Genomic DNA, 55188 nt, shown 5'->3' on the forward strand with positions numbered 1-55188 from the left:
CTGCTGGCGCTCGAACTGCGCCTGCTGCTGCTTCTCGTTCTGCGCCCGCTGCTGCTCGTAGAATTCGTAATTGCCGGTGTAGGTGGTGAGCGAGCCGGAATCGATCTCGACTACCTTGGAGATCACGCGGTTGATGAACTCGCGGTCATGCGAGGTCATCAGCAGCGTGCCCTCGTAATCGTGCAGGAATTTCTCCAGCCAGATCAGGCTTTCCAGATCGAGATGGTTGCTCGGCTCGTCGAGCAGCATGACGTCGGGTCGCATCAAGAGAATCCGCGCCAGCGCCACGCGCATCTTCCAGCCGCCGGAGAGCTTGCCGACGTCGCCGTCCATCATCTCCTGGCTGAAGCCAAGCCCCGCCAGCGCCTCGCGCGCGCGGCCATCGAGCGCATAGCCGTCCAGCTCCTCGAAGCGGTGCTGCACCTCACCGTAGCGCGCGATGATCTCGTCCATCTGGTCGGCCTTGTCAGGATCGGCCATGTCAGCCTCGAGCTCGCGCAGCTCGGCCGCGACCTCGCTGACGGGACCGGCGCCATTCATCACCTCGGCCACCGCGCTGTGGCCGCTCATCTCGCCGACGTCCTGGTTGAAATAGCCGATGGTGATGCCGCGATCGGTCGAGACCTGCCCCTCGTCGGGCAGTTCCTCGCCGGCGATCATCCGGAACAATGTGGTCTTGCCGGCGCCGTTCGGACCGACAAGCCCGATCTTCTCGCCCTTGTTGAGGGCGGCGGAAGCTTCGATGAACAGGATCTGGTGGCCGGCTTGCTTGCTGACGTTGTCGAGGCGGATCATGAGGTCTTTTGGGAGGATTTTTGCGTTGCAGCGTCATAGGGCATGCAGGCCGCGAGGGGAAGCCCGGCGTGACCGGTCATGGCTCACAGCTTCGCCAGCCGCGCGCCGCCGCGGCGATGACAGCAAGCGTCGCCTTGGCGCCGTCAGCCTCACCCTTGTCAAAATCGCCCTCCGTCTGCGCCATTGAATTGGTGACGTGCGCGAAACAGGCGATGGAATGACCGCTTGCAGCGCTGAAGGCGTAAAGAGCGGCGGCTTCCATCTCGACCGCGAGCGTTCCCAGGTCGCGCGCACGCGCGATCGCTGCTTCAGTCTCGCGATAGGGAGCATCAGTCGTCCAGGTTGAACCGCGATGCAACTTCTCCGGCAGCGATCTGCCCTCCCGCTCAATGCGGTCCAGAAGCGACACGTCAGGCGCTTCTGCGAAGGTCGAGCCTGGCAGGTAATGAAAACTCGTTCCCTCATCACGCAGCGCGCGGTCAATCAGGACGAAATATGGCGTGGGTCCGATTGAGGTAATTTGTCCGGCGGACGTGACGCTGACGAGCAGCCGGCAGCCAGACACGAAGAGCTGCTCGGCGACCAGGACGGCGAACGGTGCGCCGACCGCGCAGCCGACGATGCCGACCTCGCCGATGCCGTCGAGATCGAAGGCGAGAAGCTCAGTATGATAGCAGGCCCATCCCTCATGGACGCGGCCGGCGCCGGTCTGCTTGAGGTGACGGACGACGTCGCCGTCCGGATCGAGCACGCAGATTTCGGGGACAGCGACGAGCGGCAACTGCCTCTGCCGCCGGGCCTCCCTCAGCAGCGCTTCGGGCCGGAACACGGAGGCAGCTTTGTGGTCCTTGACGCCGAGAATCGGCCACGCGGATTCTGCGCGGCGAGGCTTATCATCCATGACGCACCTGATCGGCTTGTTTCACGCGAGGGATTCGACCGGCAGGCCGGCGGCTTTCCATTCGGGGTAGCCGTCCTCGAGCCGGCGGACGCGGTAACCTCGCGTCCGGAGCGCGGCGACCGCTTCGAAAGAAAGAACGCAGTAAGGGCCACGGCAGTAGGCGATCACCTCACGGCCTTTCGGAAGTTCGCTGAGGCGTCGTTCCAGCTCGGCAAGCGGGATGTTGAGCGCGCCCGGCAAATGGCCAAGAACGAACTCGTCTACGGGGCGGACATCGAGCACCGTGACCAGATTGTCGTGCAATCTCGCGACCAGATCATCTCGCGAGACCGGTTCAAGCGCATCGCGGGCGCGGAAGTAGTCGGTCACGACGCGGCCGATCTCGGCGATGTTCCGCTCGCCGACGCGCCCCAGCGCCTTGGTCAGCGCGACCACTTCAGCATCGCCGGCCAAGCGATAGAGAACGTGTTTGCCCCGTCGCTCCGTCTCGACGAGACGCGCGCGCCTGAGGACCTGCAGATGGCGGGATGTATTAGCGAACGTCAGATGCGCGCGGGCCGATAGCTCCTCGACGCTGCGCACCCCCTGGGCGAGGTGCTCCAACAGCTCGAGCCGATGCTCATGGCCCAACGCCTGCGCCACCTCGGCAAGATTCTTATAAATCGCGTGCTTCGGTCCGGTACTTGACACGGCAGTTCCTGAATATATCATTCAACAGATCGATTGAATGTTATCTAGCCGCTCTTTGTGAGGAGTGCAAGTCCATGATCCTCCGCCAGTTCTTGCATCGCGATCCCGTCGGCATCTCCTACCTCTTCGGCTGCGGCGGCAAGGCCACCGGTGCGGTCGTCGATCCCGTCGGCGATATCCAGCCCTATCTGCAAGCCGCCGACAATGCCGGCATGCGCATTCACTTCGTCGTCGACACCCATGTTCATGCCGACCACCTCTCGGCGGGACGGGCTCTCGCAGACGCAGCGGGGGCGTCCTACGTGCTCTCGTCGAACGCGGGCGTATCGTTTCCGTTCAAAGGACTTAGCGATGGCGACGTCCTTCCGCTCGGCAACGTCACGGCGACGGCTCTTCACACGCCAGGTCACACGCCCGAGCACATCTGTCTTCTTGTGACGGACCGGACGCGCGCCGACGAACCCTGGTTCGTCCTGACCGGCCACACTCTGATGGTCGGCGATCTCGGTCGCACCGAACTCGCCGCCAGTGCCGAAGAAGGCGCAAGACAACTGTTCCGCAGCGTGCGCAAGCTGAAGGACTTGCCTGATTACGTCGAGGTCCTGCCGGGCGCCTATGCAGGCTCGGTCTGCGGCCGCCGGCTGAGCGGCAAGCCCTGGTCCACGATCGGCTTCGAGAAGCGGCACAACCAGGCTTTCATGATCGAGGATGAAGCCGAATTTGTCCGGTTCATGGTCGCCGAGATTCCGCCGGCACCGCCGGAAGCCACGAAGATCAGAGCCGCCAATTCAGGCGTCGCTGCCGCTGCGGCCTGATGCCATGAGCGAAGCGGCAACTGCCCCGCAAAGGTCGCCTTCGGTCAGATTGGGCCTCAGGGAAAACTGGCCGCAGTTCGCTCTCCTCGTCCTGATCAATGCCTTCGTGGGCGGGATGGTTGGGATCGAGCGAACCGTCGTGCCACTGATCGGCGCCGAGGAGTTCAAGATCGACTCGACGACGCTCGTCGTCTCCTTCATCGTCAGCTTCGGCGTCGTGAAGGCGTGCGCCAACCTGATCTCCGGCCAGCTCGCCGACAAGTGGGGGCGCAAGCAGATTCTGATCCTCGGGTGGCTCGTCGGCCTTCCGGTGCCGTTTATGATCATCTGGGCACCAAGCTGGGAATGGGTGATCGCCGCCAATGCCTTTCTCGGCATCAACCAGGGCCTTGCCTGGTCGATGACCGTGATCATGAAGATCGATCTCGTCGGGCCAAAGTCGCGCGGCTTGGCCGTGGGCCTGAACGAGTTCGCCGGCTATCTCGCGGTCGGCGTGACCGCCTACCTCACCGGGTATCTTGCGTCGGAGTATGGGCTGCGGCCCGCGCCGATCTACCTCGGCGTAGCCTATGCGATCCTCGGGGCCGCGCTCTCGATCCTCTTGGTGCGCGACACGCGCGAGCACGTCCGGCTGGAGACTGCGGCGCATGCGCGTCAAGCATCTCCAATCAGCTTCCGGGAGATCTTCGTCCTCACGTCGTTCAGGGATCGCAACCTGTTCGCCGCGTCGCAGGCGGGGCTGGTGAACAACCTCAACGACGGCATGAGCTGGGGCATCTTTCCCCTGTTTTTCGCCTCGTTCGGTCTGGCCGTCGATCGGATTGGCATACTGAAGGCCGTCTATCCCGCGACGTGGGGCGTCCTCCAGGTCGCCACCGGTCCGCTGTCCGACCGCTGGGGCCGCAAGGGCCTGATCGCCGCCGGCATGTGGGTACAGGCCGCGGGCTTGTTCTTGACTGGGGCGACCAGTCATTTCGAGTGGTGGCTCGTCGGCAGCCTGTTGCTCGGACTCGGCACTGCCATGGTGTACCCGAGCTTGATCGCCGCCGTATCTGATGCCTCGCATCCGAGCTGGCGGGCGCGCTCGCTCAGCGTCTACCGCTTCTGGCGCGATCTCGGCTACGCGATCGGGGCGCTGTCGGCCGGCATCATAGCCGACAGATTCGGCCTATCAGCGGCGATCACTTCGATCGCTGCCCTGACGTTCATTTCCGGCGCCGTCGTAGCGGTGTCCATGCGGGAACGGGGTTCGATTGATCTCGCGCAAAAAGCGAGCCGACCGACGGAGTAGAGTTGATTTTTTTAATGCTGGAGCAGGCCGATGCAGAAAGTCTTGGTCCAAGCTGGCGCCGCTCTCTCCCTCCTGCCCGGGACAGCATGGGCGCAGGCGCCGTCAGACGCTGAACGCTACTACGGCTGAGGTCCGCACATGATGGGCTGGGGCGGAGGATGGTACGCCATGATCTTCGGTCCGTTGTTCATGATCCTGTTGCTCGCGGTCCTTGTTGCCGTTGTGGTCCTTCTTGTCCGCTGGCTGGGCGGGCTAACGCAAGGAAGCTATCAGCCGCACCAATCGCCGCCCGCACGCACGCCGCTCGATATCCTCAAGGAGCGTTTCGCGCGCGGCGAGATAGACAAGGTGGAGTTCGAGGACCGGCGGCGCGTTCTCGGCGAGTAATTCGGTGCGTTCGACCCCAAGCTCGTTCAGTTGAAAAGGAAGCGCCCCCGTGCAGATTCTGCTGATACTGAACGATCCGCCCTACGGCACCGAGCGGACCTACAATGGCTTGCGCCTGGCTCTCGCTCTCGCCAAGAGCGATCCAGGGATCACCGTCACGGTGTTCTTGATGGCCGACGCGGTAGTGGCTGCGAAGTCCGGCCAGAAGACGCCGGATGGCTACTACAATGTGGGGCGCATGCTGAAGGGCGTTGTGGCGGGCAAGGGACAAGTCCTGCTTTGCGGCACTTGCATGGACGCCCGCGGACTCACTGATGCAGAGATACTCAGTAGCGCGAGACGCAGCACCATGGTCGAACCCGCGACGGCAACCGCTTCTGCCGACAAGGTATTGGTCTTTTGAAGCAGGGATTCCTCACTCAAACCGGCCAATCGAATATAGATCGCCGTTGGCGTCATTTTGAAAGCGACTTCTGCCGCTCCCATTCGAACCTGGTGATCTCTTGCTGCCACTCGCGATACTTTTCCGTGCTTATAGGAAGCCCGATAAGATGAAATCCGAAGGCGTCTTCGTACATCGCTACAAAATATTCCTGCGCGAGCTGACGCGGTGTGGTGGGCGCCCGAGCATAGCTGCGCAATAGATCATCCGCTCCACCGAAACTAACATCTAGGCGCTCGCGCTCTGGTCGTTTGCCACGAATGACATCGAGCACCCGTAGCCAAGCTGACCAGGGCTCGCGCAGCAGCTTTTCCCCCGAGGGACGCCCGGATTGGTCGGGACGAAGCAGATATGCAGGTCGATCCAGAACCCGCACCTTGGCCACAATGATCTGATCCGTTGACGACAGGAGTTTCGACTTTGGCAACTCGAGGGGCACTTCATCCGAGAAGTAAGTGATGGGACCGTCGGCCGCTCTTGCAGGACGTGGCTGATCGATTGCTAATGCTGCGAGACACAGGAAAATGAAAACGCTGCGAATTTTGTGCATCAAAAGTTTGAGCTGACCCGCCTTACAAAATTGGACTGCAATAGTTACCACAAGATCGATCTCTAGTCCGCTATGGGTCACTTCCCGACATGGGCGAGGACCACGCGTAAAGCCTGCTTCAGCTCACGAAGCCGACATCCGACGTTGATGAGCACACGCCCTATGCTCGCCGCATCAGCTTGAGCGAGGCCGCCAGCCGCAGGCTGCGCTTGCCGGCGAGCCCGTAGGATGGGTAGAGCGCAGCGAAACCCATCGACAGCGTCGGACCACCAAGCGTGATGGGTTTCGCAAGTGCTCTACCCATCCTACGGGCTGATCGCAGCGGCTGGACCGTTTTCAGCCATTTCGACAACCTCCGGCGAGCGCCTCGGGCAACAGCCTGCTAAATCGCCGCACAGACCGCCGGAAGGTGCTAACTTCAGCAGCCAATGGCGTGGCCCGTACAGGAGGGACACATGCGACGGCGGGAGCTCATCGGATATCTCGGCCTTTTTGGCGCCGCAGCAGGATCGACCTTTTTTGGTCGAGGCTCAAGGGCGCAGCCTGTGCGAAAACGTCCGCTCATCGCATGGGCGGGAGCCGCGCCTCCAGGGGTAAAGTTCCCCCAATTTATGGTAGACTTGGTGCTCGGCAATTTCGTTAAGGGCCTCTCGGAGTTCGGCTACGAGCAAGGACGTAACATCGATATCAGTCGGCGAACGGACATCCTCCGGGACCGGGTACCATCGATTGAGGAGATGGTGGCTCTGCTCAAACCCGATGTCATCGCTGTGCCAGCAACACTAGAAGCCGTCGCTGCCCGAAAAGCAACATCTACAATACCGATTGTCTGCCCCGCGCTAGCCGATGCGGTCCATCTCGGCTTGATTGCCAGCGAAGCTCGCCCAGGAGGAAATGTAACGGGCATTGCGCCCTACATCGCGGGTTTGCCGACCAAGCAAATTGAACTCGCGCGAGAAATCGTGCCGAAGGCAAGTCGCGTCGGACTGCTTGTCAACATGGACGATCCCAAGGGTCCGCCTCAAGTCGGGGATTTGAGGGCAGCTTGTGGGGCTTTGAGCCTCAGCGTCGTCGAAGCCGGTGCCAGTACGGCGCAGGACGTTCCGATTGCGCTCACTGCGCTCGCGAACGAAGGAGCCGATGTGGCCGTTGTCCTTCAGACCAACCTGCTGCTCAACATGAGCGAACAGATCGGCGCCATCGCCCTTGAAAAGCGGCTGCCGACCGTCTTCGGATATCGCGAGCACGTTACCCACGGCGGCCTCGTGAGCTATGGCGTTGACTTGCGCTGGTGCTACCGTCGCGCGGGCTATTTCATAGACAAGATCCTTAGGGGGGCACACCCCGGCGATCTTCCCATCGAATTTCCGAGTAAGCTGTGGTTGGCAGTCAACCTCAAGACGGCAAAGGCTCTCGGCGTGGCTGTGCCGGCAGGGCTCCTTGCCCGCGCTGACGAAGTGATCGAGTAGGGAAGGCATTCTTCTGTTGATGGCCCTTCGGCGAAGTGGCGGCATCGCTCCACGAAGTCCGCTTATTGAGGCATGGCGGACAAGATTTGCTCAGGTTGAGTTCTTCGCCTTTTGACCCGAAGCAGACTTCGGCAAATGTCGATCAGAGACTCCTTTCACGTCAGCATCCTTATGCATTAGGATGCGACTAGTGATGAGGGAGGATGTTCCGTGAAGCGGCGGAAGATGATCGCTCTTGTAGTTTGCACCGCGGTTATGTCGATGCTGCTCCCTCTCCCAGCGGAAGCTCAACGGGCGCCGTATCGCATTGGCTATTTAGCTCTGCTTCCAAATGAGGATGCGACTGTAGGGGCGCCTTTCTTTCAAAGGCTGCAAGAGCTTGGGTACAACGCGGGCAAGACAATCATCGTCGATTATCGCTCCGCCGAAGGATATGCCCAGCGCCTGCCGCAGCTGGCCTCGGAGATGGTTAGCGCAACACCCGACGTTATAATAGCCGGATTTGGAACACTTGCGCCAAAGGCGGCAATCGCCGCAACAACGAGCATTCCGATCGTATTCACATCGGTGGGCGACCCGGTTGGTGCTGGTTTGGTCGCAAGCCTGAATCAACCGGGCGCAAACGTTACCGGCTTGAGCGCCCAGGCAAAGGACATTACCGCGAAGCGATTGGAGTTACTCGAAGAACTCGTCCCCGGCAAAAAGCTGGTCGCGGTGTTGGCAAACCCTGATACGCCCTACACCGTGCTCGCGCTACGTGAATTGAAGTCCGCAGCGTCGGCCTTGAATCAACCGATGACAGTATTTGAAGCACGGGTTGTCGATCAGGTAGCGGCTGCAATAGACGGAGCGAGTAGGTCGGGCGCAGCCAGCATAATAATCCTAGAGGACCCAGTTTTTCTGGGTGCCAAGCGTGCAATCGTTGAACTTCTGGCCAAGGCTCGGTTGCCAGCGATTTATGGACCACGAGCTTATTCTGAGGTGGGCGGGTTGATCTCCTACGGGCCAGACCAGAGGCAGATTTACCGTCGGGCGGCGGAGTATGTTGACAAAATTCTAAAGGGGGCAGCGCCAGCCGGGCTTCCGGTCGAGCAGCCCACCAAATTCGAGTTGGTACTGAACCTCAGGGCCGCAAAAGAACTCGGCATCGATGTCCCGCCAACTCTGATCGCCCGCGCTGACGAGGTGATCGAATAGTGCGGGCCATTGCAGTGCATCGGTCCGCTTCTGGCCCAAAGCCGACGTCCAGTTGCATGACTTCAATGTCGCCATCTGAGAGCAGAGCAGACGCGACGAAATTGACCGTAACCTACGCCCTTCGCATCAGCTTGAGCGAGGCCGCCAGCCGCAGGCTGCGCTTGCCGGCGAGCGCGATGCCTTCGAGCTCGCCGCTGTCTTCCGTGCAGGTTCCTGAAAAGCCGATCCCGACCTCGAGGCCGCCAAACACGGGGTTCTCGCCTTTCGCCGGCGTGTGCTCCTGGTTCAGCATCTCGCCCTTCCAGCGGCCGTCCGCCGAGGAATAGGCGCCGAGATAGTAGAAGAACGCATCGCCCCCGAGGATACGGCCATCGATCAGCAGCATCACGCCGGACAGCCCGGCATCGATGCCATCAAGCGCGCTCAGCTTGAACCCATAGAGCCCGTTGGCGATGCCGCCCGGCCCGACCGCGCCGCTCGGAGGCACCCCCTCGTCGTCGAGCCGCGTGAGATTGGCCCAGAATTTGGCGCCCGGCATCGTATCCGCGCCGCCCTGAAGACGGATCTGGTTGCCGTACAGCCGGCCGCGCGCCCCGATCGAGGCGACGTCGGCGCCCATCAACGGCTTGTAGCTGGGGTCCAGGTTATGCCGCTCGGTGATGACCTCGGCGATGATCTCGCCATCGCGCTCGACATAGCTGCCGAGATGCGCAAAACCCGAATTCCCACCCAGCATCTTGCCGTCATGCAGGCACATGATGCTGCGGCCGAACGCATCGTTGACCCCGTATTCAACCTTGTAGAGTCCGTCGAGCAACGTCCTGAACCCGCAAAATCGGAAAAGAATTGCGGGCTACCTAGCATCGTCGCCGCGCTGAAGCCACCGACTTTTCCGTGCAGGACCGCTCACGGAACGCTCGCCACCATGATGTCACCATACCCCTGTCTTGCCCGACGGGTCAAATCTATTTCGTAAAATCCGCAGGAGAAGTGATTTCAATGACTTGGCTACTGTGCATGGGGTTGTTTTTCGAGTTTATTGTTTGCCGTGCCGGGAGAGCCTTCACCAAGCGTCAGTGACGCTTGAAATACTGCACCTCGCGCTCATGCTTCTCGGCGGCCGCACGGCTCCTGAAGGTCCCGAGGTTACGGCGCTTGCCGGTCTTCGGATTCACCTTGCGTGAATAGAGGCGGTATTCGCCCGATGCCAGTTTGCGGATCATGATCGCGCTCCATTTCGTCTGGATGTCAACGGCGGACGCGCGAGCCGGGTTCCGTCAAATCGTGGCTCTGTTCGTGAAGCGCCGCGCGATCGCGATGGCCTTCAGAAGCACAGCGTGGTGACCAGCTTGCCCTGCTTGTCCTTGATCGCATAGGGACAGCGAATGCGCTCCAGCGCCTTCTTGGCGTCCTCATCGCCGAGCGCGGCGGCACGCTCGTAATAGGCTTTCGCGGCGTCCTTGTCCTTTGCACCGCCGCGGCCTTCCTGCGCGAAGGCGCCCATCCGCTCCAGCGCGCCGGGATGGTTTTGTGCTGCCGCCTTCTCGAACATCGCGCGCGCCGCGACGTCGTCCTTGGCACCGCCCGCACCTTCGGACAGCATCAGGCCGAGCTGGTACTGCGCTTCCGCGTTGGTCTCGGCGGCCTTGCCGAGCAGCGCGCGCGCCTGCGCGGGATCGGCCGGCGCGGCGCCGCCTGCGCCGCCGAGCGCGGCGAGATTGCTGACGCCACGGGGGTTGCCGGCCTGCGCCGCCTTCTCGAACAGCTTTCGCGCCTGCGCTTCGTCTTTGGCAACACCGGAGCCGGTGGCAAAGGCGACGCCGAGCTCGACCATGGCCGCGCTCGATCCCTTGTCGGCGGCCTTGCGCCAGGCGGCGATCGCCTCGCCTGATTGCCTGTTTGCCGCATAGGCGCGGCCGAGCGCGAACATCGCGCGCCGCGACGATGGCGCGGCCTGCTTGCAGAACTTGATAGCGGTTGCGATGTCGGAGGACGCGATCTCCGTCACGCCCTTCACGTCGGCCGGCTTGTCGGGATCGCTGGGATCGGCGGCGACCCGGTCGCACAGGACGAGATCGGCCGATTGCGCCTGCGCCGTCAGGGGCACGGCGAGCGCGAAGAGCATGGCAAGGAGGTAAGTCCGCATGGTCGTCACGTTGCGTCTCCGCCTCGGCAAATTCGAGGCTCAAGTCCCGACTGGCGCAGGACGGGGGCGACCTCGGGTGACGCCAGATAGCGCAGCAACCGATCCGCGGCGCCGGCATGTTTCGCGTTCGCCATGCGGCCGGCGGAGAACACGGCCGGCGTCTGCAGCGCGTGCGGGATCGGACCGACCACCTCGATGCCGCCGACCTGCTTCAGCTCGCTGACCTGCTGCACGGCGAGGTCCGCCTCGCCGGTCACGAGCCGCTCCGCGGTAAATCCCTGCTCGACGATGGTGGCCTTGGCGTTGATCTCGGTCGCGATGCCCATCCGCACGATCAGCTGGGCGAAGTACACGCCGCTCGCACCAAGCCGCGAATAGGCGACGGACCGCGCCGCGAGCAACGCCTGGCGCAGCGCGGCTTCACTGCCGATGTCGGGATGCACCTGCCCTGCCCGCACGGCGATGCCGACGAAGGAGCGCGCGAGATCAGCTGCGCTGCCGGCAGCCACGCGCCCCTCGCCGATCATCTCGTCGAGCCCCTCGCGGGTGAGGATGACGAGATCGGCGGCTTCACCGTCGCGCAACCGCTTGAGCAGCGCCAGGGTCGGGGCGAAATCGGCGTCGACATGGATGCCGCTGATGGCCTCGAAGGCGGAGGACAGGCTGCGCATCGCGCCCATCAGGCCGAGCGTCGAGAGAATGCGAACGTTTTCCATGAGCAGGTCCTGGCGCGATCAGGCGCGGTGCATCAGCTTGAGTGCGGCGGTCAGGCGCAGGCTGCGCCTGCCGGCAAGCGCCGTTGCCTCCAGCACCGCCTGCTCCGCGTCATAGCTGCCGGAGAAGCCGATGCCGACCTCGTGGCCGCCGAAGATCGGATCGTCCTTGGCCGGCGTGTGCTCCTGGTTGAGAATCTGGCCCTTCCAGCGGCCCTTCGCGGCGGTGTAGCTGCCGAGATAGTAGAACGCCGCATCGCCGCCGAGGATGCGGCCCTGGTTCAGCAGCATCACGCCGGTGAGCCCGCCATCGAGACCGTCGAGCATGCGCAGATGGATCGAGTAGAGTCCGTCGGCGATACCGGCCTCGCCGACGCCGCCGGCGATCGGCACCTCGTCTTCGGTGATGGGCGTCATCAGCGACCGGAAGGGCACGCCCGGCAGTTCTTTCAGTTCGCCCTTGAAGCGATAGAGATCGCCATCCGCCCAGCCCTTCGCGATCAAGGTCGCATCGTCGGTGCCGGCCATGGCGCGGTAGTTCGGATCGGGGTTGTGGCGGACGGTCTTGATCACGACGTCGACGCCGCTGTCGGTCTTGTCGTAGGTGCCGATATGGGCGAAGGCAGAATTGCCGCCGAGCATCTTGCCATTGCCGGCATGCATCACGCTGCGGCCGACGGCATCGCCGAGCTGAAATCTCACCTTGTAGAAGCCTTCAAACACCAGCCGTGTCCCCGGCCCTGCGCGTATCCTGGAGCACTCTATCCCGCTTTCGGCGGCAATGGACAGGTTTCGCGGCGCCGCGGTCGGCAGGCACGGGAGCGAAATGCAAAAATCCGCCGGAGCCTTCGCTCCGGCGGATTGAGCACCAACCCGGGCCAGCCCCCCAGCCCGGGCCGGGAGGATCTTAGGCCGCGGCCTTCTTGTCGGTCGGCACGGACGCGATCGTCTTCAGGATCTGCGAAGCGATCTGGTAGGGATCGCCTTGCGAGTTCGGGCGGCGGTCTTCCAGATAGCCCTTGTAGCCGTTGTTGACGAAGGAGTGCGGAACGCGGATCGAGGCGCCACGATCGGCAACGCCATAGCTGAACTTATTCCACGGCGCGGTCTCGTGCTTACCGGTCAGACGCTTGTCGTTGTCCGGGCCGTAGACGGCGATGTGGTCCATCAGGTTCTTCTCGAAGGCGGCCATCAGCGCCTCGAAATACTCCTTGCCGCCGACTTCGCGCATATAGGCGGTCGAGAAGTTGGCGTGCATGCCCGAGCCGTTCCAGTCGGTGTCGCCGAGCGGCTTGCAGTGGAATTCGATGTCGATGCCGTACTTCTCGGTGAGGCGCAGCATCAGGTAACGGGCCATCCACATCTGGTCGGCAGCGGTCTTGGAGCCCTTGCCGAAGATCTGGAATTCCCACTGGCCCTTGGCGACTTCCGCGTTGATGCCCTCATGGTTGATGCCGGCCGCGAGGCAGAGGTCGAGATGCTCCTCGACGATCTTGCGGGCGACATCGCCGACGTTCGAGAAGCCGACGCCGGTATAGTACGGGCCCTGCGGCGCCGGATAGCCGGCGGTCGGGAAGCCGAGCGGACGGCCGTCCTTGTAGAAGAAGTATTCCTGCTCGAAGCCGAACCAGGCACCGGCGTCGTCGAGGATGGTGGCGCGCTTGTTGGACGGATGCGGGGTCTTGCCGTCGGGCATCATGACTTCGCACATCACCAGCACGCCGTTGGTGCGCGCACCGTCCGGGAACACCGCGACCGGCTTCAGCACGCAATCGGAGCTGTGGCCTTCGGCCTGCTGGGTGGAGGAGCCATCGAAGCCCCAGAGCGGAAGCTGCTCGAGCGTCGGGAACGACGCGAATTCCTTGATCTGAGTTTTGCCGCGCAAATTCGGAGTCGGCGTATATCCGTCGAGCCAGATGTACTCGAGCTTGTACTTGGTCATTGAGCCTCTCTGTAGATGATGCGAAAGGTTGGGGGCCCGGGAGGCCCCCGCACGTTTTGTACCCGGCCATCATCGGCCGGCCGTTCCCAAGCATTTTACGTGCCAAAAGGCCGCAGTACGGGCGGTTTTCCACCGCGGCCGGCTCCTCCTCGCCACGGACGAGCTACCCACGTCACCGTGCGTCATAGAAGCGCACCTTCACGTGAAGCTGCACCGCAAAAATCCTGCGGAAAATGCCCGATTCTGAAGCAGCGGACGGCGCCCCGGTCGTTGCCGATGAAACGCGCATCAACGTCCGGCAACTTTCGCAAACTCTCCCACCCCTCCCCGGCAACCTTCGGAATGTCCCATGCGTTGGTCAGCGGCAGCGTGCCTTGGAGGATGCAGAAGGCCACCTGCCTACAAATTGGGCGGAAACTGATTTCCTTTTCAGCACTTTCCAATCCGGGATGAGCGGCCGATATGGAAATTCCAGTAACCACAATCGAACGAGTCGGGCGCACCATGGAGGCCAAGGCGCTTCGACCAAGGAGAATCGCAATGATGAACAATGGTCTGAGTCACGGATCTGCGAAGATCTACCAATTCCCCGTCGGCGGCCGCGCGGCCCTCGCCGGACGCCGCTACGGCGAGACCCGCCTTCCCGCCGATCACGCTTCGCTGCCTGCGAACGTGTCGATCTGCAGCGACAGCTGGTATCACCAGGATGCGGTCGACGAAGCCAAGCCGAAATGGGATCGCTGATGCCTGTAGCTGGTTTGAAACCGCAGCGCTCTCGCAGTCGCCCGGCGGCAGTTCGAAAAGGGCCGAAACAACGTTGTTTCGGCCCTTTTTGATTCCTTCGCGAGCCACGCCGTTCAGATCACCGCGCAGGCCGTGACCGGCCGCTTCAGATGCTTGACCGTGGTCGCTCCGGTCTTGCCGATAACGAGCGTGATACCCGCCCCTGAATAGCGCGCACCAGAGACCGCCGGTCGCTGGGCGAGTGTGACGGGGTCGCCGTCGATCTGGAGGAAGGCGCGCTTGTCGTAGTCATAAAATCCCACGATGAACTGGGTACCATCGGCACAGCGATAGGTCTGGAACGTTTGCGCATCCGCCTGCCGCGTGTAGCCAATTCCGCCCGCCAGCATGGCGATCGCCAAAACAATGGCCTTGTGTCGGCCCATGATCGCCCCCTGTAATGGCCTGAAGGACGCCGCAGCGCATCCAGTGCAACCATAACCCAAGCCGATCCCATGTCAGACTCCCATGTTCGCCATCTCGCCTTGCAAGGCGCCAGCAATTTTCGCGATCTCGGCGGCTATCCGACCACCGATGGCCGCACCACGCGCTGGCGGCACATCTTCCGCTCCAATCATCTCGGCCAGCTCACCGCTGCCGATGTCGAGATCGTCCGCGCGCTGGGCGTCAGAAGCGCGTTCGATTTCCGTGGGCTGGAGGAGCGCGCGGCCGGCGTCTGCGTCGTGAATGAGATTACGGTGCACTCGCTGCCGATCGAGCCAACCGTCGTCGCCGCGCTGCGCGCCGAACTCGCCCGGGGCACGCTGACCGCGCCGGTGGCGCTGGAGCTCATGCGCGAGTCCTATCGCAACTATGTCCGCCACAACACGCATAGCTTTCGCGCGCTGTTCAGCCATCTGCTCGAAGACCGCGCGCCGCTCGTGATCCACTGCACCGCCGGCAAGGATCGCACCGGCTTTGCCAGCGCGCTGATCCTGCATGCGCTGGGCGTCGGCGACGACGTCATTGCCGAGGATTATCTTTTGACCAACCAGCACTACAAGCGCGACCCGTCGAACGCCGCCGATCTTCCCGCCGACGTTCTCGACGCGATCGGCAGCGTCGAGGCCTCGTACCTGGCGGCCGCCTTCGAAGCCGTGGGCCGCGACTATGGCGATCTCGAAACCTATCTGCGCGATGGGCTCAAGCTCGGCACGGCCGAGCGGACCGCATTGAAGGCGCGTTATCTGCAATCATAGGCCAACGCGCCGGGAGAACGATGATGCAAGACAAGGTCCTGATCGTGACCGGCGCATTCGGTGCGCTTGGCAAAGTGGTTACGGAGACCGCACAGGCGCGCGGCGCGCGCGTTGCCGGCATCGATCACGCGCCTTCGCGGAGTCCCGCAAGGCCTGAAAGCATCGAGATCGGCGACGTCGACCTGTCCGACGCGGCGCAGGCGAAGACGGCCGTCGAGACGGCGGCAAAACATTTCGGCCGGCTCGACGCGCTGATCAACATCGCGGGCGGCTTCGCCTTCGAGGCCGTCGGCGACGGCGACATCAAGACCTGGCAGCGCATGCATGCGCTGAATGTCCTCACCGCGCTCAACGCCTCGCGCGCGGCGCTGCCGCACCTCATCGCATCCAAGGCTGGCCGCATCATCAATATCGGCGCAATGGGCGCGCTCCAGGCCGGCAGCGGCATGGGCCCCTATGCCGCCTCGAAAGCCGGCGTTCATCGCCTCACCGAAGCGCTCGCCAACGAGTGGAAGGGCAAGGTCACCGTGAACGCGGTGCTGCCCTCGATCATCGACACGAAGGCCAACCGCGCCGACATGCCGAAGGCGGATTTTTCCAAATGGGTGACGCCGCAGGAGCTCGCGGAGGTGATCCTGTTCCTCGCCAGCGATGCCGCCAGCGGCGTCACCGGCGCGCTGATCCCGGTCGGCGGGCGGGTGTAGCCGCGTTCAGATCGAAACGTCCGGGCGCGGCTCGGATTCAATTGGAGCCGAGAAGGCTCTAGACTGCTCGCAACTGATTCTTCGATCGGACCACCTGTGGAAACCGCGCTCTACCTGCCCGTCAAACGCTTCCTCGAAGAGCTCGGCTTCACGGTCAAGGGCGAGATCAGCGGCTGCGATCTCGTCGGCCTCAGCGCCGGCGATCCACCGGTCGTGGTGATCGGCGAGCTCAAGCTCGCCTTCAATCTCGAGCTGATCCTGCAGGCGGTCGATCGCGCGCCGGCCGGCGACGAGGTCTGGATCGCGGCGAAGATGTCAGCGCGCGGCAAGGGACGCGAGAGCGATGCGCGCTATCGCAATCTCTGCCGCCGCCTCGGCTTCGGCATGCTTGGGGTGACCGATCGCGGCGAGGTCGAGGTGCTGGTGAAGCCGCCGACGGCGGCGCCGCGCCGCGAGCCGAAGGTGCGCTCGCGCCTCGTCGCCGAGCATCAGCGGCGCCAAGGCGATCCGGTGCTCGGCGGCAGCACCCGCGCACCGATCATGACAGCCTACCGGCAGCAGGCGCTGGCCTGCGCATCAGAGCTCGCGACAGGTCCGCGGCCCGTACGCGAGCTGCGTGTGCGCTGTCCCGATGCCGGCAAGATCTTGCTTAACAATGTGTATGGCTGGTTCGAGCGCGCTGAACGGGGAATCTACCGGCTCACCGAAGCCGGACACGCTGCCCTGAAACGCTGGCCTCAGCAGCGGGTGGAGGTCGGCGCAGGTGCTGCGTCACCGCCATGACACCCGACCGGTGCATAGCTGAGCTGCCACACCAATTACATATTGCAATGCAACATTCACGGCACTAGGTATCCCGGCATCAAAACGAGGCCGTTATGAGCGCAGACTGGAATACCAAATATGGCACGCGGCGCGTGCGCCACGATCCGCCCACGTTGGACGAGGCGATCTTCGCTGCCGTCGGCATCACCGACGACCAAGCGCAGCAGGCCGAAATCGCCGCAGCCCTGATGGGGATGCCGCTCGAGATCGTGCAAGCCGAGGTGAAGAAGCAGGCCCGCGCCAACAGCCGCATCACGGCCACGCGGGTGATCGCCGGCGAACAAGGCTCGCAGCGCTCCGTCGTGGTCGAACGCCGCGTCGTCCGCCGTTTCGGCAACGACAAGCGCACCGGCACCTGAGCGTTCATTTCGCCACCCGGAATACGAAAGCGGACCGGTTTTGCCGGTCCGCTTTTTGATTCCCGTGCGCGATTTGGGCTACGCGGCGCGATTGCCGTACATGCTTGAGATCAGCTTCCAGCAAGTGCTGTTGAAGCTGAGAAGAGCGCGCCCGGCCGTGAAGGGCGAGGCCGCGAGATCGGCGAGCTCGGCCTCAGGCGTCTTGGCGAGGTCGATCGTCCCGGTCGATTCGCCGTGGCGGAAAGCCAGATGTGCCCCGAACTTCCGGGCGAGCGCCCGCATCGCGTGATTCTCGGCACCCGTCGTGATGCGCAGCTGCTTGTAGCCTTTCCAGCGCGCCTCCGCGATCAGGCGGCGAAACAGCACGGTGCCGACACCCTGGCGGCGCGCGGAAGCTTCCACGCTGAAGGCGACCTCGGGCAAGGAATCATCTTCCGGCGGATGCAGCTCGGCCGCGCCGCGAACCACACCATCGACGATATAGGCAACGATCACGGTGCCATCCTCGGCGCAGCGGGCGGCGTAGCGCTCGATGAAGCTGTCGTCGAGAAAGCCGTTGAAGCGGTCGTGCCGGCTTGCGGCATCGAGCCTCAGCAGGTGATCGCCCAGAAGCGGCAATTCTTCCTGCTGGATCAGGGTCCGCACATAGCCCGAGGCGGTGCGGACGGTCTCTTCAAGTACCACGTCAGAACTCCTCTTGGTGTCCCTCGAGGAGGCGTTCGAATCCCTAGGCCCCCTATATTGTGCATCGCATCATGATTTTCAAGCCGGAGACCTGCCCAAGTTAGAGGCAGCGGAAGCGACCAATTCGTTAATGAAATCAATATCCCGTAGGCTTACAGGACCAGCTGCGTCTGGGTCACCACGGCGACCAGCCTGCCGTCCTCGGTTTCCAGCCGGGTGGTCCAGATCTGGGTCCGCCGGCCGCGATGGACCGGAGTGGCCGTGGCGATGACAGTGGTTCCCTCCTTGGCCCCGCCGATGAAGTTGGTTTTGCTCTCCAGCGTGGTCGTGCCCTTGGCGTCCTCGGGCAGGTTGATCACGGTCGCCGCTGCGCCGACGGAATCGGCTAGCGCCATCACCGCCCCGCCATGGATGGTGTGGTGAAGCGTGCAGAGATCGGGCCGGACCGTCATCCGCGCCACCACGCGGTCCTTCTCGGCTTCGACGAATTCGACGCCCTTGAGCTCGGCGAACGGCATTTTCATCGCTTTAAGTTTCTCGAGCGGCGTCATCGGATATCCTCCCAATATCTTGTGTTTGCAGGGTGAATTGCTTCGCGCCGCAAAGCAATGACGTCCGAGGTAATGGATGGGCTGACATCGACGCAGACATTGTGCATAGGCTCCTCGCATGCGCCACTTCCCGCCCCGCCGCATCGTCTGCCTGACCGAAGAGACGGTCGAAACGCTCTATCTGCTCGGCGAGCAGGACCGCATCGTCGGTGTCTCCGGCTACGCCGTCCGCCCGCCGCAGGTGCGACGCGAGAAGCCGCGGGTGTCAGCCTTCGTCTCCGCGGACATCCCGAAGATTCTGGCATTGGAACCTGACCTTGTACTGGCCTTCTCCGATCTCCAGGCCGGCATCGTCGCCGATCTCATCCGCGCCGGCATCGACGTCCATGTCTTCAACCAACGCGACATCGCCGGGATTCTTGCGATGATCCGGACCCTCGGTGCGCTGGTCGACGCGGCCGCGGGCGCGGAGGATCTCGCGCAAAATTTTGAGCGGCGCCTCGATGCGATCGCAGCAACGTCCCGCCCCTCGCCGCGACCAAAGGTCTACTTCGAGGAATGGGACGATCCGCTGATCTCGGGCATCGGATGGGTGTCCGAGCTGATCGAGATTGCCGGCGGCACGGACGTGTTTCCGGAACTGCAGGCGCGGCAGGCGGCGAAGGACCGGATCGTCTCGGCGGAGATGGTACGGGACGCGGCGCCCGATGTGATCCTCGCCTCCTGGTGCGGCAAGAAAGTCGTGCCTGCCCGCATCCGCCAGCGCGATGGCTGGAGCAATATCCCCGCCGTGCGCGACGACCGCATCGTCGAGATCAAGTCGTCGATCATTCTCCAGCCCGGGCCGGCGGCGCTGACGGATGGGCTCGATGCGATCGTGACGGCCTTGTGGGGCGAGCGCCTATGAGCCGACCGCAACTCTCGTGTCCCGGACGCGCTGCAACGCCTCAGCGTTGTTGCGCAGAGCCGGGCCCCATATCGCGACGGACTTCGATGCAGCATGGGCCCCGGCTCTGCAGCGCAACGCTAAGAAGCGCTGTGCTGCGTCCGGGGCACGAGACCTTGCTCACGTCACCGCATTCACCACCTGGTATTCCGGCCTCCGCCAGACCTCACCCCTGATCACCTCCTCGATGATCTCCGCCGCCCGCACGATCTCGGTTTCGCCGATGTACAGCGGCGTAATCCCAAAGCGCATGATATCTGGTGCACGGAAATCGCCGATGACGCCGCGGGCGATCAGGGCCTGCATGGCGGCATAGCCGCCATCGAAGGCAAAGGAGACCTGCGAGCCGCGGTTATCATGCGCGCGTGGAGTAACGAGTTTGAGCTGCGGGCAGCGGCGTTCGACCTCCGCAATCAGAAGATCGCCGAGCGCCAGCGATCGCGCGCGAACCTCGTTGAGGTCGACCCTGTCCCAGATGTCGAGCGAGGCCTCCAGCGCCGCCATCGCCAGCACCGGCGGCGTGCCGACGCGCATGCGTTCGACGCCGCCAGCCGCCGCATAGGCGATCTCGAACGCGAACGGCTTCGCATGGCCCATCCACCCCGACAGCGCGGCGCGAGCGCTATCGGCATGGCGCGGCGCGACGTAGAGGAAAGCTGGCGCCCCGGGACCGGCGTTGAGATATTTGTAGGTGCAGCCGGCGGCGAAATCGGCGCCGCAGCCGGAGAGATCAACCGGCAGCGCACCGGCGGAATGGGCGAGATCCCAGACCGTGACGATGCCAAGCGCATGCGCTTTCGCGGTCAGCTCCGCCATGTCATGGCGGCGGCCGGTGCGGTAGTCGACCTCGGTGATGTAGAGGACGGCGATCTCCCCCGACAACGCGGCCTCGATCTCCTCCGGCGCCACCAGACGCAGTTGATGGCCGCGCCCGAGCGTCGCGATCAGACCCTCGGCCATGTAGAGATCGGTCGGGAAATTGCCGGTGTCCGACAGGATCACCTTGCGCGACGCGTTCATGTCGAGCGCGGCCGCGAGCGCCTGGTAGACTTTCAGCGACAGCGTATCGCCCACCATCACAGAGCCCACTTCGGCACCGATCAGTCGCGCGATGCGATCGCCGACATGGCGCGGCTGGACATACCAGCCGGCGGTATTCCAGGCGCGGATCAGCTGGTTGCCCCACTCGTCGGTGATCACGCGATTGACGCGCTCGGCAACGCCCAGCGGCAGCGCACCAAGCGAGTTGCCGTCGAGATAGATCACGCCGTCAGGCAAATGGAACAACGCTCTGGTGTCGTCGTAGACGCGAAGCCTAGTCATGGACATCCCTACAGAATCGTACGCACGCGCCAGAGTTCGGGAAACAACTCGATCTCGAGCATGCGCTTGAGATAGCTGACGCCGCCGGTGCCGCCGGTGCCGCGCTTGAAGCCGATGACGCGCTCGACCGTCGTCACGTGGTTGAAGCGCCAGCGGCGGAAATAGTCCTCGAAATCGACCAGCTTCTCGGCCAGTTCGTAGAGCATCCAGTGCGTCTCCGGCGCCTCGTAGACGATACGCCAGGCCTGCAGCACGCCTTCGTTGAAGCTGTGGGTTTCGCGAACATCGCGCGCCAGCACCGCCGCAGGCATCTTGAGCCCGTTGCGGTCGGCGAGCCGCAGCACCTCGTCATAGAGGCTTGGCGTCCCGAGTTCGGCTTCGAGCAGCTTGGTCGTCTCGGCATCGTGCGCGTGCGGCTTCAGCATGGCGTGGTTGCGGTTACCGAGAAGGAATTCAATCAGCCGGTACTGGCGCGACTGGAAGCCCGAGGACTGGCCGAGCTGGGAGCGGAAGCGCGTGTACTCGCTGGGCGTCATGGTGCGCAGCACGTCCCAGGCGTTGTTGAGCTGCTCAAAGATGCGCGACATCCGCGCCAGCATCTTCATCGCGGGTTGCACCTCATCGCGCGAGATCGCACGGCGCGCGGCGCTGAGCTCGTGGATGGCGAGCCGCATCCACAGCTCCGTGGTTTGATGCTGGATGATGAACAGCATCTCGTCATGCGCTTCCGACAGCGGATGCTGCGCGCCGAGGATCGAATCGAGCGCCAGATAGTCGCCGTAAGACATGCGCCGGGCGAAATCGGTCTCGGCACCTTCGCTTGTGGGATCGTAATCGCTGGACGTCATGGCTGGTCCTCCCGATCGATCATTCCCGACCTCGTCAATCGAGGCCGATCAGGCGCGCGGTGATCTGCGACGACGGATCCTTGAGCCCGTCGATCACAGTGAAATGGTTCAGCGCAGGCTCGACCACGAGGCGCGTCAGCACGTCAAAACCGGTCCAGACATTGGCCAGCAGGTCGGCCTGCCGAATGAACTCGGGGCGCTCGCCACCGCCGACCCAGGCGGTCACAGGCGAATGGCCCCGCGGCAGGTGCAGCGCCGCGCTTTCGAGGCTCGCCTCCTCCATGATCATGCGCAGCGTCTCGTTCATCTTCGTCTTGAGCAACGGACGCAGATCGTGCAGGCCGCTGATCGAGAGCGTGCCGGCGATGCGGTTGTAGACAGCGGACTCGAGCCGGCTGTCGTCGCACAGCATGCGCGTAACGAGATGGCCGCCGGCGGAATGGCCAGCGAGCCGGATCGGCCCCGAGACGAGCGCAGCCGCTTTGGTGACAGCGGCGGCGATTTCTGCGGTGATATCGGAGATGCGCGCGGCCGGCGCCAGCGTGTAGCTCGGCAGCGCCACCGTCCAGCCATGATGCCGCGCGCCTTCGGCCAGATCCGTCCAGGTCGATTTGTCGAAGCGCATCCAGTAGCCGCCATGGACGAACACGACGAGGCCTTTGCTGTCGCCGTCGGGCAGGATCAGGTCGAGCTTCTGGCGCTCGCCGGCGCCATAGGCGATGTCGGGGCGAAGCTCCGTCAGCCCGGCGCGGTAGGCCGCCGCCCGCTCCGCCCACAGCGCCGGCATCTTGTCCGAGCCCGGGATATGGGCCGAATTGGCATAAGCGTCATCCCAATCGTGCATCGTTGCTCCCGAGGACCCGTTCAGCGAACCGGACGCCAGTCTGCCACCGGTCAGGACGGCATCCTAGTCTTTCTTTTAAGCTTAAAGGATTCGGGAGGAGCCCATCGATTGCGCAGGCGACGACTGGCCCGGTGCGTTCCCCGGGCGCGGCGCAGCGTGCAACGATGCGCTGCTGAACCGGGGTCCAGTGCATGCGGCGACATGGGTCCCGGCTCTGCGGAGCGCCACGCGGAACGACGCTTCGCATCCTCCGCGCGCTGCACCGCGTCCGGGACACCAAACTACGCCTGCTCTACCCCGCACCATTCCGCGATGAACAGCGCCATCGCCTTGGTCGTCTTCTTCAGCGAGTCCAGGTCGACGAACTCGTTGAAGCCATGCATCTCGCCGCCGCTGGCGCCGAAGCAGAGGCTCGGAATGCCGTGGTTGAGGCCGTAAAAGCGCGTGTCGGTCAGCGCGGTGAAGACGAGATCCTCTGGCATGCCGCCATAGACCTTGTTGAAGGCCTTGCCGAACGCAGCCTCAGGCTCCGCCGCGTCGGTCAGTTCATAGCCTTCCGACAGGAAGCCCGACCATTCGATTTCCGGCGGATTGTTGGCGAGGAAGCGGTGGTTGCGCGCGGCAGCGGCAACGCAAGCCATGATCTCCTTCTGGTGATCGGCGATCGACCAGCCCGGCAATACGGCAATCCGACAGTCGACGTCGCACCAGGCCGGCACGCTCGAGGCCCAGTCGCCGCCCTTGATGATGCCGGGGTTGAAGTTGATGGGCTGCTTGAGCGTCTTGAAGTGACGGTCGGCCTTGGCGCGCTCGTTCCATTCGATCTCGAGCTTTTGCAGCGCCTGGATCAGGTGATACGCCGCCATGATCGCGTTCGCGCCGGAGCCTGCGAAGGCGACGTGGGTCGGGTGCCCCTTCACGCGCAGGCGGAACCAGATCACGCCGACCTGGGAGCGCACCATCTTGCCGCCGGTCGGCTCCGGAATGAAGCAGGCGTCCGCGCGATAGCCGCGTTGCAGCGTGGAGAGTGCGCCGACGCCGGTGCTCTCCTCCTCGATCACCGATTGGAAATGGATCCGCGCCGTCGGCCTGAGGCCGGCGGCCTTGATCGCATCGAGTGCGTAGAGCGCGCCGATCGTGCCCGACTTCATGTCGCAGGCACCGCGGCCAAACATCTTGCCGTCCTTGATGACGGGTGAGAACGGCGGGGTATCCCACAATTCCAGCGGACCTGCCGGCACCACATCGCAGTGCCCCTGCAGGATCAGCGACTTGCCGCCATTGGTTTGCGGACGGTAAGTGCCCACCACGGACCGCGCTTTCGAAAAGTCGTGCTCGATCGGACCGAAGCCGCGCAGATCCTTCAAATCGTCGACATCGATGTACCAGTCGTCGACCTCGTAGCCGCGTTCACGCAGGAGGTCGCCGATCATGTCCTGGCACGGCCCCTCTGCCCCGCGGGTCGAAGGGATAGCAACGAAATCGCTTGTGGTTGCAAGCTGAGCTTCGAAGCCGTTGTCGACGGCGTCAAGAATCCTCTGCTGCGTTTCGGCATTCATTCGGGCGACTCCAGACATTCCAATGGTCCCAAGGAGTGCGCAAACTAGCCGATTTCAGCCGTTCGGGTACTCCACAAAATAAGCATCCCGCAATGCATCTTCGAGCAGCCGGCCTTCCGAATACCCATTCAGCGTCGCAGGCCGGGTCACGCCGTCGAGCAGGCGCGGGCATGGCTCCGGGGCGCCGAGCACGGTGCGGACCGGAATGCGCTCCGCATAGATCGGCAACGCGTAGTCCTCGTCGTCGTCAGCGACACCCTTGGCGCGGATCTTGGCCGAGGCTTCCTCGATCTCCATCGCAATGAACGACGTTGCCTTGATCTCCTGCGCAGTGCTCTGTCGCAGGCCAGCGGTGCGATCCGGAAAGAAGCGATCGACCATCGCGATCGCCGCCCGCTCCTTCTCATCAGGATCGGTGACGAGATAGGCCGTGCCGAATGCCATGACCGCGCGATAGTCGGCGGAATGGTTGAAGCCGCAGCGCGCCAGCACGAGGCTATCGAGATGGGCGACCGTCAGACAGACGCGCTCACCTTTGGTCTGGTTGCGCAACATGCGGCTGGCGCTCGATCCGTGCCAGTAGAGCTTGGTGCCCTCGCGCCAGAAGAAGGTCGGCGTGCAATAGGGCTGGCCATCGATCACATAGGAGACGTGGCACAGCATCGAGGAATCCAGGATGCGATGAACCGTAGCGTGATCATAGAAGCCGCGGTCGTGCCGGCGCTTCACCTGGTTGCGCGCCGATGTGGGATAGGAATTTGAGATCTCGGTCTGGCTCACGGCCGCTCCTGCTCGGATTGGAACAATCCCAGGCCAGTTGTAGTCATGGATTTGGTCTGCGATAGTGCCAATTCCATGCAAAAAATTCCGACCAATTCTCCGGCGCCCGCCAAGCCTCCTTTTCCGTCAAAGCCCGAGCTGCCGCTCGATCTTACCGGGGCGCACATCACTCCAGGCGCCTCCGCGGCGCACCGGCTGTACCAGGCGCTGTGCGAGATGATCGTGTCCGGGCTCGTCAAGCCGGGCGAGCCGCTGCCGCCATCGCGGACGCTGGCCAGGCAGACCCGCTTCCGGCGCAACGCCGTTGTCACCGCCTATGAGCGCCTGATCGCCGACGGCTTTGCCGACGCAACCGTCGGCTCCGGAACGTTCGTCGCCGCACGTATCCCTGCGAGGGGGGCCGAGCCGAACAAGCCGAAGGTGGTTGTCGAAACGCCGAGGCAAGGCGCATTCGCGCTCGGCTGCACCCATATCGACGAGCGTGCGGTGCAACGTTTTCGCGCTTTCGTCGGCCGGCGCATGCGCGCGTTCGGGTCCGAGCACCTGCATTATGGCGATCCTCGCGGCAGCCGCGAGCTGCGTGCGGCGATCGCCGATCATCTGCTGTCGGCGCGCGGACTGCGCTGCGACCCCGATCAGATCATGCTGACATCGGGCACGCTGCACGCGCTGCGCATCGTCCTGAGTGCGATCCTGAAGCCCAACGACCAGGTGTGGTGTGAAGACCCAGGTTACCCCGCCGCGCGAAAAACCATCGCGCATTGCGGCTATCGCGCCGTGCCTGTCCCCGTCGACGAGCACGGGATGCGTGTCGCCAAAGGCCGCATTGCGGCGCCGTCCGCGCGCGCGGCCTACGTCACACCATCGCATCAATTTCCGCTTGGCGTGCAGATGTCGATGCCGCGACGGCTCGAGCTTCTGGACTGGGCGAGGCAAGCCGGCGCATTCGTGCTAGAGGACGATTACGACAGCGAGTTCCGCTATGACGGCGCGCCGCTGATGTCGCTCGCCGGCATCGATCGCCTCCAGCGCGTGATCTACCTGGGCACGTTTGCCAAGACGCTGTTTCCGGGCCTGCGCATCGGCTATTGCGCCCTGCCCGAACGGCTGATCACGGACGTGACGACCGCGCGCGCGGCGCTCGACCGCTTTCCGGGCACGCTGATGGAGGGCGCGGTGGCCGACATGCTCAATTCCGGCGCGTTCGCCGCGAACCTGAAACGGGTGCGTAAACTCTATCGCGAGGCGCGCGATGTGCTCGCCGAAACGCTGGAAGTCGCATCCGATGGTGCGCTTTCGGTGCCGGTGCCCTCACAAGGCCTGCATCTTGTCGCCCGGTTCGATCCCTGGGTTGATCTATCGGTGGCGGCGCATGCCAAGCAGGCGGCCGGCGCGGAAGGCTGGCTATTGGCCGACACCTATTCGCGCGGGCGCCCTCTGCCCGGCTTCGTGCTGGGATTTTCCAGGCACCCGGTTCCACAGCTCGTGGCTTCCGCCGAACGTCTCGCGCGGGAATCGCGTGCAGCGTTGGCCGCAAAGGGAAGATCGCCCCGCCGGACGTGACGAAGCTTCACTATGAGAATCGCCCGCCGCTCCCTAGATTGCGGTATCAATGCCGGGACCTCACATCATGCTGCTGCGCCACGCGACCTGCCTCTCGCTGCTGATCTCCATCGCGCTTGCCTCGACGGCACGGGCAGCCACCATCGGACGCGAGCAGGACATCAGCGATCTGAAGCTCGGCCAGCGTGTGCTCGTGGATGACGGAACCTGCCCCGCCGGTCAGGTCAAGGAAGTGCGCGGCGCGAAGATGACCGACAAGGGAGTCTCGCGCACGAGCTCCTGCGTGCCGCGACACGGGCCGAAATCGAAATGATGATTTGAGAAGCTACTTCGCCGGATCGAACATGCACTGCAGCGTCGGTTTGGCGATCTTGGTGAAGGTCGGGCCGATCTCGCCCTGCTTGGAGGCCGGCACCCAGTCGGTCTCGATGGTGGGCACGCCGGTCTCGCTGATGCCGCGCAGCAGCGCTTCGCGCAGATCGCGGTCCTCGACGGCCGCGGCGGCATGATCGTGCAGGCAGCCGCAGACCTCCTCCGGATGCTCCCAACGCCCGAGCATGCGTGGAGCGCACTGGCGCACGAATTCACTGCGGGGATCGGGTAGCCTGGAGGGTGCGCGCACTTGCGCCTGAACGGAACTGATCGTCAGAAGGGACACGAACGCTGCGGCGCAGAGACGAAGCAACATGATGGCCTTTGCCGGCTTGTTTCTTGTGTGAAGTCAGAAGCGCGCGGCGACCATGATCGACTGCGCGGCCGGAACCGTGACGGGCGAGCCGCTGTACTGGAAGGTGCCGACACCAGGGAGATTGCCGTCGGGCGAACCCGCCAATGAGGCGCCGGCGAGCACGAAACCAAAAGCAAGGATGAAGCTGAGCGCGCGCATGATCTTGTGTCCCAATTCGGTAGCCGGCGGTGCGCCGTCGTCGTTGTGACGCTGATAACCATGGGCGGTTTCGCGCGTGATGCGCGAAAAGCTGAAAATGGTTTCGTCTTCGTGAGAATTGTTTCGTCCCGTTCGAGAGGACGAAACAATTCTCGGAAAATGCCAATCATTTCAGATAGGTCTCGCTGCAGGTCAAAGTGGCCTGCCAAGTTCCGGAGCCAGCGTGGACACGCGCCTGGCACAGCTGCCGTCATGCTCCCGCCTCGCGCGCTTCACATGCATTTTACGTTTTTCTGCTGAAGAGGACGGCAAACGAGGGCTGGATCCTAATCGAACCGGGGGTGGTTCGGCAGCGACCCAAGCCATCGAAACCGAGACGCCCGGATCATCGGGCGCATTCACGTGAGGGATGGCCACCATGATGGCGGGAAATCGCACAACGCGGCGCGATGCGGATCCACGGACGGACCGCGGAGATCAACCACCCATTCGCGGCAGCGCCGGCGCAATGGCGCTGCAATCGAGCCGCGGCTTCGAGGCCGCGCCGCAGATGTTCGTGCGGCTAACCGGCTCGCATCTGGCGAAGCCGCGCGATCGTCACTGAGTGAACGCGAGCGCGTCACTGCGTGAAGAACTCGCCGCACTTCTGGACGTTTGCGTCCGCCGGTCCCCACGGCATGATCGGCACGGTCGAGGTCGAGTTCTTGGGCGAGCCTTCGATCAGCTTGTCCGAATAGACCATGTAGACCAGCACGTTGCGCTTGGCGTCGCAGCCGCGCACGATCTGCATCTTCTTGAAGAACAGCGACCGGCGCTGGCGGAACATGTCGTCGCCCTGCTCCATCTTGTGCTTGAACTTGATCGGGCCGACCTGGCGACAGGCCAGCGAGATGTCCGAGACCTCCTCGGCAAGGCCGAGCCAGCCCTTGAAGCCCCCCTTCTCCGGCACCGTGAAATGACAGGCGACGCCCTCGACTTCGGGATCGTCGAGACCATAGGTCGCGAGCTTGTCGTTCGGGCTCATCCATTTGAACACGGTGGAGCGGCGGAAGATCAGATCGGGCTCATCGGCGGCCGATGCTGACGCCATTGGCGCGGCCAGAGCCAAGAGGAATAAAGCGAGGCCTTTCAAGCGGATGCTGGAAAGACCAGGGAAACGAGATGACATGAAGTTCTCCGGTAACAAGTCCCCGCAATGTAGGAACGCGAGCGGCGATCAGGAAGGCGACGGAGCGTCAAGCGCGGCCGCCGTTTACCGCTCCGTGAGGCTTTTTTGCTACGTCATGAACAAAAGTAGCTGACGGCAGAACCGCCCTGCTGGTGAACGCGTATCCCCTTTGCGAGACTAACGTCTGATTTGGATTATGGATTCGAGGATGGACAGCGTGAACGGGTCTTCCGCCAAGCCGGCGCGGCTGTGGCAGGTCGCCATTTTGACGGCGGCGGGTGCGATCGGCGCGACCGGCCAGGCAGACGCAGCGTTTTATTATTGGACGGACTATTCCGACGGGTCCTATTACGCCCGTCAGGATCGACTTCCCGAAATACCGCGCCAGAAACCGCAAAAGCGTGGCGCCGCAAGCAAGAAGGAAGTCGTCGTCGAGAAGGAAGCCGGCATCAAGCCGCAAGGACCGCTCGTCATCGTCGTCTCGATCGACCGGCAGAAGGTGACGGTCTACGACAGCACCGGCGTGTTCGCGGAATCCCCGGTGTCGACGGGCATGAAGGGCCACTCGACACCGATGGGTGTGTTCAGCGTCATTCAGAAGCACAAATTCCACCACTCCAACATCTATAGCGGCGCGCCGATGCCGTACATGCAGCGGATCACCTGGTCCGGCGTCGCGATGCATGCCGGCGTGCTGCCGGGCTACCCGGCTTCGCACGGCTGCATCCGCATGCCGATGGCGTTCGCGATGAAGATGTGGAACTGGACCAAGATGGGTGCGCGCGTGATCGTGGCGCCCGGCCAGATGTCGCCGCAAAGCTTCTCCCATCCCCTGCTCGCCTCCACGCGCGTGCCGCCGCAACCCGCAGCGAGCGTCGAGCCGCAGACCAATGCCGGCGACAAGGCCGACAAGGGCGCCGTCGAAACCAAGCCGGTCGAGACGAAGACGGCCAGCGCCGACAGCGTGCTCGAGCTGCGCACCTCCGTCGGCCACGCCGTGATGTCGGATGTGACCACCGGCAATGCGCCCGCGCGCGAGGAAGCCGCAGCACCGGCCGACAAGGCCAAGACGGCCGAGGCATCTGATACGGCCAAGCCCCAGTCGGAAGGCGCGACCAAACCGGCGAACGACGACAAGCCCGCCGACAAGGTCGAGGCTATCAAGGCCGAGCCGGCCAAGACGGAGGCGGTGGACTCCGCGAAGACGCCCAATGCACAGGCTACTGCACCGGCGCTCGCCACCTCGCCCGATGCGAAGAAGGACGAGAACCGCGTTGCCGATCCTGCGCCGGCGGCTAGGCCTGATACGCCCAAGCGCGCCGGCCAGATTGCCATCTTCATCAGCCGCAAGGATTCCAAGCTCTATGTGCGGCAGAATTTTGCGCCGCTGTTCGAGGTGCCCGTCACGATCGCCGCGGGCGACAGGCCGCTCGGCACGCATATCTTCACCGCCGAAGTCGACAAGGCCGATGCCAATGCGCTGCGTTGGTCGGTGGTGTCGCTGCCCGTCTCCGCCCGCTCCGCGGCGCGCGAGGACGACAGCCGTGCATCGCGCCGCCAGCGCGGCGCCGCCGTGATCCCCATCGCCGCAAAACCGGTGATCACGCCGGACAGCCCGGCTGAAGCCCTCGACCGCATCTCGGTCCCCGCCGACACCATGGCGAAGATCAACGAGATGCTGACGTCAGGCGGCTCGATCATCGTCTCCGACCAGGGCATCAACCAGGGCGAGACCGGCGAAGGCACCGACTTCATCGTCCGCCTGTACTAAAGCGTTTTCGAGCGAAGTGGATACCGGTTCGCGTCAAGAAAACGCGTGAAGTCTAGCCCCTCGCAGCGTTCGATAACGCGGTGTTGACGCGTGAGGTCGCAGTGGCGGAGTAACATGTCCTCGGATCATTTCGGGGACGCCGTCATGATGAATCGCAGGACCGTGCTGAGCGTCACTCTTGCAAGTGCACTCGCGCCCGTAACGCACGCCCTCGCTGATGGCGGGATGAGCCGGATCTCGGCCTACGCCTTCTCCTTCCCCGCATTGTCAGGCGACGACATCCGCCTCGCCGCGTTCACCGGCAAACCGCTGCTGGTGGTGAACACCGCCTCGCTCTGTGGCTACACGCCGCAATATGCCGGCTTGCAGGAGATATGGAACGAGTTTCGCGAGCGCGGGCTTATCGTGATCGGCGTGCCCTCCAACGATTTCGGTGGCCAGGAGCCCGGCAGCGCGAGCGAGATCACGCAGACCGCGCATCACCAATATGGTGTTACCTTCCCGGTTGCGGCCAAGGCCGTCGTGGTCGGAGCAAGAGCGCACCCCTTCTACAAATGGGCAGCCGAGGCCCGACCGAAGGAAGTTCCGCGCTGGAACTTCCACAAATACCTGATCGGCCGCGATGGCTATATCGCCGAGGTCTTTCCCTCCGCAGTCGAACCGGCCGACACGCGAATCAAAACGGCCATTGCCAGGGCGCTGGCCGATAGTTGACGCAGGCGCCCCTCATCCGGCTGGGCACAATTGTGGCGGGGCGTCAAACAGCCGTTGCAATGGCGAGGGCCCACCATCTAGGCTAGGATCGTTTGGGGCAGGACGGTTTTTGCCACAGGCGAAAAGCCGCGGCGGAACAACGGGATCAATCTCGAGGACAACACCATGCGTGTGGCGGCAGGACTGATTTTAGCAGGTGCGATCTCAGTGGCGATGACCGGCGCAGCATGGTCGCAGACACCGGCCGCGAAGCCCGCAGCCGCGGCGCAAGCCGCACCGGCGGCAACACCAACGGCTGCAACGCCCGCTGCGGCTCCGGCGCCCGCAGCAGCGGCTGCGGCGCCGGCGGGTTTCGTCAACCCGCCCCCGCCGAAACAGGCGCCGCAGCCGGCGCGCGCGGCCTGCAACACGCCAGGCGCCCTCGGTGTCGCCCGCACTGTCGAGATCGACACCACGGGCGGTCCCGGCTTCGGGTTCGAGCATTTCAAGGAGCTCGACTTCCTGCGCGACCACGAGGTGGTGCTGACCTTCGACGACGGCCCCTGGCCGAAGAACACGCCCGCCGTGCTGAAGGCGCTCGCCGACGAATGCACCACCGGGATCTTCTTCATCATCGGCAAGCACGCGACCTACGAGCCGGAGATCCTGAAGCAGGTCTACGCCGCCGGCCACACGGTGGGCAGCCACACCTGGTCGCACGCCAATCTGAACAACAAGAAGCTTAACGAAGCGCAGCGCAAGGACGAGATCGAGAAGGGTCTTTCCGCAGTGAAGTGGGCGCTCGGCGGCATCTCGCCCGCGCCGTTCTTCCGCTTCCCGGCGCTCCAGCATCCGCCGGAGATGGTCACCTATCTCGGCAACCGCAATGTCGGGATCTTCTCCTGCGATATCGACTCGTTCGACTTCAAGGCCTCCAAGCCCGAGAAGGTGATCGAGACCGTGATGAAGAAGCTCGACACCAAGGGCAAGGGCATCATCCTGATGCACGACTTCCAGAAGCACACTGCGGAGGCCCTGCCCGAGCTGCTCAAGCGGCTGAAGGCCGGCGGCTACAAGGTGGTGGCGATGCGCGCCAAGTTCCCGGCCTCGACACTGCCGGAATACGACCAGGAGCTGCTCAAGGACATCAAGCTGCCGACGGTGAGCCAGCGCCCGGTCAATTCCGTGGTGACGACCGTTTCCGAATAGAAGGCCGTTGTCTTTCCGCATCGAAGGCTACGTCATCGTGTCAGCGGACGGCATGCTTGCCGACGCCGATCACGCCATGCCCGACAGCCTGAAGTTCGAAGGCGACAAGCTGTTCTTCGAGCAGGCGCTCGATCGCGCCGCGCTGATCGTGCATGGCCGGCACTCGCATGAGCAGCAGCCGAACTCGCCGAAGCGCAAGCGGCTGATCCTGACCCGCAAGATCAAGGACCTCACCGTCGATCCGGAGATGCCGAACGCGACGCTGTGGAATCCGGCGCATGCGAGCTTCGAAGAGGCCTGCGCCTTCGCGGACGTCGCCTCCGGCATGATCGCCGTCATCGGCGGCCCGGTCGTGTTCGACCTGTTCATGGACCGCTACGACACGTTCTGGCTGTCGGAAGCCCCGCATGTGCGGCTGCCCGGCGGTGAAGGCTGTTTTGTCGGCGTGCCCCAGCGGACGCCTCACGAGGTGCTGGCTTCGCGTGGGATGAAGCCGGGAGCGCCGTACCTGCTCGACGCTGCGCATGAGGTGACCGTGACCCCGTGGCGGCCGGGCTAGCCTCTCGGCGCTGCCAACTCGCTCACACCGGAGGCTCCGATTCAAAACAGGTAAAACAACCCCATGCAAAGTAACGGCAATATAATACCCTTGTTTATCTTGCTGGTTCAGCAAGCTGAAATTGGTCCCGCCGCCGGCCAGCGCAAAGCCGGCTAGCATATTTGCCGAGACCCAATAATCGGCCCCGACGGCGGTCGTGGCGCTATAGCCAACGTCTGTGGCGCTGCGTCAATATGAGCCGGCCACTCCGAAACACCGCATCAACAGACTGAGACAAAAGCGCAAGAGCGGACGGCTTTGGATCGAGGCTGCCGCCCCGCGGGCGGGAGGAATCGTACACGAACGAACCATTTCCCTTCGCCGGATATCAACCTACAGCCAGGCATGATTGGCCCGGCACCGCCCTTCCCCGCTCCTTACCGACGATCAAGACGCGACCACGATCACCATGACCGACGACGGTACGACGACAGGTCCGACAGACGCCTCCGGACTGACCGGCGATGCAGCCCCGATATCGTCCCTGCTACCGGCATTCGGCTTCACCGCCGATCAGATGGAGACGGATGCGAACGTCGCCGCCTGGCGGGAGGCTGTCGCCACGCTGTTCGAGGTCGACGAGCTCGCCGCCGGCGAACCGGGCCCGTTTCGCGCCGACATCAGCTCCTACGCCATGGGGCCGGCGCTGATCGGGCTGAGCCGCGCCAGCGGCCAGCGTTTCCGCCGGACGGCCGAAACGATCGCGCGCAGCGGCGTCGACCACATCATCCTCCAGCTCTATCTCAGGGGTGGCTATGACGGCATCGCGGGCACCCGGCCAATGCGGGTGCGCGCCGGCGACATCTGCCTGTTCGACCTCGCCCAGACGCTGGAGACCAAGGCGACGGCTTTCGAGAATGTCACGCTGGTCGTACCGCGCCCGATGTTCGGCACCCATCTCTTGCGGGTCGACGACCTACACGGCCTCGTCCTGCCGGGCAGCAGCGTGATCGCACGATTGCTGGCGGGACATCTCACCGCGCTCTTCGAATTTGCGCCGCGCATGACGCTCGACGAATGCCAATCGGTGGTCGAGGGCACGGTCTCGCTGCTGGCCGCCTGCCTGCGCAACGAGCTCGAACGTGGCGACGCCGATGCCGACCACACCGTCGCGGCGAGTCCGTCCCTGATGCGGATCCGCCGATATATCGAGGCCGGCCTTGCCCGTGAGGATTTATCCGCCAATTCGATCGCGGCCCATTTCGGCCTCTCGCGGGCGTCACTGTACCGGCTGTTCGCGCCGGTCGGCGGCATCGCCGACTACATCCGCAGCCGCCGGCTGCACCGCGCCTTCTTCGACCTCGCCAATTCGGGCGCGCGTGGTCCGCGGATCAGCGAGGTCGCGCGGCGCTGGCAGCTCGGTACCGACGCGCATTTCACGCGCTCGTTCAAGGCAGCCTATGGCATCACGCCCCGCGCCGCGCGCGAGGCCGCATTGCTCGGCCTGCAGCGCGGTACCGATGGAGCGGGCAGCGCGACGATTTCCCGCTGGATGCGCGAGATCGCGCCCCCGAGAGCGGAGTGACCGTTATACATCGCCGTAGGCCGCCTCGGCCGGACGCGTGGTGCGGCCATAGCCGATGATCATGCAGAGCGCGCCGATGATCGACAGGTTCTTGAGCGCGTCGACCAGCATCTTGGCGTTGTCGGGAGCCGCCACGTTCCAGAAATCGTAGAACAGCACGGTCGCGACGGCGACGTAGATGATCAGCAGCATCGCGAAGAAGCGCGCGCCGAAATTCAGCGCAATCATCAGCCCAGCGACGATCTCGAGCCCGCCGATCGCGATCGCCAGGAGCTGCGGCGTGGTCATGGCCGTCGCCGTCTCGACCTGCTTGGCGTAGGGCGCGATGACGTCAGGCACCACGAGCTTGGTGGCGATGAAGTCGGCGGTCGCCTGGATGGCAAAGAGCTTGGTCGCGCCCGTGTAGATGAACAGCACGGCGAACAGGATTCGCCCGAAAGTCACGAACGCTGGCATGATCGGCCTCTTGGCAAAAACCGCGCGGAACGCTTGAGGGGATTATGAAGAGTCCGTTTGCGCTTTTCAAACAGGGAAATGGAGACCTGAAAGTATTTCAAGGTTGGCGGTCTCTTCCCTTCTCCCCCTTGTGGGAGAACGTGGCTCGCCGCAAAGCGGCGAGACGGATGAGGGGTATCTCTCGGCACGGAAACTCGCGAGATCCCGAGGCGCGGAAACAACCCCTCATCCGGCGCTTCGCGCCACCTTCTCCCACAAGGGGAGAAGGAGTTGGACCATCGACGACGCTAGACCTCGCCCCTTACGTGAACAACGTCGGCTGCTGCCGCGAGGCGCGCTCCTGGGCTTCCACGACTGCAACCGCGGTCATGTTGAGGATGCCGCGCGCAGTGACGCCCGGCGTCAGGATGTGGGCCGGGCGCGCCGGGCCGATCAGAATCGGGCCGACGGGAAGTGCGTCCGCCAGCGCCTTGATCATCTGATAGGCGACGTTGGCGGTGTCGAGGTTCGGCATGATCAGGATGTTGGCCTCCCCCTCAAGCTTGGAGTGCGGCAGCACGAGCTTGCGGGCCGCAGCCGAGAGCGCGGTGTCGCCCTGCATCTCGCCGTCGGCCTCGATCTCCGGATGCTTGTCTTTCAGGAGTTGGGTCGCCCGGCGCATCTTGCGCGAGGAGTCCGTATCGTAGCTGCCGAAATCGGAATGCGAGATGAAAGCGACCTTCGGCTTCAGGGTGAAGCGCTGCACATGCAGCGCCGCCAGTGCCGCGATCTCGGCCAGCTCCTCCGCACTCGGATTGGGCCGCACTTGCGTGTCGGCGATGAAGAAGGCGCCCTTGGTTGTGATCAGCAGCGCCAGTGCGGCGTAATCGCTGATCCCCGGCGAGAAGCCGACGATCTCGCGGACATGGCGCAGATGGCTCATGTAGCGGCCCTCGACGCCACAGAGCATGGCATCGGCCTCCCCGCGCACCACCGCGAGTGCCGCGATCACCGTGTTGTTGGTGCGCACCACCGTGCGCGCCGCATCCGGCGTCACGCCGCGGCGGCCGGCGACCTCGACATAGGACTGCACATAGGAGCGATAGCGAGGATCGTCCTCGGGATTGACGAGGTCGAAATCCTTGCCGGCCTTGATCGACAGGCCGAAGCGCTTGATGCGCGCCTCGACCACCGAGGGGCGGCCGACCAGGATCGGCCGCGCCAGCTTCTCCTCCAGCACCACCTGCGTCGCGCGCAGCACGCGCTCGTCCTCGCCCTCGGCGTAGATCACGCGGACCGGCTGGGTCTTTGCCTTGGCGAACATCGGCTTCATGACGAGGCCGGAACGGAAGGCGAAGCGCTCGAGCAGCGCTCTGTATTCGTCGAAATTGGTGATGGGCCGCGTCGCAACGCCCGATTCCATCGCCGCCTTCGCCACGGCCGGCGCAAGGCGCAGGATCAGGCGCGGGTCGAACGGGCTTGGGATCAGCGAGCCGGGACCGAAGCCCTGCGTCTCACCGGTGTCGAGACCTTGCGCGACGGCATCCGACGGCGCCTCGCGCGCGAGCTGCGCGATGGCCTCGACGGCGGCGTGCTTCATCTCCTCGTTGATCGCGGTGGCGCCGACGTCGAGCGCGCCGCGGAAGATGAAGGGAAAGCAGAGGACGTTGTTGACCTGGTTCGGATAGTCGGAGCGGCCGGTGCAGATCATGGCGTCGGGGCGCGCTTTCCGCGCCTCTTCCGGCATGATCTCCGGGGTCGGGTTGGCGAGCGCCATGATCAGGGGCTTGTCGCCCATCGCCTTGGCCATCTCGGGCTTCAGCACGCCGGGTGCCGAGAGCCCGATGAAGATATCGGCGCCGCCGATGACGTCGGCGAGCGTGCGCTTGTCGGTCTTCTGCGCATAGACCGCCTTCCAGCGGTCCATCGAGGTGTTGCGCCCCTCATGCACGAGACCGTCGATGTCGCAGACCCAGATGTTCTTGCGCTGCGCGCCCATCGAGACGAGCAAGTTCAGTGTTGCGAGCGCGGCGGCCCCTGCCCCCGAGGCCACGATCTTGACGTCGGACAGCTTCTTGCCGTTCAGCCTGAGGCCGTTGGTGATGGCGGCGGCGACGATGATGGCGGTGCCGTGCTGGTCGTCATGGAAGACCGGGATCTTCATGCGCTCCTTCAAGCGCGTCTCGATCTCGAAGCACTCCGGTCCGCGGATGTCTTCCAGATTGATGCCGCCGAAGGTTGGCTCGAGCGCCGCCACCGTCTCGACCACGCGATCGATGGTGTCGGCGGCGATCTCGATGTCGAACACGTCGATGCCGGCGAATTTCTTGAACAGGACCGCCTTGCCCTCCATCACCGGCTTGGAGGCCAGCGGGCCGATATTGCCGAGGCCGAGCACCGCGGTACCGTTGGAGACCACCGCGACCAGATTGGCGCGGGTGGTGAGCGTGGCCGCCTCGGACGGGTTCTTGGCGATCTCGGTGCAAGCCGCGGCGACGCCCGGAGAATAGGCCAGCGCGAGATCGCGCTGGTTGGCAAGCGGCTTGCTTGCCTGGATCTCGAGCTTTCCGGGGCGCGGCAGACGATGGTAGGCCAGCGCCGCCTGGTGGAGATCATCAGAATAGGACGACATGCGGTGTCTCGCCTCGCGTTACCGGCCTCAAAATGCATCGTCCGGAGCTGCCGCCCAAGCGGAACGGTATTTCCGGGTCATGGAAACGGGATGAAGCACGCCGGGTGCCTCGGTGGCAACATCCGATTGCGTCCCCATCAACAGGGCGCGCGGTCAAACATTTGAAAACCATAGCTTTCCCTGGACCGCGCGGCGTTTCGCGAATATGGCAGGTTGCGCAGTCGAGAACGAGCAACTGGAGCTGGGAATGAAGCGAATCCTGATCGGCCTGATCGTGGCAGCCGTGCTCGGCGCGGGCGGATGGTTTGGCTTCAATCTCTATGTTCAGCATCGCGTTACCGCCGAGGTCGAGGCGGCTTTCGAACAGATCCGCTCAGGCGGTGGCAAGGCGAGCCATGGCAAGGTCACGTTCGAGCTAGCGACCCGGACGCTGACGATCGAGGACATCGCCGTCGAGCCCGCCCAGCCGCAGCTCGCCAACGTCAAGGTCGCAAAGGTCACGGCCGTTGGTGTACGCCAGCCAGATGAGGCCCATTTCTCGGCCGACAGCATCGAAGTGTCAGGGGTCGAGGTCGCCTTCACATCCTCCGAGCGGGCGAAGCTGAAAGCGAACTACAAGATCCCGCAGATCAGCGCTCGCGATTTTTCCGGTCCCACTCGTGCGGCCGCCGCGCCGTTGTCCGGCTCGATCATCGACATGTACCGCTTCATGCTCGCGCAATACGCGACCGTCTCTGCATCCTCGATCGCGGCGCCGACCGTCGCGGTCAATGTCAATGCAGGCACCGGCAATGTCGGCAGCGGCGAATATGTCTATTCGGGTCTGTCGATCCAGAACGTCAACCGCGGCAAAATCGAAACGGCGAAGACAGATCGCATCACCTATACGCTCGACCTGGCCCAGCCGGGCAAGCCCGAGAAAATGACCGGCGAGCTGTCCGGCCTGGCCGCCTACGATTTCGACGCAACCGCCGTGAGGGCCGCGCTCGATCAGCAAGGATCGAGCGACGACAGTTTCCACAGGATCTATCGACGCATCTCGGCCAACTCATATGTGGTGACGACGGCACCAGGCGTGCGCGTGCAGATCGACGGCATCAGCTTCGACGACATTGCGATCCGGCCCTCGAAATTCCGCCCGGCCGAAATCATCGCGCTGGTGCCGGCTGACGGCTCGATCCCGACGCCGGCGCAGTCGCGCGACATGATCGAGAAGGTGGCCGACTTCTTCGAGGGCTTTCAGATCGGCAAGGCCGAAATCGGCAAGCAAACGGTCGAGACGCCGCAAGGGACGGGACGGCTCAACGCTGTCAAATACGATCAGGACAAAATAGCGCTGGAAGGCCTCGACATGCCGATGCCGCAGGGGCAGCTCAAGATGGAGCGCTTCGCGCTGAAGTCCTTCAGCGCGGCAAGTCTGATGCGCTGGGCGGCAGGCCTCAGAACGCCCGGACAGCCGCCCTCGCCGGATCAAATGCTGGGCCTGTTCCGGGTCCTCGAAGGCGCCGAGATCAAGGGCGTGGTCTCGCCCTACAAGAATACGCGGCAGGTCGTCACCATCGACACGATCAGCCTGAACTGGGGCCAGTTGATAGGGCCGATCCCGAGCAAAGCCAGTCTGGTCGTGAAGATGGTCGCTCCCACCGACCCCTCCAATCCGGCGCAGCAGCCGCTGACCATGGCCGGCATCGACAAGCTCGCGATCGACCTCGATCTCGGTGCCGCCTGGACGGAATCGTCGGGGGCGTTTGCGCTCGCGCCTGCGACCATCGATCTCGGCAATCTCGCCAAAGCGCAGGCCCGCTTCGCGCTCGCCAACGTGCCGCGCGGCCTGTTCACGACTGATCCGGCGCAGGCGATGGGTCAGGCGGCGCAAGTCGAGACCGGTGCGTTCGAACTCTCGCTGCGCGACAGCGGCATTGTCGATCTCGTCGTCGCGCAGTTCTCGCGCATGCAGAATGTCAGCCGCGATGCGGCACGCAGCGCCATCGTCGAGATGATCAGGGTACAGGGTGAGAAGATCGTTGCGTCCAATGTCGATGCTAGGGTGGCGGTCGATGCGCTCGCCAGCTTCGTCGAGACCTCGGGGCAGACGCTGACGATCAAGCTCACGCCTCGCGCCAAGGTGCCGCTGATGCAATTGATGCAGCTCTCAAAAAGCGACCCCGAGAGCGCGCTGGCCCAGTTCAGGATCGAGGCGTCGACGGGGTTGTAGTTGATCTTGTGTCCCGGACGCGGCGCGGCATGAAATGACGCGACGCAGAGCCGGGCCCCAGAAGCCCCGGACTCCTTGGCGACATGGGCCCCGGCTCTGCAGCGCATCGTCGAACCGGACGATGCTTCGCATCGCCGGGGAGACGCTGCGCTGCGCCCGGGGCACGCAACGGCGATGGAGGCGCATGCTCTCTCCACACCGTCATTGCAAGCGCAACGACGCAATCCAGAATCTTTCCGCGTGTCCCGGACAAGCCGCAGCGCGTAAGCGTTGCGGCGCAGAGCCGGGATCCAGAAGCCGCGAGCTCCTGCGTGACATGGGCCCCGGCTCTGCAGCGCATCGTCGAAGAGACGCTGCGCTGCGTCCGGGGCACGAGCTCACTTCTGCGGCAGGTTCACCCGGATGTGCAGCTCGCGGAGCTGTTTTGTCGTGGCTTCCGACGGGGCGCCCATCAGGAGATCCATCGCCTGCTGGTTCATCGGAAACAGCGAGATCTCGCGCAAATTCGTGGTGCCGCAGAGCAGCATCACGATGCGGTCGACGCCCGCGGCCATGCCGCCATGCGGTGGCGCGCCGTACTGGAAGGCGCGGTACATGCCGCCGAAGCGGTCGACCACTTCCTGCTCGCCGTAACCTGCGATCTCGAACGCCTTCACCATGGCTTCCGGCACGTGGTTGCGGATGCCGCCCGAGGCGATCTCGTAGCCGTTGCAGGTGATGTCGTACTGGAACGCCTTGATGGTCAGCGGATCCTGGCCCTTCAGCGCCTCGAGGCCGCCCTGCGGCATCGAGAACGGGTTGTGCGAGAAGTCGACCTTCTTGTCGTCCTCGTTGTACTCGTACATCGGGAAGTCGACGATCCAGGCGAGCTCGAACCGCTCCTTGTCGGTGAGGTTCAGCTCCTCGCCGACCTTGTTGCGGGCAAGGCCAGAGAACTTCCAGAACTTGTCGGGATCGCCGGCGACGAAGAAGGCGGCATCGCCCTCCTTCACGCCGAGCTGCGCGCGGATCGCGGCCGTGCGCTCAGGTCCGATGTTGTTCGCAAGGGGACCTGCGCCCTCGCCGCCCTCGCGCCACATGATGTAGCCGAGGCCGGGCTGGCCCTCGCCCTGCGCCCACGAATTCATGCGATCGCAAAACGCGCGGCTGCCGCCGCCGGGTGCCGGGATCGCCCAGACCTGGTTCTTGGGATCTTCGAGCATGCGCGCGAACACCTTGAAGCCGCTTCCGCGGAAGTGCTCGGAGACATCCTGCATCTCGATGGGGTTGCGCAGGTCCGGCTTGTCGCTGCCGTATTTGCGCAAGGCTTCGGCGAACGGAATCCGGCGCCAGCCCTTGGTCACCGGCTTGCCCTTGGCAAATTCCTCGAACACGCCGGTGATCACAGGCTCCATCGCCGCGAAGACGTCTTCCTGCGTGACAAAGCTCATTTCGACGTCGAGCTGGTAGAACTCGCCGGGCAGACGGTCGGCGCGCGGGTCCTCGTCGCGGAAGCAGGGCGCGATCTGGAAGTAGCGGTCGAAGCCCGACATCATCAAGAGCTGCTTGTATTGCTGCGGCGCCTGCGGCAGCGCGTAGAACTTGCCGGGATGGATGCGCGAGGGCACCAAGAAGTCGCGCGCGCCTTCCGGCGAGGATGCGGTCAGGATCGGCGTGTTGAACTCGAAGAAGCCCTGCCCCTCCATGCGCCGGCGCATCGACTTGATGATCTCGATGCGCGTCATGATGTTCTGGTGCAGCTTTTCGCGACGCAGATCCAGGAAGCGGTACTTCAGGCGGATGTCTTCGGGGTATTCCTGGTCGCCGAACACCGGCAGCGGCAGGTCGCCGGCCGGGCCCAGCACCTCGATCTCGCTGACATAGACCTCGACCTTGCCGGTCGGCAGGTCGTCATTGTCGGTGCCGTCGGGACGGCGGCGGACCTTGCCGTCCATCTTGACCACGAATTCCGAGCGCAGCTTTTCGGCCAGCGAGAACGCCGGCGAGTCCGGGTCGACCACGCACTGGGTCAGGCCGTAATGGTCGCGCAGGTCGATGAACAGCACGCCGCCATGGTCGCGAACGCGATGGACCCAGCCCGAGAGGCGGATGGTCTCGCCGATGTTGCTCTCGCGGAGCGCGCCGCATGTATGTGACCGGTAGCGATGCATGGTCGTCCCAAAATCAATGTCGGAGGGGTCGAATCGGACCGCCTGAAACGGCCGGTCCGACGTTGCGGCAGGGTTTACCCGACGAGGGCGGGTGCGGCAACCAAGGGAACGGCCCGATTTGGGCTGGAAGGACCCATTTTTGACCTATCAGGGCCCGAGCCTTTGCCATCAGGCGTTCCAGCCCTATCTTGAGGCCATGACGGTCCATTTCCCCTTCCAGAACTCGTATTCGGCGCTGCCGGACAGCTTCTTTGCCCGCGTTGCGCCGACCCCTGTCGCCGCCCCCCGGCTGATCAAGCTGAACCGGCCGCTGGCGGTCCAGCTCGGGCTGGATCCTGATGTGCTGGAGACCCCGGAAGGGGCCGAGATCCTGGCCGGCAAGACGGTTCCCGCCGGCGCCGATCCCATTGCCATGGCCTATGCCGGCCACCAGTTCGGGCAATTCGTGCCCCAGCTCGGCGACGGCCGCGCCATCCTGCTCGGCGAGGTCATCGACAAGGACGGCGTCCGCCGCGATATCCAGCTCAAGGGAAGCGGCCCCACCCCGTTCTCCCGCCGCGGCGACGGCCGCGCCGCGCTCGGGCCGGTCTTGCGCGAATACATCGTCAGCGAAGCGATGTTCGCGCTGGGCATTCCGACCACGCGCTCGCTTGCCGCCGTCGTCACCGGCGAGCACGTCATCCGCGAAACCGCGCTGCCCGGCGCGGTGCTGACCCGCATTGCCTCCAGCCACATCCGCGTCGGCACCTTCCAGTTCTTCGCCGTCCGCCGCGACACCGAGGCGATCCGCCGGCTCGCCGACCACGTCATCGTCAGGCACTATCCGGACCTGCTTCACGCCGAGCGGCCGTATCACGCACTGCTCGCCGCGGTCGTCGCGCGACAGGCCGAGCTCATCGCGCGCTGGCTGCTGGTCGGCTTCATCCACGGCGTGATGAACACCGACAACACGTCGATCTCGGGCGAGACCATCGATTACGGCCCGTGCGCCTTCATGGACGCCTACAATCCTGCGCAGGTGTTCTCCTCGATCGACGAGATGGGCCGCTACGCCTATGCCAACCAGCCGCGCATCGGCTTGTGGAATCTGACCCGCCTCGCCGAATGCCTGCTGCCGCTGTTCTCGGACGAGCAGGAGAAAGCTGTCGCCGAAGCCCAGGACATTCTCGGCGCCTTCGCCGAAGCGTTCAGCGCGGCCTATCAGGCCGGCCTGCGCAAGAAGGTCGGCCTGTTCACGGAGCGTGACGGCGACGACGCGCTGATCCAGGACCTGCTCGATGCCATGGCCAAGAACCAGGCCGACTTCACCCTCACCTTCCGCAAGCTCGGCGACGCCGCGGCCGACGAAGGCACCGACGTGCGTGCCCAGTTCATGGAGCCCGCAGCCTTCGACGAATGGGCCGGTCGCTGGCGCGCGCGCATTGCGCTGGAGCCGCAGAACGCAGCCGAGCGGCAGGCCGCGATGCATGCCGTCAACCCGATGTTCATCCCGCGCAACCATCGCGTCGAGGCCGTGATCCAGGCCGCGATGAATGACGACGACTACGCGCCGTTCGAGGAGCTGGTGACGGTGCTGGCAAAGCCATACGAGGACCAGCCGGACTACGCCGCCTACGCCGATCCGCCGCTGCCGGACCAGCGCGTGCTGCAGACGTTTTGTGGAACCTAGCGACAAGCTTCAAAGGGGCCGTCGTGATCACGCAACTCCCAGACGACTTTCGGTTCGCCGGCCCCGAAATGCAGCTCTGCACCCTCACAATTCGGATCACAGACCTCGCCGAACGCTTCGGCTTTACGTTGATCCATTACGACGACGACGGCCTCGGTCAGGCCGCCTCGATGTTCGTGAGGCTGAAATCCGGGCGGGCCCTTTTTCTGACCGAACACGCGCATGCAGTCGAGCGCCTCGGTTCAAAGGGCCCTGTGGTCGAGGTTGATGCGCGGGATATCGCGGAGATCGATGTCGAACCGTTTGTCGACGAAGTGTTGGAGGCTTTCCAGCTGTCCCGCGAGGATGTTGACTGGATCGCCCCGATCGACAAAGCCCGTGCGCTCGATTGGATCCAACGTTGGGCCGACTATTTCGCGAAGCGAGATCGAGCGGGCAACGGAGAGCCGCTGAAATGAATGGTCCGCTCACCAACGACGAGATCGAAGCGATCAAGGCACGCTGCGAACAGGCTACCGCCGGTCCGTGGAAATCGTTCATCGAGAAACGGGACAAGATCAGCGGATCTGACTTCATTCAGACCGGAGGTGAGGACTTCTATCTCTCCGGTGCGACGATTGCAGATTACGACTTTATTGCTCACGCACGACAAGATATTCCAAGGCTGATCGCAGAGATCGAGCGCCTTCGCTCGATAAATCGCTAGCTCGATCCTGGACAGGAATCCGGCCGGCACGCTCGGGTACCTAAGCGCCGCTGACAGCGCAACTCAAGGTACGCCGGGACGGCGAATTGCGCCTTCGGCTAATCCACCCTACGTAGCGGCCATTTGTGGACACGGGAACCACTGTCATCAAACTGAAACACACGCGCTCTAACGGGCTGGCAGGGCCGTCTTGCCGGAGGCGCCCATCCTCCAACCGTCCCGACAAAGCGCGCCATGCCCTTCAAATTCATCCACCTCACCGACACGCATCTCGCGAACCCCGGGCTGAAGCTCTATGGGCTCGACCCGCGCGCCCGGCTGGACGCGGCGATTGCCGATATCAACAAGCATCAATCCGATGCTGCGTTTGCCGTGGTGACCGGCGACCTCACCCATTGGGGCGAGGCTGAATCCTACGCCAATTTCGCCGAGGCGATGGCCGCGCTGAAAATTCCGTACATCGCCATGGTCGGCAATCACGACCGCCGCGTTACCTGCCTCGACGCGCTGAAGGCCGCGCCGCGCGATGCCAACGGCTTCGTGCAGGGCACGCGCACCACCGAGCACGGCCTGTTCGTGTTCCTGGACACGCTGGATGAGACCAGCCACGCCGGCGAGATGTGCGAGAGGCGCCTCGGCTGGCTGGCGAGTACGCTGGCCGCAGCGCCCGCCGACCAGCAGTTCGTCGTGTTCATGCACCATCCGCCCTTCCCGGTCGGCGTCCACGCGATGGACGAGATCGCGCTGAAGCAGAGCACCGAGTTCGCGGAAGTCATCGCGCCGTATCGCGCACGCATCCGCCACCTCTTCTTCGGCCATGTGCACCGGCCGATCTTCGGCAGCTACGGCAAGATCCCGTTCTCGACGCTGCGCGGCACCAACCACCAGGTCTGGTTCGAGCTCGACGCAGCCGCCACCGATCACCTCGCCAGCCACGAGCCGCCGGCCTATGGCGTCGTGCTGATCGACGACGAGAACCTCGTCGTGCACAGCCATGACTTCCTCGACCAAAGTCTGCGCTTCCCCTTCGAACCACCCGCGGGAATGAACGGCCGCGACTATGCGCTCAATTTTCCCGGCGCGATGAGATGAGCCTCGCTGAACCCGCGGCTCTCCCGGTCGCGACGTCGGCGGCACCGCGTCTGCACCTCCTGAAGCGGTTCATGGGCCGCTTCAGGGCCTCGCTGCCGGCCTATCTGCTGCTGTTGCCGTCGCTGGTCTTCCTTGCGCTGTTCACCTATGGCGCGATGGGGCGCGTGTTCGTCGATGCGCTCTATCAGCGCGCCACACCCAAGGCACCGGTGCGTTTCGTCGGCCTCGACAACATCAGCGCGGTGCTGGCCGACCCCGCCTTCACCGGCGCCGTCACCAACAACCTGATCTACGCCGTCGGCACGGCGGTGCCGAGCATCGCCCTCGCGCTGCTGTTCGCGCTGGCGCTGTCACGCACCCATGCCGTGAGCAGCGCGCTGCGCGCCGCGCTGTTCCTGCCGGTGCTGATCCCGATGGTCGCGGCGTCTGCGCTGTTCCTGTTCATCTTCCTGCCCAATGTCGGCCTGCTCGATTACTACATCGGCCGGCTTCTGCCGGTGCTGCCAAACTGGCTCGGCGACCCCGACATCGCGCTCTATGCGATCATGATCATCACGATCTGGAAGAACGCCGGCTATTACATGCTGTTCTTCCTCGCCGGCCTTCAGGCCGTGCCCGAGGACGTGATGGAGGCCGCGCATCTCGACGGCGCGGGGCCTTACATGCGCCTGCGCCACATCATCCTGCCGGAGCTCAAGCCCACCTTCCTGTTCGTCACCGTCATCGCCACGCTGAACGCGGTGACGCAGGTCGACCACGTCTTCGTCATGACCCAGGGCGGGCCGTCGAACGCGACCAACCTCGTGCTGTTCTACATCTACCAGCAGGCAGTGGAGCATTACGACATCGGCAAAGCCTCGGCCGCGACGCTGCTGACGCTCGCCGCGCTGATGGGCCTCACCGCGCTCTCCTTCCGCACGATGGCCAACCGCGAGGGCGGGCCATGAACCTGATCGACAGGCTCTACAAGGACGCCCCGCTCGCCACCCGGGGCGAGATCACGCCCAAGCTCGGCTTTGCACTGACGGTGCTGCTCGCGATCGTCTGGCTGATCCCGTTCCTGTGGATGGTCGTCGCGACGCTGCGCCCGGCCTCCGACGGCATCAACGCCATGGCCGAGCTGATGCCGAGCCTCAAGCCGACGCTCGACAATGTCAGGGATGCCTGGGAGATCGGCGATTTCCCGCGCTACACGATCAACACCACGATCATCTGCACCGGCATCCTCTTGGTGCAGTTCGTCACGATCACGCTGGCGGGCTTTGCCTTCGCGCGCCTGGATTTCGCCGGCAAGACGCCGATCTTCTATTTGTTCCTGATGCAGCTGATGCTGGTGCCGGTGCTGCTGATCGTGCCGAACCTGTCGCTGGTGGCGCAGCTCGGCCTCTACGACACGCTCACCGGCGTGATGATGCCGTTCTTCGCCTCCGCCTTCGGCACCTTCCTGATGCGCCAGGCGTTCGAGGCGATCCCGACCGAGCTGGAAGACGCAGCCCTGATCGACGGCGCCAGCCTGCTCCAGCGCATCCGCCACATCTACGTGCCGCTGTCGATGCCGAGCTTCTCGGCCTTCGCCATCATTTCCGTGACCAGCCACTGGAACGACTTCCTGTGGCCGCTGATGGTGATCAATTCGCCTGACAAGCGGCCGCTCACGGTCGGCCTCTCCGTCTTCACCAAGACCGCCGAAGGCACGCAGGCCTGGGGCACCATCGCCGCGGGCACGCTGATGGTGATCGCGCCGCTGCTCGTCGTCTTCCTGATCTTCCAGAAACGCTTCATCAGCTCTTTCGTCACCTCAGGCATCAAATAGGAGATTTTCCGATGCTGTTCTCCCGCAGGCTCATGCTCGGCCTCGCAATGGCAGGCGCCCTCGCCTTCCCCGCTCTCGCCGGCGAAGGTCCGACCGAGGTCGACCTGTTCTTCCCCGTCCCCGTCGACGGCAAGCTCGCCCGCGACATGGGCACCCTGATCAAGGAGTTCAACGAGACCCATCCCGACGTCAAGGCGACCGCGGTCTACACCGGCTCCTATGACGACACGCTGATCAAGACGCGTGCTGCGATCAAGGCCGGCAAGCCGCCGGCCGCCGTGATCATGTCGGCGAACTTCCTGCTCGACATGCAGATCGAGAACGAGCTCACCAATCTCGACAGCCTGATCGCTGCGGACGGCTCCACCAAGGAGAAGTTCCTGGGCCAGTTCTTCCCGGCGCTGCAGGGCAACGCGGTGATCAACCGCTCGGTCTACGGCGTGCCGTTCCACAATTCGACGCCGCTGCTCTACATCAACGCCGACAAGGCCAAGGAAGCCGGCCTCGATCCGAGCAAGCCGCCGCAGACCTGGGCCGAGCTCACCGACTGGGCCAAGAAGCTCACCAAGCGCGACGGCGACAAGGTGACCCAATGGGGCATCGCGATCCCCTGTGCCTACGACTATTGCGGCTGGATGATGGAGACGCTCACCATGAGCAATGGCGGGCGCTACTACAACGAGGAGTTCGGCGGCGAAGTCTATTACGACACGCCCTCGATGTTAGGTGCGCTCACCTGGTGGAACGATCTCATCTATAAGCACAAGGTCCACACCCCCGGCGCCACGCCCGGCCCTGCCGTCAGCACCTCCTTCATCTCCGGCAATGCCGCGATGATGATGCTGTCGACGGGTTCGCTCACTTACGTGCGCGATAACGCCAAGTTCGCCTACAAGGTCGCCTTCATCCCGCGCAACGTTCGCAACGCGGTGCCGATCGGCGGCGCCTCGCTGATCATGCCGGCAGGGCTCGAGGCCGACAAGCAGAAGGCCGCCTGGACGCTGATCAAGTGGATGACCTCGCCCGAGAAGAGCGGCTGGTGGAGCCGCGCCACCGGCTACTTCGCGCCCAACATGGCCGCCTACAAGACGCCCGAGATGGTCGACTTCCTGGGCAAGAACCCGGACGCCAAGACCGCCGTCGAGCAGCTCGACGTCGCAAAGCCCTGGTTCGCGACCTACAAGACCGTCCCGGTCCGCAAGAACCTCGAGGACGAGGTGATGCTGGTCCTCAACGGCAAGAAGCAGCCGAAGGAGGCCCTCGCCGCCGCCCAGAAGGCCGCCGACGAGACGCTGAAGCCGTACAATGCGGAGACGTCGCTGAAGCTGCCGTAAGGCCGGCAGCTCATCGCACCAACAATATTCGGCGCTCCGCCATGCGGGGCGTCGAAATCGTTTGGGGCGCACGCAAATCCATTAACCCTCCGTCCACCATTTCGTCTCGCCTGCCGCCGGTAACCATCGCAATTAACAGACCCTCAACGCACGCCCGACAAATCTATCAATGTTTCTGGAGATTTCGCCGTGGATCTGTTGGTTTTCGAGTTCCTGGGACTGGCTCTGGTCGCCATGTGCGTGATCGTGGTGGCGCTGCCCTGCGCGCGAAAACCGTCGCAGCGGGTCCGTTACGAATAGGATTTTGGTCGGAAAGTCCCGATTCCGGTCCGATGCAAGGCTCGAATTTGCTTAGAGCCCCTTGACATCACAGCACTTTCGGCAGAACGGCAGATGTTAAGTGTCATGGGCCGTTCATGGATTTGATTACCACCACCGCTGACCTCGCGGCTGCCTGCAGCCGGCTGGCCAAGCACCCCGTCATCACCGTCGATACCGAGTTTCTGCGCGAGACCACCTATTACCCGCTGCTATGCGTGGTGCAGATGGCCAGCGCCGAGGAAGCCGTGGTCATCGACGCCCTGGCCGAGGGCATCGACCTCAAGCCGTTCTTCGAGCTGATGGGCAACGAGGGCGTGCTGAAGGTGTTTCACGCCGCCCGCCAGGACATCGAGATCATCTGGCACCAGGCCAACATCATTCCGCATCCGGTGTTCGACACCCAGGTTGCCGCAATGGTGCTCGGATACGGCGACAGCATCGCCTACGACGCCCTGGTCGAGAAGGTCACCGGCCACCGTCCGGACAAGACCCATCGCTTCACCGACTGGTCGCGCCGACCGCTGACCAAGGAGCAGATGCACTACGCGGTGTCCGACGTCACGCATTTGCGCGACGTGTTCGCCGCGCTCGACGCCGACCTCAAGAAGCGCCGCCGCAGCGAATGGGTCTCCATCGAGATGGAGGTCCTCACTTCCCCCCGGACCTACGACTTCCATCCCGAGCGCGCCTGGCAGCGTCTGAAGACGCGCGTGCGCAAGCCGAAGGATCTCGCCGTCCTCATGGAGGTCGCGGCTTGGCGTGAGCAGGAAGCCCAGAGCCGTGACGTGCCGCGCGGCCGCGTGCTGCGCGACGAGGCGATCCGCGACATCGCCACTCACGCGCCGACCAGCCTGGAAAAGCTCGCCCATCTGCGCTCGGTGCCGAAGGGGTTTGAAAAATCCAAATGGGGCGCGGATATCGTCGCCGCGGTCGAGCGCGGACTGGCGCGGGATTTTGCGACGTTGCCCAAGCTGGAGAAGCCGCGCAACAACTCCAACGGCGCGGCCATCGTCGAGCTGCTCAAGGTGCTGCTGCGCATGACCGCCGAGCGCCACGCGGTCGCCAGCAAGGTGATCGCCACCGTCGACGATCTCGAAGAGATCGCGGCCGACGACGAGGCCGACGTGCCCGCCTTGCACGGCTGGCGCCGCGAGCTGTTCGGCGACGCCGCGCTGAAGCTCAAGCGCGGCGAGCTGGCGCTGGCGATCGAAAAAGGCCGCGTGATCGGGGTACAGCGGGCGTAGCGGTTGGCTGCCAACTGCCAACGCACAACAGCTGCAAAACCGTCATCCTGAGGTGCGAGGCGCGCGATGCAAAGCATCGCGCGGGGAGCCTCGAAGGATGAGCGGCCACGCTGCCGCCACTCCGAGAGAGTCGGGCCGTCGCCCTTCGAGGCTCGCCGAAGAGGCGAGCACCTCAGGGTGACGGCGATGGAGTTGCGCCGGCGCCTACGCCGGCGTCAGCTTGGCCACTTCGCTCTTCATGTCGTTCAGCACGCCCGAGATCGCGTCCACCAGCTCGTCGATCTGGGCCTTGGTCGTGATCAGCGGCGGGCAGATGGCGATGGCATCCAGCATGTTGCGCGAGATCACGCCGCGCTCCTGGAGCATGCGGCTGGCGATGCCGCCGACAGCGCCGGGCGTTGCCGCTGCGGTCTTGCGTCCCTTGTCGAGCACGAGCTCGAGCGCTGCGATCATGCCGACGCCGCGGACCTCACCGACCAGCGGATGGCTGGCGAGCTCACGTAAGCGGCCCTGCATGTAGACGCCGAGCTCGGCGGCGTGCGCGACCAGACCGCGCTCCTCGATGATCTTGAGGTTCTCCAGCGCGATCGCCGCGCCGACCGGATGGCCGCCCGCGGTGAAACCGTGGCCGAGCACGCCGATCTTGTTGCTCTCGTCCGCGATCGGCTCGAACATGCGATCGTTCAGGATGATCGCCGACAGCGGGAAATAGCTCGAGGTGATCTGCTTGGAGACCACCATCGCGTCCGGCTTGATGCCATAGGTGTCACAGCCGAACATCTTGCCGGTGCGGCCGAAGCCGCAGATCACCTCGTCGGCGACCAGCAGGATGTCGTACTTCTTCAGGACCTTCTGGATCTTGTCCCAATAGGTCGCCGGCGGAACGACGACGCCGCCCGCCCCCATCACCGGCTCACCGAAGAAGGCCGCGATCGTATCCGGCCCTTCCTTCTGGATCAGGGCGTCGAGCTCCTCCGCCCGGCGGCTCGCGAAGGCCTCCTCGCTCTCGCCGGGCGCGCCGTCCTTATAAAAATGCGGCGAGCCTGTGTGGAGGATGTTCGGCAGCGGCAAGTCGAACGAGCGGTGGTTGTTCGGAAGGCCGGTGAGACTGGCGGACGCGATGGTGACGCCGTGATAAGCGCGCAGGCGGCTGATCACTTTCTTGCGCTGGGGCTGGCCGAGCGCGTTGGAGCGATAGGCGATCAGCTTCAACACCGTGTCGTTCGCTTCCGAGCCGGAATTGGTGAAGAACACCTTGCTCATCGTAACAGGCGCGAGCGCGACCAGCTTCTCGGCGAGGTCGATCGAGGGCCCATGCGATTTGGCGGAGAACGTGTGGTAGAACGGCAACGCCTGCATCTGCTTGTGCGCCGCCTCGACCAGCCGTTTCTCGTTGAAGCCGAGCCCGACGCTCCAGAGGCCCGCCATCGCCTCAAAATAGCGCTTGCCCGTCGCATCGAACACATAAGGCCCCTCGCCGCGCTCGATCACCAGCGGACCGGCCTGCTGATGGGTGCGCGCGTTGGTGTAGGGATGGAGCTGATAGGCCACATCCCTGGCCTCTTGCGAATTGGGCAGCATGGACATTTGCGGAGATCCTTGAAAGCGTCACGGCGCAGGCAGAGCCGGCGTCATCACTCGATGATCGAGATACTTGGCTCAAGATACTTGGCTCAAGATACTTGGCTATTGCGACAGCGCAGAACTTGCAACGCCAATGTGTCGGCAGCAAGCGCTCAGCAGCGTTGCACAAAGCCGCACATGACAGGACCGCAGTGGGGGCAGTCCTCACGCTGCGCCGTCGTCGTCCCCATCGTCGGTGGCGGCAACGGCCTCCCTCACCTCCACCAGCGCCATCGAGAGCAAATAGACTGTCGTGGGCAGCCCAAGCCTGCGCGCCTTCTCGGCGGCACGCGACAGATCGCTCACTAGCTCCCTGAGCTCGTCTCCCCGGGACAATTGTCACCCCATCCACCGGTCGCGGCCGCCTACACCGCAACGGCACCGCTGGCTCTGATCAGTTCGGCGCTGGATTGAATTGTAGCAAAGTTCCCGATGACATTCACTACCGCATGCCTGTAGGCGGCGGCATCGTCGGTGCCCGGCTGCCGGCACGCCACGGCGTCAGTGACCACCTGGTAGCGATGGCTGCGGTGAAACCCGTCGATCGCGGTGGCCAGGATGGTCTCGTCCAGGGAAAAGCCGACCAGAATGCAGCGCGTGGTGCGGATACTGGACATATAGTCCACAAACCGCGACGAGCTGTAGGCGGACGGCAGCGGGTGCTCGAACGTCATCTCTCCCGGCCGCGGCTTGGTCTGCTTGATCCAATCGGTCAGCCTGGATGCCGGATTGAACCAGGCCGCCTGCGCGATGCGCTTCAGATGCATCACCGGCCACAGATTGCCGCGCCACAGCGTCAGGAGTTCCAGGCAGCGCGCCGTCGCCGCGTCACCATCGAGGATGACGTGGCGGCGGCCGGGGGTCAGGTACTCGACCTGAAGATCCGCACAGACCAGGATCGGCGGATCATCGTGGATGGAAGCCAGCATTTTGTTGCGCGCGGCTGCACCCGTTTCAGCGGTCGGCGAGTGCGAGGTCCCGCAGCGGTGAGGTCACCGCCCGCCCCGCCGAGGCATCGAGCACGCCAGGCCGGTCCCAATCGCCCTCGGGACGGATGATCACATAGGGATCGCTGTCCAGCGTGATGGCGTCCGGGCCCGGCTCGATCTCCAGCAGCATCTCCGTGTAGGAGAAATCGGAGAAGGTGATCTTGCGGTTGTGACCGAGCGGCTTGGCGCCGAAATGGGCCCAGAAATCGACCAGCCGGTCCTGCGCCTGGCCGTAGATCTTGCGAAAACCCTTGCGCTTCACATAGTCGACACTGGCCTGCACCAGCTTGAAGGAGACGCGCGAGCGCCGATATTGGTGCCGCACCGCGAGCCGCTCCACCTTGGCGAAATCGCCGAAGAAGCGCACTCTCAGGCAGCCCGCAGGCTCGTTGCCGACGAAGCCGATGAAATGCGCGGCGACCATGTCATTGCCGTCGAACTCCTCCTCGAACGGACAATCCTGCTCAGCGAGATAGACCGCCGAGCGGATCGCGGTCACCAGCATGAGATCGCTGGGATCGCGCGCGAGGCGGATGGTGATGGCGCGGGAGTCGGGCTTGGCGAGAGGAATCCTAGTACCGTGCATCTGCAAAGCTCCTTGCTTGGATGATCGCGCCTGGCATGCGCATCGGCTGCCGATGCCAGGGGCGCTCGTAGCACCAGAGGTCGGGTTGGAAGCTCGGGACGGGCGCAAAGCCTGTCGCCTTCATGATATCTCGTCCGGCCACCGTTGACGGTTGCGCATAGCAATCCGCGCCGCGAAACCTTATCTGGCGCAGGTGAGCCGCGGCCTTGCCGAGACCGGCGATGCCTCGGCCCGTCGCCGCGATCGCCCAGATGTAGATGGCAGCGACGTCTTCGTTCGCCGATGCGAGATAACGCATCTCGGGCGCGGTGAGGCAGATCTCGTCGAGCAGCAGCGCGTCGTGTCCGCGGTCATTGAGGAACAGGAAGGCCATGCCGCCGACGAGCTTGCCTTTCCGGCTGAACGTCAGGATGCTCTGAGGATCGAGAGTGAAGTATCTCGCAAGCTCCGCTGCGCCGATCTCCACGCCCGGCACCAGCCGGTGCGCCATCTCCGAAAGCGCCGCAATTTCGGAAAATTGCGCACAGCGGACGTCGACTTCCGGGCTCAGCGGCAAGGCATCGAAATCATGCCTTGCGGCAAACGAGCCCCTTTCCATACTCATATCACGCCTCTATCGTTCGAGGCTTTCATGCCCCGCTATGATGATGAGCTTAGCGGTTGGGGATCAGGAGTATGCAGCAGTTATTGCACCGGGGTGCTGCGATCATGCAGCACCGTGAAGAAGCCCTGGGCGCGTCCTGGGATGATTTGAAGCTGTTTTTAGCGTGCGCAAAATATAAAAGTTTTCGTAATGCCGCCGAAGAGCTCGGGCTCACCTCCACCACCCTGATGCGCCGCATCGACCGGCTCGAAGAGAGCATCGGGTGCAAGCTGTTCCTGCGCGACCAGAGCGGGCTCACGCTCAGCGATGAAGGCACCGCGATGATCGCCGACGTCACCCATATGGAGCGTCATGCCTTCAATGTCTTCCGCCGCGCCTCGCGATCGTCGAACGACACCACAGGCACCGTGCGCGTCGCGGTGACGGAAGGCCCCGGCAATTTCTGGATCCTGCCGCGACTGATCGATTTCCAGAAGACCTACCGCAAGATCACCGTCGACCTTCGCTGCGCGATGGAGCAGGCCGACGTCGCGCGGCTCGAATCCGATATCGCGATCCAGCTCGAGCCGCCGACCAATCCCGATCTGATCGTCGCCAAGCTCGGCCGCCTCCACATCTATCCCTTCGTGTCCAAGGAGTACGAAAGCCTCTACGGCGTGCCGGCAACGCTCGCCGAATTGAAGAACCACCGCATCATCAAGCAGAGCGCGCCGCAGGTCGACGACGGCGCCTATGCCCGCGTGCTCGGGTTGCAATCGCTGGAAGGCATCGTCGGGATCAAGACCAACTCCTCGGTCGGCGTGCTCTATGCGGTGGAGCGCGGCGCCGGCATCGGCTTCCTGCCGACGGTGTCGATCGCGCTCGGTGCGCCGCTCGTTGCCGTCGATCTCGGCGTCAGCCACCACGCCGATCTCTGGCTCACCTATCACAAGGAGTTCCGCACCTCCGAGCGGCACAAGATCGTGGTCGACTGGCTGAAGAAGATCTTCGATGCCAGGACCTATCCCTGCTTCCGCGACGAGTTCATCCATCCGAACGCGCTGGTGCCGATGATGACGGCGGCGCGCGAGGGCTTTGGCTTGACGGGCTATGTGGCGACGACGCCGACCTAAACGCAGGCGAGCGTCAGCTCACCATTTGTATTCGAAGCCGAGCGTACCCTGGTGCGAGGTGAGCTCGTTGCGGAACTTGCTGTCGTAATTGACGTAAAGCCGCGCCACGTTGGTCAGGCTGAGCGAAGCCGAGCCACCGGCATCCACGCCGTAACGGCTCTCGCCGATGCCGGGGACAATGATGTTCTGGGCCCCCAGGCTGACCTGAATCGATCCCAGGTCCTGGTGAAAATTATCGACGAACTTGCCGTAGGCTGACAGGTCCAGAATCTTCTGCTCGACGATGAAATAGCGGCCGATCTCGGCCCCGATCATGATGCGCGCGCGCGAGAGCGCCGTCGAGCCGACGTTGAGCGGGTCGAGACCGCCTGTCTCCTGGAACGCGGCGCTGGTGGCGCGCACATATTCCAGCGCGCCCTTGGGCACGATGCGCATCTGGTCCTTGGTCCAGTAATAGCTGATCTCGGTCAGCGCGCCGTCGATGGCGGCGCGATAGCCCGCGGTCGC

At 64.0% G+C, this 55188-nt stretch carries 61 protein-coding genes (2 of these 61 only partly in view); 29 read left to right on the forward strand and 32 right to left on the reverse strand.

From position 1 onward, the window contains the following. From CVM73_RS25295 to CVM73_RS25305, 3 genes are all read right to left on the reverse strand, one after another. Positions 1-795 carry the beginning of an ABC-F family ATP-binding cassette domain-containing protein gene (locus CVM73_RS25295; protein WP_100234555.1) on the reverse strand. It extends 828 nt beyond the left edge of the window, so the window shows 795 of its 1623 coding nt (coding positions 1-795); it begins with the start codon at positions 793-795; the stop codon falls past the left edge of the window. Between the two features lie 76 nt (positions 796-871). Beyond that, entirely contained in the window at positions 872-1696 is an 825-nt protein-coding gene (locus CVM73_RS25300; RefSeq protein ID WP_100234556.1) for a nucleoside phosphorylase, read from the reverse strand. A 21-nt stretch (positions 1697-1717) separates the two neighbouring features. Then, positions 1718-2386 carry an ArsR/SmtB family transcription factor gene (locus tag CVM73_RS25305; RefSeq protein WP_100234557.1) on the reverse strand — a complete coding sequence of 223 codons (669 nt, stop codon included), beginning with the start codon at positions 2384-2386 and terminating at the stop codon, positions 1718-1720. Positions 2387-2460: 74 nt separating this feature from the next. Between CVM73_RS25305 and CVM73_RS25310 the strand changes: the two genes are divergently transcribed. The 4 genes from CVM73_RS25310 (at position 2461) to CVM73_RS25325 (ending at position 5282) form a co-directional block, all read left to right on the forward strand. Continuing rightward, positions 2461-3201: an MBL fold metallo-hydrolase gene (locus tag CVM73_RS25310; protein ID WP_100234558.1), complete on the forward strand. Its 741-nt coding sequence runs from the start codon at positions 2461-2463 to the stop codon at positions 3199-3201. Between the two features lie 4 nt (positions 3202-3205). Further along, the gene (locus CVM73_RS25315; RefSeq protein ID WP_100234559.1) at positions 3206-4492 is read left to right on the forward strand and encodes an MFS transporter; all 1287 of its coding nucleotides are present in this window, start codon (positions 3206-3208) and stop codon (positions 4490-4492) included. A 168-nt stretch (positions 4493-4660) separates the two neighbouring features. Beyond that, positions 4661-4879 carry an SHOCT domain-containing protein gene (locus tag CVM73_RS40730; protein ID WP_208639243.1) on the forward strand — a complete coding sequence of 73 codons (219 nt, stop codon included), beginning with the start codon at positions 4661-4663 and terminating at the stop codon, positions 4877-4879. A 49-nt stretch (positions 4880-4928) separates the two neighbouring features. Continuing rightward, the gene (locus CVM73_RS25325; protein ID WP_100234560.1) at positions 4929-5282 is read left to right on the forward strand and encodes a DsrE/DsrF/TusD sulfur relay family protein; all 354 of its coding nucleotides are present in this window, start codon (positions 4929-4931) and stop codon (positions 5280-5282) included. Between the two features lie 52 nt (positions 5283-5334). Here CVM73_RS25325 and CVM73_RS25330 read toward each other — a convergent pair whose 3' ends face one another. Further along, positions 5335-5922 carry a hypothetical protein gene (locus CVM73_RS25330; RefSeq protein ID WP_208639244.1) on the reverse strand — a complete coding sequence of 196 codons (588 nt, stop codon included), beginning with the start codon at positions 5920-5922 and terminating at the stop codon, positions 5335-5337. Positions 5923-6031: 109 nt separating this feature from the next. Then, positions 6032-6175 carry a hypothetical protein gene (locus tag CVM73_RS39805; protein ID WP_158237606.1) on the reverse strand — a complete coding sequence of 48 codons (144 nt, stop codon included), beginning with the start codon at positions 6173-6175 and terminating at the stop codon, positions 6032-6034. A 307-nt stretch (positions 6176-6482) separates the two neighbouring features. Between CVM73_RS39805 and CVM73_RS25335 the strand changes: the two genes are divergently transcribed. Then, the gene (locus tag CVM73_RS25335; protein WP_245452426.1) at positions 6483-7340 is read left to right on the forward strand and encodes an ABC transporter substrate-binding protein; all 858 of its coding nucleotides are present in this window, start codon (positions 6483-6485) and stop codon (positions 7338-7340) included. Between the two features lie 210 nt (positions 7341-7550). Beyond that, positions 7551-8537: an ABC transporter substrate-binding protein gene (locus CVM73_RS25340; RefSeq protein WP_100234562.1), complete on the forward strand. Its 987-nt coding sequence runs from the start codon at positions 7551-7553 to the stop codon at positions 8535-8537. A 112-nt stretch (positions 8538-8649) separates the two neighbouring features. Here the strand turns inward: CVM73_RS25340 and CVM73_RS25345 are convergent, their stop codons facing one another. The 7 genes from CVM73_RS25345 to CVM73_RS39810 all read right to left on the reverse strand — a co-directional run bounded on the left by CVM73_RS25345 (position 8650) and on the right by CVM73_RS39810 (position 13889). Next, positions 8650-9354, reverse strand: coding sequence for a hypothetical protein (locus tag CVM73_RS25345; RefSeq protein WP_100234563.1), 705 nt, complete (start codon positions 9352-9354; stop codon positions 8650-8652). A gap of 256 nt (positions 9355-9610) precedes the next feature. Next, positions 9611-9760 carry a hypothetical protein gene (locus CVM73_RS25350; protein WP_007591825.1) on the reverse strand — a complete coding sequence of 50 codons (150 nt, stop codon included), beginning with the start codon at positions 9758-9760 and terminating at the stop codon, positions 9611-9613. Between the two features lie 101 nt (positions 9761-9861). Continuing rightward, entirely contained in the window at positions 9862-10683 is an 822-nt protein-coding gene (locus CVM73_RS25355) for a tetratricopeptide repeat protein (protein ID WP_167407051.1), read from the reverse strand. A gap of 5 nt (positions 10684-10688) precedes the next feature. Continuing rightward, positions 10689-11399 (reverse strand): substrate-binding domain-containing protein, encoded by a 711-nt coding sequence (locus CVM73_RS25360; RefSeq protein ID WP_100234565.1) that lies wholly within the window; start codon positions 11397-11399, stop codon positions 10689-10691. An 18-nt stretch (positions 11400-11417) separates the two neighbouring features. Continuing rightward, entirely contained in the window at positions 11418-12119 is a 702-nt protein-coding gene (locus tag CVM73_RS25365; RefSeq protein ID WP_100234566.1) for a GrlR family regulatory protein, read from the reverse strand. Between the two features lie 184 nt (positions 12120-12303). Next, on the reverse strand, positions 12304-13338 hold the full coding sequence (locus CVM73_RS25370) for a glutamine synthetase beta-grasp domain-containing protein (protein ID WP_100234567.1): 1035 nt from the start codon (positions 13336-13338) through the stop codon (positions 12304-12306). A 182-nt stretch (positions 13339-13520) separates the two neighbouring features. Then, positions 13521-13889, reverse strand: a complete 369-nt coding sequence (locus CVM73_RS39810) for a hypothetical protein (protein ID WP_158237607.1) — start codon at positions 13887-13889, stop codon at positions 13521-13523. Here CVM73_RS39810 and CVM73_RS25380 point away from each other — a divergent pair. Then, on the forward strand, positions 13879-14082 hold the full coding sequence (locus tag CVM73_RS25380; RefSeq protein WP_100234568.1) for a DUF2735 domain-containing protein: 204 nt from the start codon (positions 13879-13881) through the stop codon (positions 14080-14082). The genes CVM73_RS39810 and CVM73_RS25380 overlap by 11 nt on opposite strands. Positions 14083-14195: 113 nt before the next feature. Here the strand turns inward: CVM73_RS25380 and CVM73_RS25385 are convergent, their stop codons facing one another. Then, positions 14196-14507, reverse strand: coding sequence for an MliC family protein (locus CVM73_RS25385; protein ID WP_100234569.1), 312 nt, complete (start codon positions 14505-14507; stop codon positions 14196-14198). Positions 14508-14576: 69 nt separating this feature from the next. On the opposite strand from CVM73_RS25385, the gene CVM73_RS25390 reads away from it, so the two are divergent. From CVM73_RS25390 to CVM73_RS25405, 4 genes are all read left to right on the forward strand, one after another. Continuing rightward, positions 14577-15320, forward strand: a complete 744-nt coding sequence (locus CVM73_RS25390) for a tyrosine-protein phosphatase (protein WP_100234570.1) — start codon at positions 14577-14579, stop codon at positions 15318-15320. Between the two features lie 23 nt (positions 15321-15343). Next, entirely contained in the window at positions 15344-16024 is a 681-nt protein-coding gene (locus CVM73_RS25395; RefSeq protein ID WP_100234610.1) for an SDR family oxidoreductase, read from the forward strand. A 96-nt stretch (positions 16025-16120) separates the two neighbouring features. Beyond that, positions 16121-16807, forward strand: coding sequence for a DUF2161 domain-containing phosphodiesterase (locus CVM73_RS25400; RefSeq protein WP_100234571.1), 687 nt, complete (start codon positions 16121-16123; stop codon positions 16805-16807). Between the two features lie 95 nt (positions 16808-16902). Further along, complete coding sequence (locus tag CVM73_RS25405) at positions 16903-17208, forward strand: hypothetical protein (protein ID WP_100234572.1); 306 nt, start codon at positions 16903-16905, stop codon at positions 17206-17208. A gap of 78 nt (positions 17209-17286) precedes the next feature. On the opposite strand, the gene CVM73_RS25410 is transcribed toward CVM73_RS25405, so the two are convergent. After that, on the reverse strand, positions 17287-17892 hold the full coding sequence (locus CVM73_RS25410; RefSeq protein WP_100234573.1) for a GNAT family N-acetyltransferase: 606 nt from the start codon (positions 17890-17892) through the stop codon (positions 17287-17289). Between the two features lie 152 nt (positions 17893-18044). Continuing rightward, the gene (locus CVM73_RS25415; protein WP_100234574.1) at positions 18045-18443 is read right to left on the reverse strand and encodes a PaaI family thioesterase; all 399 of its coding nucleotides are present in this window, start codon (positions 18441-18443) and stop codon (positions 18045-18047) included. A gap of 118 nt (positions 18444-18561) precedes the next feature. On the opposite strand from CVM73_RS25415, the gene CVM73_RS25420 reads away from it, so the two are divergent. Continuing rightward, positions 18562-19350 (forward strand): cobalamin-binding protein, encoded by a 789-nt coding sequence (locus CVM73_RS25420; RefSeq protein WP_100234575.1) that lies wholly within the window; start codon positions 18562-18564, stop codon positions 19348-19350. A gap of 159 nt (positions 19351-19509) precedes the next feature. Here CVM73_RS25420 and kynU read toward each other — a convergent pair whose 3' ends face one another. The 5 genes from kynU to CVM73_RS25445 form a co-directional block, all read right to left on the reverse strand. Then, positions 19510-20712, reverse strand: a complete 1203-nt coding sequence (gene kynU, locus CVM73_RS25425) for a kynureninase (RefSeq protein WP_100234611.1) — start codon at positions 20710-20712, stop codon at positions 19510-19512. Positions 20713-20720: 8 nt separating this feature from the next. After that, positions 20721-21560 (reverse strand): tryptophan 2,3-dioxygenase, encoded by an 840-nt coding sequence (kynA, locus tag CVM73_RS25430; protein WP_100234576.1) that lies wholly within the window; start codon positions 21558-21560, stop codon positions 20721-20723. A 34-nt stretch (positions 21561-21594) separates the two neighbouring features. After that, positions 21595-22404 (reverse strand): alpha/beta hydrolase, encoded by an 810-nt coding sequence (locus CVM73_RS25435; RefSeq protein ID WP_100234577.1) that lies wholly within the window; start codon positions 22402-22404, stop codon positions 21595-21597. A 281-nt stretch (positions 22405-22685) separates the two neighbouring features. Continuing rightward, complete coding sequence (locus CVM73_RS25440; RefSeq protein WP_100234578.1) at positions 22686-23963, reverse strand: ArgE/DapE family deacylase; 1278 nt, start codon at positions 23961-23963, stop codon at positions 22686-22688. 54 nt (positions 23964-24017) lie between these two features. Then, positions 24018-24743 (reverse strand): pyridoxamine 5'-phosphate oxidase family protein, encoded by a 726-nt coding sequence (locus CVM73_RS25445; RefSeq protein ID WP_100234579.1) that lies wholly within the window; start codon positions 24741-24743, stop codon positions 24018-24020. A gap of 75 nt (positions 24744-24818) precedes the next feature. Between CVM73_RS25445 and pdxR the strand changes: the two genes are divergently transcribed. Both pdxR and CVM73_RS25455 read left to right on the forward strand, forming a co-directional pair. Continuing rightward, the gene (gene pdxR / locus CVM73_RS25450) at positions 24819-26306 is read left to right on the forward strand and encodes a MocR-like pyridoxine biosynthesis transcription factor PdxR (RefSeq protein WP_100234612.1); all 1488 of its coding nucleotides are present in this window, start codon (positions 24819-24821) and stop codon (positions 26304-26306) included. A 67-nt stretch (positions 26307-26373) separates the two neighbouring features. After that, positions 26374-26619: a DUF6719 family protein gene (locus CVM73_RS25455; RefSeq protein ID WP_100234580.1), complete on the forward strand. Its 246-nt coding sequence runs from the start codon at positions 26374-26376 to the stop codon at positions 26617-26619. 12 nt (positions 26620-26631) lie between these two features. Here CVM73_RS25455 and CVM73_RS25460 read toward each other — a convergent pair whose 3' ends face one another. The 3 genes from CVM73_RS25460 to CVM73_RS25470 form a co-directional block, all read right to left on the reverse strand. Next, the gene (locus tag CVM73_RS25460; protein ID WP_027576306.1) at positions 26632-26994 is read right to left on the reverse strand and encodes a hypothetical protein; all 363 of its coding nucleotides are present in this window, start codon (positions 26992-26994) and stop codon (positions 26632-26634) included. 33 nt (positions 26995-27027) lie between these two features. Then, the gene (locus CVM73_RS40490; protein WP_167407042.1) at positions 27028-27192 is read right to left on the reverse strand and encodes a hypothetical protein; all 165 of its coding nucleotides are present in this window, start codon (positions 27190-27192) and stop codon (positions 27028-27030) included. Positions 27193-27811: 619 nt separating this feature from the next. Beyond that, positions 27812-28360: a CreA family protein gene (locus CVM73_RS25470; protein WP_100234582.1), complete on the reverse strand. Its 549-nt coding sequence runs from the start codon at positions 28358-28360 to the stop codon at positions 27812-27814. 208 nt (positions 28361-28568) lie between these two features. Between CVM73_RS25470 and CVM73_RS25475 the strand changes: the two genes are divergently transcribed. The 5 genes from CVM73_RS25475 to CVM73_RS25495 all read left to right on the forward strand — a co-directional run bounded on the left by CVM73_RS25475 (position 28569) and on the right by CVM73_RS25495 (position 34156). Next, the gene (locus CVM73_RS25475; protein ID WP_167407044.1) at positions 28569-30131 is read left to right on the forward strand and encodes a L,D-transpeptidase; all 1563 of its coding nucleotides are present in this window, start codon (positions 28569-28571) and stop codon (positions 30129-30131) included. 144 nt (positions 30132-30275) lie between these two features. Further along, positions 30276-30845 (forward strand): glutathione peroxidase, encoded by a 570-nt coding sequence (locus CVM73_RS25480; RefSeq protein WP_100234613.1) that lies wholly within the window; start codon positions 30276-30278, stop codon positions 30843-30845. A gap of 165 nt (positions 30846-31010) precedes the next feature. After that, entirely contained in the window at positions 31011-32033 is a 1023-nt protein-coding gene (locus CVM73_RS25485) for a polysaccharide deacetylase family protein (RefSeq protein WP_100234584.1), read from the forward strand. A gap of 7 nt (positions 32034-32040) precedes the next feature. Beyond that, a complete protein-coding gene (locus CVM73_RS25490; RefSeq protein WP_167407045.1) occupies positions 32041-32592 on the forward strand; it encodes a dihydrofolate reductase family protein in 552 nt (183 codons plus the stop codon). Positions 32593-33040: 448 nt separating this feature from the next. After that, positions 33041-34156 carry a helix-turn-helix domain-containing protein gene (locus tag CVM73_RS25495; protein ID WP_100234615.1) on the forward strand — a complete coding sequence of 372 codons (1116 nt, stop codon included), beginning with the start codon at positions 33041-33043 and terminating at the stop codon, positions 34154-34156. A 3-nt stretch (positions 34157-34159) separates the two neighbouring features. Here the strand turns inward: CVM73_RS25495 and CVM73_RS25500 are convergent, their stop codons facing one another. Beyond that, positions 34160-34612, reverse strand: coding sequence for a DoxX family membrane protein (locus CVM73_RS25500; protein WP_100234585.1), 453 nt, complete (start codon positions 34610-34612; stop codon positions 34160-34162). A gap of 301 nt (positions 34613-34913) precedes the next feature. After that, positions 34914-37223: an NADP-dependent malic enzyme gene (locus CVM73_RS25505; RefSeq protein ID WP_100234586.1), complete on the reverse strand. Its 2310-nt coding sequence runs from the start codon at positions 37221-37223 to the stop codon at positions 34914-34916. A 247-nt stretch (positions 37224-37470) separates the two neighbouring features. Here CVM73_RS25505 and CVM73_RS25510 point away from each other — a divergent pair, with 247 nt between their 5' ends. Further along, positions 37471-39438 (forward strand): hypothetical protein, encoded by a 1968-nt coding sequence (locus CVM73_RS25510; protein ID WP_100234587.1) that lies wholly within the window; start codon positions 37471-37473, stop codon positions 39436-39438. A 377-nt stretch (positions 39439-39815) separates the two neighbouring features. On the opposite strand, the gene aspS is transcribed toward CVM73_RS25510, so the two are convergent. Beyond that, positions 39816-41588, reverse strand: coding sequence for an aspartate--tRNA ligase (aspS, locus tag CVM73_RS25515; protein ID WP_100234588.1), 1773 nt, complete (start codon positions 41586-41588; stop codon positions 39816-39818). A 196-nt stretch (positions 41589-41784) separates the two neighbouring features. Here aspS and CVM73_RS25520 point away from each other — a divergent pair, with 196 nt between their 5' ends. From CVM73_RS25520 to rnd, 8 genes are all read left to right on the forward strand, one after another. Continuing rightward, positions 41785-43257 carry a protein adenylyltransferase SelO gene (locus CVM73_RS25520; protein WP_100234616.1) on the forward strand — a complete coding sequence of 491 codons (1473 nt, stop codon included), beginning with the start codon at positions 41785-41787 and terminating at the stop codon, positions 43255-43257. 23 nt (positions 43258-43280) lie between these two features. Then, entirely contained in the window at positions 43281-43715 is a 435-nt protein-coding gene (locus tag CVM73_RS25525) for a hypothetical protein (RefSeq protein ID WP_146006657.1), read from the forward strand. After that, a complete protein-coding gene (locus CVM73_RS25530) occupies positions 43712-43963 on the forward strand; it encodes a hypothetical protein (RefSeq protein ID WP_100234590.1) in 252 nt (83 codons plus the stop codon). The genes CVM73_RS25525 and CVM73_RS25530 overlap by 4 nt, the downstream gene beginning before the upstream one ends. A 234-nt stretch (positions 43964-44197) precedes the next feature. Then, positions 44198-45055: a phosphodiesterase gene (locus CVM73_RS25535; protein WP_100234591.1), complete on the forward strand. Its 858-nt coding sequence runs from the start codon at positions 44198-44200 to the stop codon at positions 45053-45055. Continuing rightward, entirely contained in the window at positions 45052-46002 is a 951-nt protein-coding gene (locus CVM73_RS25540; RefSeq protein WP_100234592.1) for a carbohydrate ABC transporter permease, read from the forward strand. Before CVM73_RS25535 ends, CVM73_RS25540 begins: the two co-directional genes overlap by 4 nt. Beyond that, the gene (locus CVM73_RS25545) at positions 45999-46868 is read left to right on the forward strand and encodes a carbohydrate ABC transporter permease (protein WP_100234593.1); all 870 of its coding nucleotides are present in this window, start codon (positions 45999-46001) and stop codon (positions 46866-46868) included. Before CVM73_RS25540 ends, CVM73_RS25545 begins: the two co-directional genes overlap by 4 nt. An 11-nt stretch (positions 46869-46879) precedes the next feature. Then, on the forward strand, positions 46880-48202 hold the full coding sequence (locus CVM73_RS25550; RefSeq protein ID WP_100234594.1) for an ABC transporter substrate-binding protein: 1323 nt from the start codon (positions 46880-46882) through the stop codon (positions 48200-48202). A gap of 416 nt (positions 48203-48618) precedes the next feature. Then, entirely contained in the window at positions 48619-49767 is a 1149-nt protein-coding gene (gene rnd, locus CVM73_RS25555; RefSeq protein ID WP_100234595.1) for a ribonuclease D, read from the forward strand. A gap of 204 nt (positions 49768-49971) precedes the next feature. Here rnd and CVM73_RS25560 read toward each other — a convergent pair whose 3' ends face one another. The 5 genes from CVM73_RS25560 to CVM73_RS25575 all read right to left on the reverse strand — a co-directional run bounded on the left by CVM73_RS25560 (position 49972) and on the right by CVM73_RS25575 (position 53569). Next, the gene (locus CVM73_RS25560; protein ID WP_100234596.1) at positions 49972-51354 is read right to left on the reverse strand and encodes an aspartate aminotransferase family protein; all 1383 of its coding nucleotides are present in this window, start codon (positions 51352-51354) and stop codon (positions 49972-49974) included. Between the two features lie 201 nt (positions 51355-51555). Further along, positions 51556-51696: a hypothetical protein gene (locus tag CVM73_RS40495; RefSeq protein ID WP_167407037.1), complete on the reverse strand. Its 141-nt coding sequence runs from the start codon at positions 51694-51696 to the stop codon at positions 51556-51558. 59 nt (positions 51697-51755) lie between these two features. After that, positions 51756-52319 (reverse strand): isochorismatase family protein, encoded by a 564-nt coding sequence (locus tag CVM73_RS25565; protein ID WP_100234597.1) that lies wholly within the window; start codon positions 52317-52319, stop codon positions 51756-51758. 25 nt (positions 52320-52344) lie between these two features. Then, entirely contained in the window at positions 52345-52965 is a 621-nt protein-coding gene (locus tag CVM73_RS25570) for a GNAT family N-acetyltransferase (protein ID WP_091892890.1), read from the reverse strand. Further along, positions 52952-53569, reverse strand: coding sequence for a hypothetical protein (locus CVM73_RS25575; RefSeq protein WP_167407046.1), 618 nt, complete (start codon positions 53567-53569; stop codon positions 52952-52954). The genes CVM73_RS25570 and CVM73_RS25575 overlap by 14 nt, the downstream gene beginning before the upstream one ends. A gap of 71 nt (positions 53570-53640) precedes the next feature. Here CVM73_RS25575 and CVM73_RS25580 point away from each other — a divergent pair, with 71 nt between their 5' ends. Then, on the forward strand, positions 53641-54681 hold the full coding sequence (locus tag CVM73_RS25580; RefSeq protein ID WP_100234599.1) for a LysR family transcriptional regulator: 1041 nt from the start codon (positions 53641-53643) through the stop codon (positions 54679-54681). 18 nt (positions 54682-54699) lie between these two features. Here CVM73_RS25580 and CVM73_RS25585 read toward each other — a convergent pair whose 3' ends face one another. Continuing rightward, positions 54700-55188, reverse strand: partial view of an autotransporter outer membrane beta-barrel domain-containing protein gene (locus CVM73_RS25585; protein ID WP_100234600.1) — the final stretch only. 669 nt of this gene lie beyond the right edge of the window; 489 of the gene's 1158 nt are visible here — the last part of the coding sequence; the start codon falls outside the window, past its right edge; it ends in the stop codon at positions 54700-54702.

Origin of the sequence: Bradyrhizobium forestalis, from assembly GCF_002795245.1 — a bacterium.
GTDB classification, from domain to species: domain Bacteria; phylum Pseudomonadota; class Alphaproteobacteria; order Rhizobiales; family Xanthobacteraceae; genus Bradyrhizobium; species Bradyrhizobium forestalis.

Coding starts and splice junctions, on each gene's coding strand:
- CVM73_RS25310 (WP_100234558.1), top strand. CDS start 2,461: ATGATCCTCCGCCAGTTCTTGCATCGCGATCCCGTCGGCATCTCCTAC.
- CVM73_RS25485 (WP_100234584.1), top strand. CDS start 31,011: ATGCGTGTGGCGGCAGGACTGATTTTAGCAGGTGCGATCTCAGTGGCG.
- CVM73_RS40730 (WP_208639243.1), top strand. CDS start 4,661: ATGATCTTCGGTCCGTTGTTCATGATCCTGTTGCTCGCGGTCCTTGTT.
- CVM73_RS25535 (WP_100234591.1), top strand. CDS start 44,198: ATGCCCTTCAAATTCATCCACCTCACCGACACGCATCTCGCGAACCCC.
- CVM73_RS25405 (WP_100234572.1), top strand. CDS start 16,903: ATGAGCGCAGACTGGAATACCAAATATGGCACGCGGCGCGTGCGCCAC.
- CVM73_RS25570 (WP_091892890.1), bottom strand. CDS start 52,965: ATGCACGGTACTAGGATTCCTCTCGCCAAGCCCGACTCCCGCGCCATC.
- aspS (WP_100234588.1), bottom strand. CDS start 41,588: ATGCATCGCTACCGGTCACATACATGCGGCGCGCTCCGCGAGAGCAAC.
- CVM73_RS25505 (WP_100234586.1), bottom strand. CDS start 37,223: ATGTCGTCCTATTCTGATGATCTCCACCAGGCGGCGCTGGCCTACCAT.
- CVM73_RS25360 (WP_100234565.1), bottom strand. CDS start 11,399: ATGGAAAACGTTCGCATTCTCTCGACGCTCGGCCTGATGGGCGCGATG.
- CVM73_RS25315 (WP_100234559.1), top strand. CDS start 3,206: ATGAGCGAAGCGGCAACTGCCCCGCAAAGGTCGCCTTCGGTCAGATTG.
- rnd (WP_100234595.1), top strand. CDS start 48,619: ATGGATTTGATTACCACCACCGCTGACCTCGCGGCTGCCTGCAGCCGG.
- CVM73_RS39805 (WP_158237606.1), bottom strand. CDS start 6,175: ATGGGTAGAGCACTTGCGAAACCCATCACGCTTGGTGGTCCGACGCTG.
- CVM73_RS25395 (WP_100234610.1), top strand. CDS start 15,344: ATGCAAGACAAGGTCCTGATCGTGACCGGCGCATTCGGTGCGCTTGGC.
- CVM73_RS25460 (WP_027576306.1), bottom strand. CDS start 26,994: ATGTTGCTTCGTCTCTGCGCCGCAGCGTTCGTGTCCCTTCTGACGATC.
- CVM73_RS25355 (WP_167407051.1), bottom strand. CDS start 10,683: ATGCGGACTTACCTCCTTGCCATGCTCTTCGCGCTCGCCGTGCCCCTG.
- CVM73_RS25530 (WP_100234590.1), top strand. CDS start 43,712: ATGAATGGTCCGCTCACCAACGACGAGATCGAAGCGATCAAGGCACGC.
- CVM73_RS25440 (WP_100234578.1), bottom strand. CDS start 23,963: ATGAATGCCGAAACGCAGCAGAGGATTCTTGACGCCGTCGACAACGGC.
- CVM73_RS25380 (WP_100234568.1), top strand. CDS start 13,879: ATGATGAACAATGGTCTGAGTCACGGATCTGCGAAGATCTACCAATTC.
- CVM73_RS25420 (WP_100234575.1), top strand. CDS start 18,562: ATGCGCCACTTCCCGCCCCGCCGCATCGTCTGCCTGACCGAAGAGACG.
- CVM73_RS25520 (WP_100234616.1), top strand. CDS start 41,785: ATGACGGTCCATTTCCCCTTCCAGAACTCGTATTCGGCGCTGCCGGAC.
- CVM73_RS25500 (WP_100234585.1), bottom strand. CDS start 34,612: ATGCCAGCGTTCGTGACTTTCGGGCGAATCCTGTTCGCCGTGCTGTTC.
- CVM73_RS25575 (WP_167407046.1), bottom strand. CDS start 53,569: ATGAGTATGGAAAGGGGCTCGTTTGCCGCAAGGCATGATTTCGATGCC.
- CVM73_RS25335 (WP_245452426.1), top strand. CDS start 6,483: ATGGTAGACTTGGTGCTCGGCAATTTCGTTAAGGGCCTCTCGGAGTTC.
- pdxR (WP_100234612.1), top strand. CDS start 24,819: ATGCAAAAAATTCCGACCAATTCTCCGGCGCCCGCCAAGCCTCCTTTT.
- CVM73_RS25470 (WP_100234582.1), bottom strand. CDS start 28,360: ATGTCATCTCGTTTCCCTGGTCTTTCCAGCATCCGCTTGAAAGGCCTC.
- CVM73_RS25300 (WP_100234556.1), bottom strand. CDS start 1,696: ATGGATGATAAGCCTCGCCGCGCAGAATCCGCGTGGCCGATTCTCGGC.
- CVM73_RS40490 (WP_167407042.1), bottom strand. CDS start 27,192: ATGCGCGCGCTCAGCTTCATCCTTGCTTTTGGTTTCGTGCTCGCCGGC.
- CVM73_RS25495 (WP_100234615.1), top strand. CDS start 33,041: ATGACCGACGACGGTACGACGACAGGTCCGACAGACGCCTCCGGACTG.
- CVM73_RS25540 (WP_100234592.1), top strand. CDS start 45,052: ATGAGCCTCGCTGAACCCGCGGCTCTCCCGGTCGCGACGTCGGCGGCA.
- CVM73_RS25370 (WP_100234567.1), bottom strand. CDS start 13,338: ATGACCAAGTACAAGCTCGAGTACATCTGGCTCGACGGATATACGCCG.
- CVM73_RS25560 (WP_100234596.1), bottom strand. CDS start 51,354: ATGTCCATGCTGCCCAATTCGCAAGAGGCCAGGGATGTGGCCTATCAG.
- CVM73_RS25435 (WP_100234577.1), bottom strand. CDS start 22,404: ATGCACGATTGGGATGACGCTTATGCCAATTCGGCCCATATCCCGGGC.
- CVM73_RS25580 (WP_100234599.1), top strand. CDS start 53,641: ATGCAGCAGTTATTGCACCGGGGTGCTGCGATCATGCAGCACCGTGAA.
- kynU (WP_100234611.1), bottom strand. CDS start 20,712: ATGACTAGGCTTCGCGTCTACGACGACACCAGAGCGTTGTTCCATTTG.
- CVM73_RS25565 (WP_100234597.1), bottom strand. CDS start 52,319: ATGCTGGCTTCCATCCACGATGATCCGCCGATCCTGGTCTGTGCGGAT.
- CVM73_RS25545 (WP_100234593.1), top strand. CDS start 45,999: ATGAACCTGATCGACAGGCTCTACAAGGACGCCCCGCTCGCCACCCGG.
- CVM73_RS25350 (WP_007591825.1), bottom strand. CDS start 9,760: ATGATCCGCAAACTGGCATCGGGCGAATACCGCCTCTATTCACGCAAG.
- CVM73_RS25480 (WP_100234613.1), top strand. CDS start 30,276: ATGATGAATCGCAGGACCGTGCTGAGCGTCACTCTTGCAAGTGCACTC.
- CVM73_RS25510 (WP_100234587.1), top strand. CDS start 37,471: ATGAAGCGAATCCTGATCGGCCTGATCGTGGCAGCCGTGCTCGGCGCG.
- CVM73_RS25390 (WP_100234570.1), top strand. CDS start 14,577: ATGTCAGACTCCCATGTTCGCCATCTCGCCTTGCAAGGCGCCAGCAAT.
- CVM73_RS25455 (WP_100234580.1), top strand. CDS start 26,374: ATGCTGCTGCGCCACGCGACCTGCCTCTCGCTGCTGATCTCCATCGCG.
- CVM73_RS25550 (WP_100234594.1), top strand. CDS start 46,880: ATGCTGTTCTCCCGCAGGCTCATGCTCGGCCTCGCAATGGCAGGCGCC.
- CVM73_RS25475 (WP_167407044.1), top strand. CDS start 28,569: ATGGACAGCGTGAACGGGTCTTCCGCCAAGCCGGCGCGGCTGTGGCAG.
- CVM73_RS25415 (WP_100234574.1), bottom strand. CDS start 18,443: ATGACGCCGCTCGAGAAACTTAAAGCGATGAAAATGCCGTTCGCCGAG.
- kynA (WP_100234576.1), bottom strand. CDS start 21,560: ATGACGTCCAGCGATTACGATCCCACAAGCGAAGGTGCCGAGACCGAT.
- CVM73_RS25385 (WP_100234569.1), bottom strand. CDS start 14,507: ATGGGCCGACACAAGGCCATTGTTTTGGCGATCGCCATGCTGGCGGGC.